The 57,335-nt window shown below is 64.6% G+C and carries 53 protein-coding genes and 1 pseudogene (1 of these 54 running past the window's edge); 27 read left to right on the top strand and 27 right to left on the bottom strand.

The genetic code is table 11. From position 1 onward, the window contains the following. A protein-coding gene (locus NA11_RS33730; protein ID WP_069166108.1) for an NACHT and WD repeat domain-containing protein crosses the window boundary here: on the top strand, nt 1-3,607 show its 3' portion. The gene continues 251 nt to the left of window position 1, outside the view; the window shows 3,607 of its 3,858 coding nt (coding positions 252-3,858); its start codon lies off the left edge, out of view; its stop codon occupies nt 3,605-3,607. A gap of 25 nt (nt 3,608-3,632) precedes the next feature. Continuing rightward, nucleotides 3,633-4,967 (top strand): family 1 glycosylhydrolase, encoded by a 1,335-nt coding sequence (locus tag NA11_RS33725; RefSeq protein WP_069166107.1) that lies wholly within the window; start codon nt 3,633-3,635, stop codon nt 4,965-4,967. 58 nt (nt 4,968-5,025) lie between these two features. Here the strand turns inward: NA11_RS33725 and NA11_RS33720 are convergent, their stop codons facing one another. Both NA11_RS33720 and NA11_RS33715 read right to left on the bottom strand, forming a co-directional pair. Then, nucleotides 5,026-5,571: a GNAT family N-acetyltransferase gene (locus NA11_RS33720; RefSeq protein WP_069166106.1), complete on the bottom strand. Its 546-nt coding sequence runs from the start codon at nt 5,569-5,571 to the stop codon at nt 5,026-5,028. 200 nt (nt 5,572-5,771) lie between these two features. Further along, nucleotides 5,772-6,785 (bottom strand): GlxA family transcriptional regulator, encoded by a 1,014-nt coding sequence (locus tag NA11_RS33715; protein ID WP_069166105.1) that lies wholly within the window; start codon nt 6,783-6,785, stop codon nt 5,772-5,774. Between the two features lie 73 nt (nt 6,786-6,858). Here NA11_RS33715 and NA11_RS33710 point away from each other — a divergent pair, with 73 nt between their 5' ends. Further along, the gene (locus NA11_RS33710; protein WP_069166104.1) at nt 6,859-7,764 is read left to right on the top strand and encodes a dienelactone hydrolase family protein; all 906 of its coding nucleotides are present in this window, start codon (nt 6,859-6,861) and stop codon (nt 7,762-7,764) included. Nucleotides 7,765-7,779: 15 nt separating this feature from the next. Here the strand turns inward: NA11_RS33710 and NA11_RS33705 are convergent, their stop codons facing one another. From NA11_RS33705 to NA11_RS33695, 3 genes are read right to left on the bottom strand one after another with little or no spacing between them, the layout of a single operon-like run. Beyond that, nucleotides 7,780-8,847: a flavin-containing monooxygenase gene (locus NA11_RS33705; protein ID WP_069166103.1), complete on the bottom strand. Its 1,068-nt coding sequence runs from the start codon at nt 8,845-8,847 to the stop codon at nt 7,780-7,782. Next, nucleotides 8,844-10,064, bottom strand: coding sequence for an MFS transporter (locus NA11_RS33700; protein ID WP_069166102.1), 1,221 nt, complete (start codon nt 10,062-10,064; stop codon nt 8,844-8,846). The genes NA11_RS33705 and NA11_RS33700 overlap by 4 nt, the downstream gene beginning before the upstream one ends. Nucleotides 10,065-10,075: 11 nt before the next feature. Further along, complete coding sequence (locus tag NA11_RS33695) at nt 10,076-11,449, bottom strand: FAD-dependent oxidoreductase (RefSeq protein ID WP_069166101.1); 1,374 nt, start codon at nt 11,447-11,449, stop codon at nt 10,076-10,078. A gap of 98 nt (nt 11,450-11,547) precedes the next feature. Between NA11_RS33695 and NA11_RS33690 the strand changes: the two genes are divergently transcribed. The 4 genes from NA11_RS33690 to NA11_RS33675 all read left to right on the top strand — a co-directional run bounded on the left by NA11_RS33690 (nt 11,548) and on the right by NA11_RS33675 (nt 14,621). Next, nucleotides 11,548-12,414, top strand: coding sequence for a helix-turn-helix domain-containing GNAT family N-acetyltransferase (locus tag NA11_RS33690; protein ID WP_069166100.1), 867 nt, complete (start codon nt 11,548-11,550; stop codon nt 12,412-12,414). Between the two features lie 66 nt (nt 12,415-12,480). Beyond that, nucleotides 12,481-12,852, top strand: coding sequence for an ArsR/SmtB family transcription factor (locus NA11_RS33685; RefSeq protein WP_069166099.1), 372 nt, complete (start codon nt 12,481-12,483; stop codon nt 12,850-12,852). Continuing rightward, nucleotides 12,849-13,934 carry an ACR3 family arsenite efflux transporter gene (gene arsB, locus NA11_RS33680; protein ID WP_069166098.1) on the top strand — a complete coding sequence of 362 codons (1,086 nt, stop codon included), beginning with the start codon at nt 12,849-12,851 and terminating at the stop codon, nt 13,932-13,934. The genes NA11_RS33685 and arsB overlap by 4 nt, the downstream gene beginning before the upstream one ends. A 15-nt stretch (nt 13,935-13,949) precedes the next feature. Further along, nucleotides 13,950-14,621 carry an arsenate reductase ArsC gene (locus NA11_RS33675; RefSeq protein ID WP_069166097.1) on the top strand — a complete coding sequence of 224 codons (672 nt, stop codon included), beginning with the start codon at nt 13,950-13,952 and terminating at the stop codon, nt 14,619-14,621. 80 nt (nt 14,622-14,701) lie between these two features. Here the strand turns inward: NA11_RS33675 and NA11_RS33670 are convergent, their stop codons facing one another. Continuing rightward, nucleotides 14,702-15,826 (bottom strand): FAD-dependent oxidoreductase, encoded by a 1,125-nt coding sequence (locus NA11_RS33670; protein ID WP_069166096.1) that lies wholly within the window; start codon nt 15,824-15,826, stop codon nt 14,702-14,704. 599 nt (nt 15,827-16,425) lie between these two features. Here NA11_RS33670 and NA11_RS33665 point away from each other — a divergent pair. Next, entirely contained in the window at nt 16,426-17,598 is a 1,173-nt protein-coding gene (locus NA11_RS33665; RefSeq protein WP_069166095.1) for an aminoglycoside phosphotransferase family protein, read from the top strand. 99 nt (nt 17,599-17,697) lie between these two features. Further along, the gene (locus NA11_RS33660; RefSeq protein ID WP_069166094.1) at nt 17,698-18,957 is read left to right on the top strand and encodes a cytochrome P450 family protein; all 1,260 of its coding nucleotides are present in this window, start codon (nt 17,698-17,700) and stop codon (nt 18,955-18,957) included. A gap of 111 nt (nt 18,958-19,068) precedes the next feature. Here the strand turns inward: NA11_RS33660 and NA11_RS46845 are convergent. The 3 genes and pseudogenes from NA11_RS46845 to NA11_RS33635 all read right to left on the bottom strand — a co-directional run. Further along, nucleotides 19,069-19,599: pseudogene (locus NA11_RS46845) on the bottom strand (AMP-binding protein); the annotation flags it as partial. A gap of 1,167 nt (nt 19,600-20,766) precedes the next feature. Next, nucleotides 20,767-22,017: a cytochrome P450 family protein gene (locus NA11_RS33640; protein WP_069166115.1), complete on the bottom strand. Its 1,251-nt coding sequence runs from the start codon at nt 22,015-22,017 to the stop codon at nt 20,767-20,769. 178 nt (nt 22,018-22,195) lie between these two features. Further along, nucleotides 22,196-23,965, bottom strand: a complete 1,770-nt coding sequence (locus NA11_RS33635) for an acyl-CoA dehydrogenase family protein (RefSeq protein WP_141717987.1) — start codon at nt 23,963-23,965, stop codon at nt 22,196-22,198. Nucleotides 23,966-24,895: 930 nt separating this feature from the next. Here NA11_RS33635 and NA11_RS33630 point away from each other — a divergent pair. The 3 genes from NA11_RS33630 (at nt 24,896) to NA11_RS33620 (ending at nt 27,649) form a co-directional block, all read left to right on the top strand. Next, nucleotides 24,896-26,044 (top strand): hypothetical protein, encoded by a 1,149-nt coding sequence (locus NA11_RS33630; protein ID WP_069166089.1) that lies wholly within the window; start codon nt 24,896-24,898, stop codon nt 26,042-26,044. A gap of 223 nt (nt 26,045-26,267) precedes the next feature. Further along, a complete protein-coding gene (locus NA11_RS33625; RefSeq protein ID WP_069166088.1) occupies nt 26,268-26,564 on the top strand; it encodes an MTH1187 family thiamine-binding protein in 297 nt (98 codons plus the stop codon). Then, complete coding sequence (locus NA11_RS33620) at nt 26,561-27,649, top strand: DUF1152 domain-containing protein (RefSeq protein ID WP_069166087.1); 1,089 nt, start codon at nt 26,561-26,563, stop codon at nt 27,647-27,649. Before NA11_RS33625 ends, NA11_RS33620 begins: the two co-directional genes overlap by 4 nt. Nucleotides 27,650-27,694: 45 nt before the next feature. Here the strand turns inward: NA11_RS33620 and NA11_RS33615 are convergent, their stop codons facing one another. After that, nucleotides 27,695-27,916, bottom strand: a complete 222-nt coding sequence (locus NA11_RS33615) for a hypothetical protein (protein ID WP_069166086.1) — start codon at nt 27,914-27,916, stop codon at nt 27,695-27,697. A gap of 174 nt (nt 27,917-28,090) precedes the next feature. Between NA11_RS33615 and NA11_RS33610 the strand changes: the two genes are divergently transcribed. Continuing rightward, nucleotides 28,091-28,651, top strand: coding sequence for a hypothetical protein (locus tag NA11_RS33610; RefSeq protein ID WP_069166085.1), 561 nt, complete (start codon nt 28,091-28,093; stop codon nt 28,649-28,651). Between the two features lie 199 nt (nt 28,652-28,850). Here the strand turns inward: NA11_RS33610 and NA11_RS33605 are convergent, their stop codons facing one another. After that, nucleotides 28,851-30,356 carry a GGDEF domain-containing protein gene (locus tag NA11_RS33605; RefSeq protein WP_069166084.1) on the bottom strand — a complete coding sequence of 502 codons (1,506 nt, stop codon included), beginning with the start codon at nt 30,354-30,356 and terminating at the stop codon, nt 28,851-28,853. 309 nt (nt 30,357-30,665) lie between these two features. Between NA11_RS33605 and NA11_RS33600 the strand changes: the two genes are divergently transcribed. Continuing rightward, the gene (locus NA11_RS33600; protein WP_069166083.1) at nt 30,666-31,643 is read left to right on the top strand and encodes a serine/threonine-protein kinase; all 978 of its coding nucleotides are present in this window, start codon (nt 30,666-30,668) and stop codon (nt 31,641-31,643) included. Nucleotides 31,644-31,939: 296 nt separating this feature from the next. On the opposite strand, the gene NA11_RS33595 is transcribed toward NA11_RS33600, so the two are convergent. After that, nucleotides 31,940-33,142, bottom strand: coding sequence for an FAD-dependent oxidoreductase (locus tag NA11_RS33595; RefSeq protein ID WP_069166082.1), 1,203 nt, complete (start codon nt 33,140-33,142; stop codon nt 31,940-31,942). Nucleotides 33,143-33,280: 138 nt separating this feature from the next. On the opposite strand from NA11_RS33595, the gene NA11_RS33590 reads away from it, so the two are divergent. Continuing rightward, nucleotides 33,281-33,880 (top strand): TetR/AcrR family transcriptional regulator, encoded by a 600-nt coding sequence (locus tag NA11_RS33590; protein ID WP_069166081.1) that lies wholly within the window; start codon nt 33,281-33,283, stop codon nt 33,878-33,880. Nucleotides 33,881-34,456: 576 nt separating this feature from the next. Here NA11_RS33590 and NA11_RS33585 read toward each other — a convergent pair. Further along, nucleotides 34,457-35,638, bottom strand: a complete 1,182-nt coding sequence (locus tag NA11_RS33585) for a WD40 repeat domain-containing protein (protein WP_069166080.1) — start codon at nt 35,636-35,638, stop codon at nt 34,457-34,459. Nucleotides 35,639-35,951: 313 nt separating this feature from the next. Here NA11_RS33585 and NA11_RS33580 point away from each other — a divergent pair, with 313 nt between their 5' ends. After that, the gene (locus NA11_RS33580) at nt 35,952-36,557 is read left to right on the top strand and encodes a dihydrofolate reductase family protein (protein ID WP_069166114.1); all 606 of its coding nucleotides are present in this window, start codon (nt 35,952-35,954) and stop codon (nt 36,555-36,557) included. A 157-nt stretch (nt 36,558-36,714) separates the two neighbouring features. On the opposite strand, the gene NA11_RS33575 is transcribed toward NA11_RS33580, so the two are convergent. Further along, entirely contained in the window at nt 36,715-37,440 is a 726-nt protein-coding gene (locus tag NA11_RS33575) for an SDR family NAD(P)-dependent oxidoreductase (protein ID WP_069166079.1), read from the bottom strand. A gap of 613 nt (nt 37,441-38,053) precedes the next feature. Here NA11_RS33575 and NA11_RS33570 point away from each other — a divergent pair. Then, entirely contained in the window at nt 38,054-39,724 is a 1,671-nt protein-coding gene (locus NA11_RS33570; protein WP_069166078.1) for an amidohydrolase, read from the top strand. 99 nt (nt 39,725-39,823) lie between these two features. Here NA11_RS33570 and NA11_RS33565 read toward each other — a convergent pair whose 3' ends face one another. The 3 genes from NA11_RS33565 to NA11_RS33555 all read right to left on the bottom strand — a co-directional run bounded on the left by NA11_RS33565 (nt 39,824) and on the right by NA11_RS33555 (nt 41,602). After that, nucleotides 39,824-40,237 (bottom strand): hypothetical protein, encoded by a 414-nt coding sequence (locus NA11_RS33565; RefSeq protein WP_218023431.1) that lies wholly within the window; start codon nt 40,235-40,237, stop codon nt 39,824-39,826. A 121-nt stretch (nt 40,238-40,358) separates the two neighbouring features. Next, nucleotides 40,359-41,243 (bottom strand): hypothetical protein, encoded by an 885-nt coding sequence (locus tag NA11_RS33560; RefSeq protein WP_069166077.1) that lies wholly within the window; start codon nt 41,241-41,243, stop codon nt 40,359-40,361. A gap of 2 nt (nt 41,244-41,245) precedes the next feature. Further along, on the bottom strand, nt 41,246-41,602 hold the full coding sequence (locus tag NA11_RS33555) for a hypothetical protein (protein ID WP_141717986.1): 357 nt from the start codon (nt 41,600-41,602) through the stop codon (nt 41,246-41,248). A gap of 755 nt (nt 41,603-42,357) precedes the next feature. On the opposite strand from NA11_RS33555, the gene NA11_RS33550 reads away from it, so the two are divergent. After that, entirely contained in the window at nt 42,358-42,747 is a 390-nt protein-coding gene (locus tag NA11_RS33550) for a hypothetical protein (RefSeq protein WP_141717985.1), read from the top strand. 245 nt (nt 42,748-42,992) lie between these two features. After that, a complete protein-coding gene (locus NA11_RS33545; protein WP_069166075.1) occupies nt 42,993-43,454 on the top strand; it encodes a GNAT family N-acetyltransferase in 462 nt (153 codons plus the stop codon). Between the two features lie 148 nt (nt 43,455-43,602). Here NA11_RS33545 and NA11_RS33540 read toward each other — a convergent pair whose 3' ends face one another. The 5 genes from NA11_RS33540 to NA11_RS33520 all read right to left on the bottom strand — a co-directional run bounded on the left by NA11_RS33540 (nt 43,603) and on the right by NA11_RS33520 (nt 48,596). Continuing rightward, nucleotides 43,603-45,435: a vWA domain-containing protein gene (locus NA11_RS33540; RefSeq protein ID WP_069166074.1), complete on the bottom strand. Its 1,833-nt coding sequence runs from the start codon at nt 45,433-45,435 to the stop codon at nt 43,603-43,605. Nucleotides 45,436-45,437: 2 nt separating this feature from the next. Continuing rightward, nucleotides 45,438-46,496 (bottom strand): AAA family ATPase, encoded by a 1,059-nt coding sequence (locus NA11_RS33535; RefSeq protein ID WP_069166073.1) that lies wholly within the window; start codon nt 46,494-46,496, stop codon nt 45,438-45,440. 177 nt (nt 46,497-46,673) lie between these two features. Then, nucleotides 46,674-47,123, bottom strand: coding sequence for a hypothetical protein (locus NA11_RS33530; protein WP_218023429.1), 450 nt, complete (start codon nt 47,121-47,123; stop codon nt 46,674-46,676). A 1-nt stretch (nt 47,124) separates the two neighbouring features. Next, on the bottom strand, nt 47,125-48,300 hold the full coding sequence (locus tag NA11_RS33525; protein ID WP_069166072.1) for a DUF6973 domain-containing protein: 1,176 nt from the start codon (nt 48,298-48,300) through the stop codon (nt 47,125-47,127). Continuing rightward, a complete protein-coding gene (locus NA11_RS33520; RefSeq protein WP_069166071.1) occupies nt 48,300-48,596 on the bottom strand; it encodes a hypothetical protein in 297 nt (98 codons plus the stop codon). The genes NA11_RS33525 and NA11_RS33520 overlap by 1 nt, the downstream gene beginning before the upstream one ends. An 823-nt stretch (nt 48,597-49,419) precedes the next feature. Here NA11_RS33520 and NA11_RS33515 point away from each other — a divergent pair. Then, the gene (locus tag NA11_RS33515) at nt 49,420-50,859 is read left to right on the top strand and encodes a hypothetical protein (protein WP_069166070.1); all 1,440 of its coding nucleotides are present in this window, start codon (nt 49,420-49,422) and stop codon (nt 50,857-50,859) included. A 4-nt stretch (nt 50,860-50,863) separates the two neighbouring features. After that, nucleotides 50,864-51,169 carry a hypothetical protein gene (locus NA11_RS33510; RefSeq protein WP_069166069.1) on the top strand — a complete coding sequence of 102 codons (306 nt, stop codon included), beginning with the start codon at nt 50,864-50,866 and terminating at the stop codon, nt 51,167-51,169. An 82-nt stretch (nt 51,170-51,251) separates the two neighbouring features. On the opposite strand, the gene NA11_RS45145 is transcribed toward NA11_RS33510, so the two are convergent. Together NA11_RS45145 and NA11_RS33500 are read right to left on the bottom strand one after the other, a co-directional pair. Beyond that, nucleotides 51,252-51,452, bottom strand: a complete 201-nt coding sequence (locus NA11_RS45145) for a hypothetical protein (RefSeq protein WP_141717984.1) — start codon at nt 51,450-51,452, stop codon at nt 51,252-51,254. A gap of 742 nt (nt 51,453-52,194) precedes the next feature. Then, nucleotides 52,195-53,034 carry a glucose 1-dehydrogenase gene (locus tag NA11_RS33500; RefSeq protein WP_069166111.1) on the bottom strand — a complete coding sequence of 280 codons (840 nt, stop codon included), beginning with the start codon at nt 53,032-53,034 and terminating at the stop codon, nt 52,195-52,197. A 139-nt stretch (nt 53,035-53,173) separates the two neighbouring features. Here NA11_RS33500 and mbp1 point away from each other — a divergent pair, with 139 nt between their 5' ends. Further along, nucleotides 53,174-53,419 (top strand): microaggregate-binding protein 1, encoded by a 246-nt coding sequence (gene mbp1 / locus NA11_RS44265; RefSeq protein ID WP_084655282.1) that lies wholly within the window; start codon nt 53,174-53,176, stop codon nt 53,417-53,419. A 206-nt stretch (nt 53,420-53,625) separates the two neighbouring features. Here the strand turns inward: mbp1 and NA11_RS33490 are convergent, their stop codons facing one another. Next, nucleotides 53,626-53,997 (bottom strand): MerR family transcriptional regulator, encoded by a 372-nt coding sequence (locus NA11_RS33490; protein ID WP_069166066.1) that lies wholly within the window; start codon nt 53,995-53,997, stop codon nt 53,626-53,628. Between the two features lie 131 nt (nt 53,998-54,128). On the opposite strand from NA11_RS33490, the gene NA11_RS33485 reads away from it, so the two are divergent. The 5 genes from NA11_RS33485 (at nt 54,129) to NA11_RS46835 (ending at nt 56,222) form a co-directional block, all read left to right on the top strand. Continuing rightward, entirely contained in the window at nt 54,129-54,566 is a 438-nt protein-coding gene (locus NA11_RS33485) for an Hsp20/alpha crystallin family protein (protein ID WP_141717983.1), read from the top strand. Between the two features lie 38 nt (nt 54,567-54,604). Next, a complete protein-coding gene (locus NA11_RS33480; RefSeq protein WP_069166065.1) occupies nt 54,605-54,916 on the top strand; it encodes a hypothetical protein in 312 nt (103 codons plus the stop codon). Between the two features lie 334 nt (nt 54,917-55,250). Next, complete coding sequence (locus NA11_RS33475; protein ID WP_069166064.1) at nt 55,251-55,487, top strand: Rv3202a family protein; 237 nt, start codon at nt 55,251-55,253, stop codon at nt 55,485-55,487. Continuing rightward, nucleotides 55,477-55,860, top strand: coding sequence for a cold-shock protein (locus NA11_RS47095; protein ID WP_069166063.1), 384 nt, complete (start codon nt 55,477-55,479; stop codon nt 55,858-55,860). The genes NA11_RS33475 and NA11_RS47095 overlap by 11 nt, the downstream gene beginning before the upstream one ends. 95 nt (nt 55,861-55,955) lie before the next feature. Continuing rightward, nucleotides 55,956-56,222 (top strand): hypothetical protein, encoded by a 267-nt coding sequence (locus NA11_RS46835; protein WP_245746377.1) that lies wholly within the window; start codon nt 55,956-55,958, stop codon nt 56,220-56,222. A 134-nt stretch (nt 56,223-56,356) separates the two neighbouring features. Here the strand turns inward: NA11_RS46835 and NA11_RS33465 are convergent, their stop codons facing one another. Beyond that, entirely contained in the window at nt 56,357-56,596 is a 240-nt protein-coding gene (locus NA11_RS33465; RefSeq protein ID WP_069166062.1) for a DUF2076 family protein, read from the bottom strand. A gap of 251 nt (nt 56,597-56,847) precedes the next feature. Continuing rightward, nucleotides 56,848-57,216, bottom strand: coding sequence for a helix-turn-helix domain-containing protein (locus tag NA11_RS33460; RefSeq protein WP_084655280.1), 369 nt, complete (start codon nt 57,214-57,216; stop codon nt 56,848-56,850). Nucleotides 57,217-57,335 lie beyond the last annotated feature (119 nt).

Raw genomic sequence — 57,335 nt, 5'->3', positions numbered from 1 at the left:
CCTGGCGAAACATGCCCAAGGGCGGCCTCCCGCAGGACTTCTCAACCTGCGGGACTGGCAACGCCTGTGGTCTGAGGCCAATGCCTGGAAACCTCCGGAAGACCCCCATTGCCCGTATCAAGGCTTGGCACCGTACTTTTCGGGCGATGCCGAGCGGTTTTTCGGCCGCGAACGCGCGACCGACGACCTGGTGGCGCTGGTCCGATCGACCGACCGGGCCGGTGGCGGGATCGTCGTTGTGTTCGGCGCCTCCGGCGCAGGCAAGTCGTCGCTACTCGCCGCCGGACTGATCCCGGCTCTCGGGCCTGAATGGACGACCACCACCAGCACGCCGGACCCGGATCTCGCCGCGATCGAGATCCCGTCGGATCGTGGCGGTCGGCGTCTGATGGTCGTCGACCAGTTCGAGGAACTGTTCACCGCGGCCATCGGCGACAACACTCGCAGGGCGTTCATCGACCGGTTGCCGCGCTGCGCGGATCAGGGTGTCACGGTGGTTATCGCGGTGCGCGCCGACTTCTTTGCGCCATGCCTCGACTATCCAGTGCTGGCCAACGCCATCACCAAGCGCCCTTTCCTACTATCCGCGATGAGCAGCGATGAACTGACCGATGCGATCATCAAACCGGCAGCCATGGCGGAACTGAAGCTGGAACCCGGCCTGGTGGAACTGATCCTGACCGAACTCAGCGGGCTCGGTGACGTCACCGATGGTGACAGTTCGGGTGCGCTGCCGCTGCTGTCGCATGTCATGGAGGCAGCCTGGCATCGACGCAAGGGACGCAAGCTGTCCGTCGACGGTTACCGGGCCGCGGGCGGTGTCGCCGGGTCGGTGGCCCACACCGCCGACACCGCGTGGCAGAAACTGGATGACTCGCAGCAGACAGCGTCCAAAGACATGCTGCTACAGATGGTCACGGTCGGCCACGACACCCGCGATACCCGACGCCGGGTTGCCCGCGTCGATCTGCTCGCGCACACCAGCGACCCCGACGCCGCAGCGACAGCGTTGGAAACCCTTGCCCAGGCACGGCTGATCACCCTCGACACCGACGCCGCGATCCTCACCCACGAGGTGGTCATCGACGCATGGCCGGAGCTGCGGAAGTGGATCGACGCCGATCGCGAAGGCCACCTCGTTCGTCAGCGGGTCGCCGCCGACGCTGCGGAATGGTCTGCCTCGCAACGCAACCGAGCCCTGCTGTATCGCGGCGCGCGCCTGGCGCAGGCCCGCGAACATCAACCGAGACCGACCGGGCAGACCGGCGAATTCCTCATCGCAGGCATCCGGCAGCACCGCAGGCGCATCGCCGCGCAGGTCGGGCTCGCGGCGGCGGTGGTCGTGCTGCTGGTCGCCGCGCTGACCAGTATCGTCCGCGCCGACATCACCAGCAGGGAGCGCGACGAGGTCTTCTTCACCACTGTGCTGAGCGAGGCCGACCGCTTGCAGAACAGCGAACCGACGCTGTCCGCCGAACTCAGCCTTCTCGCACAGCGCCTGCGCCCCGGTAGTCCTGATGCCGCCGCACGTCTTGTCGCGAGTCAGAACCTGCCGGTGGCACGCACTTTCGCCGACCACGACGGAGAAGTCACCGGGCTCGTCTACCTCGACAACGGTCTGCTGGTCACCGCGGGTGACGATCATGTCATCCGAGTGCGCGACCCGGCCACCATTGCCTTGACGGCAATGATTACCGACCACACCAGTCAAATCACCAGTCTCGATGGGCATGGATCGACACTGATTGCGGGCAGCGCAGACCACACCGCGCGAATCTATGACCTGTCCGCCCCCGAACAGCCCCGCTTGCTACACGTCCTCGACACCGGGTCCCCGATTACGAGCCTGGCGCTCTCACGCGACGGCCGCAGTGTCGCCATCGCCAACGACGATCGGGTCACGCTGTGGGATATCACCGACCCCCAGACAGCCAAACCTCGCTCGCCATCTCTGACCGTCGGTGAAACCGTCTACGGGGTGGGATTCAGCGGTAACGACAAAACGCTGTTGACAGGAAGCGGGACGGCGCCAGGCTCGTTCGTCCAGACGCTCACCGCTCGACTGTGGGACCTCGACGCAGCACCAGGCACCCATACCGGAACACAGGTCGCGCAAGTCGTCGAGGGACGAATGGTCCTGGATTTCTCCGCCAGCACGCCGCTGCTGGTCGCCGGAGGCCGTTGGCCGTCGCAGCCACCCGGCAGCGACGCCGAAATTCGGTTCCTGAACATTGAAGACCCCCACCATCCGACCCCTGCTGCCGCAAGCTTCCCCGTCCGCTCCGCCTATGACCTGATCAGCACAATTCTCAGCCCCGACAGCCGGACCCTCGCAACCGTCACATCCTTCGGTACCCAACTGTGGAACCTCGCCGACCTCGCACACCCCTCCCCTTTAGGACCGCCGCTGACCGCTGCCGCAACCTGCCTCGGCGCATCCGGCAACCGGCGATGCTCCACCAAACCGGCGGGCGCAGCCTTCAGCCCCGACGGACGCACCTTCACGATCGCCACCGTCGGCGGCACGGTGCAGCAATGGTCGCTGCCGAGCACGACTCCGGCTGGGCAAGCCGGACAGATCCAGCCCCCGGCGGTCAGCGCTGACGGTACCCGGATGATTACCACTGCCCACGGCGCCGCCGCCCGCATCTGGGACATCCACGACCCCGCAGCACCGCAGCTACGCGGCACCGTCGACAACGTCACCGAAATCGCAGGTGCGTCCACCATCGTCCCCGTCGTGAGTTTCGACGGTCGGTTTGCAGCACTATCGATCAACGGGGTGATCACGCTCCTCGACATCTCCGACCCAGGCAAACCCCGTGCGACACACCGTTTCCCGGAATCTGCCGCTGTTGCGTTCGCCCTCGATCAGCAGATGCTGGTCACCCTCTCCCGAGGACCGGTCATGAGTTTGACCGTCTGGGACTACGCCAACCCCGACCGGCCGGTGCAGCGCAGCGCAGCGATCGTCGTGCCGTCATCGGGTCGACTGTTGCGCACGGGATTTCGATTCGCCGCCAGCCGCGACGGCAAGATCGGCGCCACACTTGCCGACAAACTCAACTTATGGGACACACCGCTGTCGCCGGAGCACGCCACTGGGCCGATCGGCACCACCACCGCGGACAGGCTGGGCGACGGCGGCGGCCTCGCGGTCAGCCCCGACCACCGCACCGTCGTCGCCGGATGGGACGCTGGCACAGCCCGTATTTTCGACATCACCGACCCGGGAACCATTCGGCCACTAGGAGATCCACTGGCGGCCAGCAGAAGCGCTGTCACCTCGGTGGACATCAGTCCCGATGGCCGTCGCCTGGCTACCGCAGGCACCGACTCCACCGTTCGGCTTTGGACCTTCACCGATCCCGAACGCCCCAGCCCCTATGGCCCGTCCCTCACCCCACCAGGTTCAGGCCGGTGGCATGTCGCCTTTCATCCGAAAGCCAACTACCTCATCGGCACCGGCGGCCAAGGGGCTGTTCGACTCTGGGACCTCGAGCCCGAGCACGCCGCACGTCGTATCTGCACCCTCACCGCCACCACCATCACCACCGACCTCAGCACTTACTTGCCGGGACGGAAGCTGCCACCGCTATGTCCGTGATCGCTTGTTCGAAAGTGAAGACACCATGCGACGATTCACCCGGCGTACCGCGTTCGGTCTTGCGGTGGCGGGTCTCATCGGCAGACCAGCAGCTGCTGCCGGGCGGCCAGCGCCGCCTATAGATCTGCCGCCACTAGGGCACGAATTCCTCTGGGGTGTTGCGGGTTCCGGATTTCAGAGTGAAGGTCACACACCCGACAGTCACCAGCGGCGGCTGTTCACTGAACGCTCCGTGCTCGGCCGATTCCCCGATAGCGTGGACTTCTACACTCGGTACACAGCTGATATCGCGCTGGCCGCAGGCCTCGGGGTCGGGGTGTACGGCATCAGCATCGAGTGGGCGCGGCTGCAGCCCAGGCGCGGCGAATGGGACGAGGCCGGTTTCGAATTCTACGACCGTGTACTGGATGCCATGGCCGCCAATGGAATCCGCCCGATGCTCACCCTCGATCACTGGGTGTATCCGGTGTGGATCGCCGAGCGTGGCGGTTGGGGCGATCCGGGCATCGTCGAGGCGTGGCTGGACAATGCCCGCAAAGTGGTGGACCGCTACGCATGCCGCGACCCGCTGTGGATAACGGTGGCCAACCCGGGCGCATACATGAAGTTCGAGTCGCGCGACACGCTACCGACCACAGGCCTTTCAGTGATGGCGTTGCGAATTGCCCAGGTGCACAACGCCATCTACGACCACATCCACCTGGTGCAGCCGAGTGCGCAGGTGACGATGTCGATGAACCTCGCGGCAGGCACGATCGCGGATGCCACGGAAAGCCTGCTATTGGATAGGGTCATCGACCGCTTGGATTTCGTCGGTCTCGGTACCTACATCAGCTTCTCGCTGGACACGCTGCCACAGCTGGCAGAGCACACGCTGATCGCACCGCAAGACCTGAATAGCCCGCTGACGCACGCTGTACAACCGGAATCGATCTATTACGCACTGCACTATTGCGCACACAGATTCCCCGGCAAACCGGTGTATGTGGTGGAAAGCGGACTGGTGATGCGAAACGGCCTGCGAGACGACGGATATAGCCGCGCCACCCACCTGCGCGACACCGTCTACTGGTTGCAGCGCGCCCACGCCGACGGAATCAACGTAATCGGCTACACCTACTGGACCCTCACCGACAGCTTCGCATGGGGCAGCTACGCACTACGTTTCGGCCTCTACACCGTCGACGTCGCCACCGACCCCACCCTCACCCGCAACCCCACCGACGCCGTCCCCGCCTACCGCGCCATCACCGCATCCGGCGGAGTACCAAGCACCTATCGCCCCTCCCGCCCACCAGCCACCTGCTCATTCGTCGACCTCCCCACCAGCTGCACCGACCCAGTAACCCTCCCGCACTGAACTCATCCCAGCGCTGCACCAGGTGACACGACCGTTGGTGTTGGGCAGTGGGTTTTCGTCAAGTGTTGTCTGCTGGTTCGGCTATGTAGATCCAGTCAGTGCCGTCGTAGCCGGGGCCGTCTAGATGTTGCGCGCGAGTCAGACCGGCTCGGATCGCCATGCGTTGAGAGGCAATGTTGGCTGGTCGGATTCGGGCGATCAGCGGCAGGTGTGGCACGTGCTGGGATGACCAGGCGATGACGGTGGCTGCGGCTTCGCTGGCGTAGCCCTGTCCCCATGCCGAGGGAGCGAAGCGGCAGAAGAGATTGAGCACCGCTGTTCCGTTCAGTTCCATCGGTTTGACGCCGCAAAACCCGAGTGGCTCGGTCTCACCGTGGCGGAGCACGACCCAGTAGCCGTATCCGTTGCGCTGCCATTGGTCGTTCCACCGGGCGTAGAGTGCGTGTGCCTCGCAGCGTTCGGTCAGCGCATCAGAGGGGTTGTGAACGCAGGTTTCAGGATCGTTGTGGATCGTGAAGATCGCATCGACATCGTCGATTGTTGGGCGGCGCAACGATAATCGACCGGTCTTCAGCCGTGCTGTCGTCGGCCGGTGCTCGCCCATGCCGACATCGTAGGGCGCGAGGAGGCGGTGAACCTCACGATCGCGCAGGCCAGGGCTGGGCTATCCGCCACGTACGGGGTGCAGCCCGACGCGATAGAAGTCATCATCCGCGGATAGCTCGAGCCGATGAAAGGAAACCTGGTGCCGGACCCTGTCCGCGAGAGCAAGTTCCGGGAATTGCTGGACAGGATCCAGCTGATCTATGAGGAGGCGGCGGCTCTGCTCGGTGTCGAGCATTCGGTTGCGCGGGTGCGGGTGGCGGTCGGTGTTTCGCCGGTGTGTCTGCGGTAGATGCGTCGGAAGGCTGACGGATCGGCGTAACCCACTGCGCCTGCGATCGCGTCGACGGGTTCGTGGGTGGTTGTGAGTAGGGTGGCTGCTTGCCCGACTCGGAGGCGATGAACGTAGTGGGTGGGGGAGACGCCGGCTCGGTCGCGGATGCGGCGGGTCAGGGTGCGTGGAGAAACCGATGCGGCACTGGCTAATTCGTCGAGCGATAGTTGTCGGTGCAGGTTGGCGTGGACGTGCTGTTGCACGGCGCGCAGCACTGGGTCGGTGGCGCGTAGGTGCTCTAGCACCATGTAGCGCGACTGCGACATGCGGGCATCGAGCACCAGGTAGTGACCGACCTGCTCGGCCAGTGCGCCGCCGCCGAGGCGGGCGACCAGCGCCAGCAGTAGATCTGTGTGGGCGAAAGCTGCACCGGCGGTGAGGATTGCGCCGCTGTCGACCACCATGCGATCGGAGTGCACGGTGACATCGGGGAAGCGGCGGGCCAGCAGTGGCGCCAGCCACCATGTGGTGGTGGCGGCCCGGCCAGACAGCAGACCCGAGGCTGCGAGCACGAAGACAGCCGAGCAGGAGGCAGCTACCGTGGCGCCGGAATCGGCGGCACGCCGGATGATTTCGACGGCCTGCATGGTCTGGGGTGAGGTCAGCAGTTCCTCGACACGCGCTTCGGTGGACGCGGACGGCCCCGGCAGCACCAGGATATCGCCGGGTTCGAATTCCGCTGCGCCGAGCGGGGTTTCGGTGTCGACACTGATCAGCCGCCCACGGCTGGATCGGACCGGCTGCCCGTCGAGTGATGCGACGCGCTGCTGCAGCCGCCCGCCCGTCGCGTCACCGGCGATCCCGGCTGCTGTGTCGACGATGTCGATACCGAGGCCGAGTGCACCTTCGAGCACACCGTCCAGCGGAAGGTGGGTAATCATGTGGCGAGATTAGACCGAAAAGTGGCGATCCTGCCAATAGTGGTGCGCTGACCTGCTGCGGCAGGGTTGGGGTGTGCAGCAACCTCTTCCGCAGGATTCCCTCGACGACGACCTCGCCGACTTCACACCCCGGACGATCACGCTCGACGGAGTAGCCCGCACGGTGTACGTCAGCGGCATCGGCCCGGCGGTCATCGTCATGGCGGAAATGCCCGGCATCAGTCCCGATGTGGCGCGCTTCGCCCGCTGGGTGCGTGACGCCGGGCTCACCGTCTATCTGCCGTCACTGTTCGGCCGCGACGGCGCCTATCCGGAGGCGGAGGCCGGCGTGGAAGTCTTCAAACGAGCCTGCGTCAGCGCGGAATTCCGGGCTTTCGGCGCGGGCAAGTCCAGTCCGGTCGCTGTGTGGCTGCGTGCGCTGGCAGCCATGGCCCATCGTGAATGCGGCGGTCTCGGCGTCGGCGCACTGGGCATGTGCTTCACCGGGAATTTCGCGCTCACCATGATGCTCGAGCCCGTGATGCTGGCACCGGTGCTGTGCCAGCCGTCGCTGCCGCTGGATGAGCCTGGCGGACTGGAGATTTCGCCCGATGAGCTCGCGGCCGTGCGGGAGCGACTCGATCGCGATGATCTCGTCGTGCGCGCCTATCGCTTCGAGGGCGACCGCTTCTGCACCGCGCAGCGTTTCGCCGCCTACGCCGCGGCGCTCGGCCCGCGGTTCGAGCCGCGAGTGCTACCGGCCGAGGCCGCGAATCCCAGTCCGCCGCCGTTCTTCTCACAGATCGTCGGCTGCCCACACAGCGTGGTCACCGCGCATCTGGTCGATGCGGCGGGGGAGCCGACGGCCGCGGCCCGCGACGAGATCCTCGCCTTTCTCGTCGACCGGCTGACTGCGGACGTTCCGTTGCCGCCCACCAGCCGCCAGCCTGCACCGACCAGCGTCGACGACCCGATCAAGTCCTCGGTCGACCACTCCTGACGCACGCCCCTACGTTCACAATCCGACGGCAGCCGGTGCCCGGTGGATGTGCGCAGTGAGGGCGGTGACGACGTGTTCGGCGTCGCGGTGGACTCCGCGCAGCGTGTTGGAGGAGAAGCTGCGCTGAAATTCGAGACCGAGGTAGACCAAGCCGGGGTGGGTCGTCGAGACGCCCGCGGAGTGCAGCGGATAGCCATCGTGGAGCGTGCCGAGTCGTTCGAGGTAAGAGAGGTTGGGGCGGTAGCCGGTGGCGAAAATGACGGTGTCGACGTGTTCGCGGGTGTCGTCGGGCCAGGTGACGGTGTCGGTGTCGAAGCTGGTGAACATGGGCCGTCGGTCGAGGCGACCGGTGTCGAGGGCATTCCGATATATTCCGGTGTCGAGGACAAGGGTGCCGCCGACGTAGCGGATGAGCCATTCGGGTGGGAGCCGGTCGAAGCCGGTGGTGACGAGCCAGTGGTGGATGTCGCGGCCGTCGCGGTGTTGGGGTAAGAAGTTGATCGGGTGGTGGGTGGCGAGAGTGACGGTGGCCACCTCGGCGAGTTCGTAGGCGATCTGGATGGCGGAGTTGCCCGCGCCGACAACGATGATGCGTTGTCCTGCATAGGGGTTGGGGTTTCGATAGTCGCCAACATGGAGGGTGTTGCCGGTGAAGGTGTGTTGTCCGGGCAGCTCGGGTATGTGCGGGTTGTTGAATGATCCTGTGGCGGCGACGATTCCGGCAGTGTGCAGGGTCTGGCCGGTGTTGGTGTGGACGAGGAATCCGGTGTCGGGGTGGGTTTCGACTCCGGTGACGGCGGTGTTGGTGCGGATGTCGGCGTCGAGATCGGCAGCGTACTGGCGTAGGTAGTCGATGACTTCGTCGCGAAGGGGATAGTGGTCGGGGTCGGCGGGGAACGATAGTCCGGGCAGCGTGCTGTGTTGGGCGGGGGAGAACAGGGTGAGGCTGTCGTAGTAGCGCGGCCAGGAGCCAACGGGTTCGGGCCCGGATTCGAGCACGATCGGGGTGATATGACGGTCGAGCAGGGTGCTGGCGGTGACGAGTCCGGATTGGCCTGCGCCGATGACGATCGCGTCGATCATGAGTGGTGTTCCTTCGGAGTAGATGTGGGGATGCTGACCAGCGAGACCAGAGCAGCGACAGCGGCGAGCACGCCGAGGATGATGAACGCGTGCGGGTAGCCGCCGACAACGGTCGCGAGCGCGGTGGCGCCGAAGGGTGCCAGGGCCAGGCTGACGGTCATGGGCGCGGACAGCAGTGCGGTGAGGTGGCCGTAATGGGTGGTGCCCCAGCGGTCGGTGACGGCGGTGGCTTGCAGCAGCGTGAACACTCCGCGTGCCATCCCGGCGACGATCGCGACGGCAACCAAAGCTGCTGCGGTGGTGAAGATCCCGAGCGCGATGGTGGTCGTGGCGATGGCGAGCAGGATCACCAGGGTGCGGGTGCGCAGGCTGGTGCGTGCGGCGAAGGCGGAGTAGCCCAGGCGGCTCGCGACCTGTCCGGCGCCACCGAGGCCGAGCGCAATCGCGGCCAGGCCGACATCGAGTCCGCGTTCGGTCAACAGCGGAACCAGGGTGACGATCGCGGCGAAGGACGCAAATCCCGTGACGCTCAACGTGATCGCCAACGCCAGGAACGCCGGGCTGCGGGCGGTAGTACCCGCCGGGGCGTGGTCGGCGTGGTCGGGTTCAAGTTCTGGAGCTGGCCAGGCAAGCCCGAGCCCGAACCAGTGTCCCGGCACGGTCACTACCGCCAGCAGGCCAGCGAGGACGAGATATGTTGTGCGCCAATCAAGATGCGCCGACAGCGCTGCGGTCAAGGGCGCGAAGACGGTGGAGGCGAATCCGGCCGCGAGGGTGAGCACGGTGAGCGCGCGGACCCGATTGGGGCCGTGCCAGCGGGTCAGGGCGGCGAAGGCAGGTGGGTAGAGCACCGCACCCATCGCGACCCCGACCAGCAGCCAGCCGATGAAGAACCACACCAGAGTTGGTGCGGTCGCCACGACGATCAGCGCGGGTATCGCCAACATCGAGCCCGCGGTCATCACCGCGCGTGGACCGTGGCGGTCGAGCCACCGCCCGACCGGGATGCCGACCAGCGCGGCGACGAGTTGCCCGGCGGAGAAGGCGGCGGTGAGGGCGGTGTCGGTCCAGCCGGTGTCGGCGTGGATGTGCCCGAGCAGAACGGGGAAGGCGTAGAACAGGATTCCCCAGCTGGTGATCTCGGTGACGCACAGGACAACCAGCACTCGCCGCAATCCCGAAGCAGCGGATGCTGATGACACTGAAACAGTCTGCATCGCTCGCGGTTTCAGTGCGTAGGAGTCAGGTTCAATTCCTTGATCGCGACCGGCGCGGACAACGACAACTCGTGCGGTTCTGACGGACCCCCGCCGCAACAGCCGCCGCTGCCGGCTTGCGCACCGACGGTGTCGAAAACCCCTGCGCCACCGCAGACTCCGGTTTCGGGCAGCACCAGCTCGACGCGCTCGGCGCCCTCGTGGTCTCCGGCGAGTGCGGCGGCGATGGAGCGAACCTGTTCATAACCGGTCATCGCCAGGAACGTCGGCGCGCGCCCGTAGCTTTTCATTCCGGCCAGGAACAACCCGGGTTCAGGATGGGAAAGTTCTTTCACTCCATGCGGGTAGACCGTGCCGCAGGAGTGCACGTTCGGATCGATCAACGGCGCCAACTGCACCGGCGCTTGCAGGACCGGGTCAAGGGCGAGGCGGACCTCCGAGAGCCACGTCAGGTCCGGGCGGAACCCGGTCAGCGCGACCACCCGATCCGCACCCTCGAGGCGCTGGCCGGTATCGGAAACCAGCACCACCGTCCCGTCCTGAGCGGGTTCGACTGCGGCGGTACGGAATCCGGTGACGACGCGCAGCAGGCCAGCTTCGACCGCGGCTTTCGCGCGCAGCCCGAGTGCGCCGCGGGCGGGCAGTTGGTCGGTGTCGCCGCCGCCGAAGGTGGAACCGACCTCGCCGCGGCGCAGCACCCAGCTCAGCCGTGTCTCCGGTTCCTGCTCGGCGAGTCCGGCGAGAGCGACGATCGCGGTCAACGCCGAATGCCCACTACCCGCGATCACCGTGTGCTTCCCGGCATAGCGGGTGCGGATCGCAGCGTCGCCGAGATCGGGAAACCGGTACTCGATCACCCGCGCCGTGGACTCGCCGATGGCCGGAAGTCCTTCTCCGCCGAGGGGATTGGGGGTGGTCCAGGTGCCCGAGGCGTCGATGACCGCTTGGGCGAGCACTCGGTCTTCGCTGCCGTCGGCTCGGCGCAGGTGTACCGAGAGTGGTTCGGTGTCGCGGCCTGCGTCCACGATCCGGTCTCGGCCTCGTCGCGCGACTCCGGTCACCTCGACCCCGAGGTGAACGACGTTGTCGCCGAGGGCGGTGGCCAGCGGGGCGAGATAGTCGCGAACCCATTCCTGCCCGGTGGGGTAGGTGTCCGCGTCGGGCACGGCCCAGTCCGTTGCACCGAGGAGTCGGCGGGCGGCCGGGGCGATGAGCTCGGCCCATCGGGAGAACAGCCGCACGTGGTTCCACTCCGCGATCGCCGCGCCCGCGGTATCACCACGTTCGAACACCAACGGAATCAACCCGCGTTCGCGCAGTTCGGCAGCGGCGGCCAGGCCGATCGGTCCAGCACCGACCACGACGACGGGCAGGTCGTTCACCATCACAAGTTCCTTTCATCGACACTCATCGATCAATGAGAGGACTGTATCGACGGTTGTCGATGAATGCAACCATCGATGATCGTCGATATAGTGTGCGTATGACTTCGCTGGACATGCCGGTCGTGCGCGGCTCGGCCGCCGATCGGGTCGACGCCCTGGCGGTGTCGGACGCAACCACCTATGCGGGATGGTTCGCGTGCCTGGCCGATCCGACTCGGGTCCGGCTGCTGCATCAGGTTGCCTCCCGCCCGGCCGGAATCACCGTTGGCGAGTTGGCCGAACTGGTCGGCGTCGGCCAGCCGACCGCCTCACATCACGTCCGAAAGCTCGCCGAGGTCGGTTTCGTGCGCGTCCACAAAGACCGCACCTCCACCGTCGTGGTGGTGAACCCGGCCTGCTGCACCGGCCTGCCGCATGCCGCCGACGCGGTGATGGGTGTGCTCACTCCGCTGCCGTGCTGCCCCGACAACCTGCCCGCCGACGTGAGCGTGCGCGCGATGACCGACGACGACTGGGACGACGTGCGTCGTATCTACGACGAAGGAATCGCCACCGGCAACGCCACTTTCGCCACCGAAGTCCCTGACCGCGAATCCCTTGACGCACAATGGCTTCCCGAGCACCGCTGGATCGCCGAGATCGACGGCACCATCGCGGGATGGGCGGCCCTGAGCCCGGTGTCGGCACGCGAGTGCTACGGCGGTGTCGCCGAGAACTCGGTGTACGTCACCGAGGGCATGCGTGGTCGCGGTGTCGGAAAAGCGTTGCTGCACAAGCAAGTCATCGCCGCCGACGAAGCCGGACTGTGGACGTTGCAGACCTCGATCTTCCCGGAGAACCGCGCCAGCATCGCCCTGCACCACTCCGCGGGCTACCGCACCGTCGGATTGCGTGACCGCATCGCCCAGCGCGACGGCGTATGGCGCGACACCGTGTTCCTCGAACGCCGCAGCCCGGTCAACTGAGCGTCACGCTGGTCGTTCACTCGATGTTCGCTTGCCCACGGCATTGATAACTGTCAATATCGATACATGTCGAAGTCAGAGCTAACGATCACACCGACCCAGGCGTGTTCGGCCGCCCCGTTGGCGAAAAAGCCGCTCACAACCGGGGATGCGGCACAGTTGGCGTCAGTGTTCAAGGCGTTGGCCGATCCTGTACGGCTGCGGCTGCTGAGTTCGATCGCCTCTCGCGCGGGCCAGGAAGCGTGCGTCTGCGACGTGTCCGATGGATTCGACATCAGCCAACCCACAATTTCCCATCACTTGAAAGTGCTGCGGGAGGCCGGTCTTCTGATCAGTGAGCGGCGCGCGTCATGGGTGTACTACAAGGTGGTTCCTGAAGCGCTGCAACAGCTCTCGGATGCCTTGCTGATCGAAAGCGGCGCGAGCGTGCACGCGTGAGCGTCGAGACTGCGACCGCCGGGCGCCGCGTCGTCGGGAAGCTCTCCACTCTGGATCGATTCCTGCCGGTGTGGATCGGCGTCGCGATGGCCGCCGGACTACTCCTCGGCCGACTCGTTCCCGGCCTCGGTGATGCGTTGAGCGCGGTCGAGATCGACGGCATCTCACTGCCGATCGCGATCGGGTTGCTGATCATGATGTATCCGGTGCTGGCCAAGGTCCGCTACGACCGACTCGACACCGTCACCGGCGACCGCAGACTGTTGATCGGTTCGCTGGTCCTGAACTGGCTGCTCGGCCCCGCGCTGATGTTCGCCCTCGCCTGGCTGCTGCTGCCGGACCTGCCCGAATACCGGACCGGGCTGATCATCGTCGGACTGGCCCGCTGCATCGCGATGGTCATCATCTGGAACGACCTGGCTTGCGGTGACCGCGAGGCCGCCGCGGTGCTGGTTGCGCTGAATTCGGTATTCCAGGTGATCATGTTCGCCGTGCTCGGCTGGTTCTACCTCTCGGTGCTGCCCGGCTGGCTCGGCCTGCCACAAACCACCATCGACACCTCGCCATGGCAGATCGCGAAATCCGTGCTGATCTTCCTCGGAATCCCGCTGCTCGCTGGATATCTCACCCGTCGTCTCGGCGAACGCGCCAAGGGTCGCCCCTGGTACGAGTCGACGCTGCTGCCGCGCATCGGTCCGTGGGCGCTCTACGGGCTGCTGTTCACGATCGTGATTCTCTTTGCGCTGCAAGGCAAACAGATCACCTCCCAACCGCTCGACGTGGTGCGCATCGCCATCCCGCTGCTGGCCTACTTCGCCATCATGTGGGGCGGGGGCTATCTCCTCGGCGCTGTCATGGGTCTGGGCTACGAGCGCACCACGACGCTCGCGTTCACCGCTGCTGGCAACAACTTCGAGCTCGCGATCGCCGTCGCGATCGCCACCTACGGCGCCACGTCCGGCCAAGCCCTCGCGGGAGTCGTCGGACCGCTCATCGAGGTCCCCGTACTCGTTGGCCTGGTCTATGTCTCCCTCGCCCTACGCAACCGCTTCCTACCCACCACACCATCGAACGCCCTCTGAACAACGGAACACGCAATGACTGACAGCCCTCTCGCGCACGCCACCCACGTCCGTGACGACCTCGCCATCGACCAGAAGCTCGCACTCAAAACCGCCGCGACCCGCCTGCAACGCGACTTCGACACCATCTTCGGCATCGAAACCGTCGAACGATTTCTGCACTCCTCCTACGACCAATTCGCAGGCCGCGCAACAGTCGTCAACTTCCTGCCACTACTGGCCGAACGCTTTGCCCGCCAACGCCTCAACGCCCTCGCCCGCGTCGAAGGCAAGGCCCACACCGGCAAACCCACCGTGTTGTTCCTCTGCACGCACAACGCCGGACGCTCCCAAATGGCCCTCGGCTTCTTCACCCACCTCGCCGCCGACCGTGCCGTCGCCTGGTCCGGCGGCAGCGAACCCGGCGACGAAATCAACCCTGCCGCAGTCGAAGCCATGCGCGAAGTCGGCATCGACATCACCGGCGAGTTCCCCAAACCCTGGACCGAAGAAATCCTGCAAGCCGCCGACGTCATCATCACCATGGGCTGCGGCGACGCCTGCCCCCTCTACCCCGGCCGCCGCTACGAGGAATGGGCACTCGACGACCCCGCCGGACAAGACCTCGACACCATCCGGCCGATCCGCGAAGAAATCGAAACCCGCGTACGGCTCCTGCTCACCGAACTCGGCATCCCGGCACGGTGAACCTCCGCGAGCGCATGTAGGTACCAGCAGAGCCGAGACCAATTGCGTTGCAAGGGAGTGCGGTTCTTACGGCGAATGCGTCAGGACAGTTTCGCCGCAGGGGCAAAGGCGGGCAGCTTCTCGAGGCTGCTGCGCACGGCTTCGGCGCCGTAGGCGAACATCTGCCGCTCGTACTCGTCGACCGCGCCGAGCAGGTCCTGGCGGCCTGCGTTGGTCTCGATCAGGCAGCGGCGCAGCAGGTCGGCATCGCGCAGCGCGGTGTTCGCGCCGTTGCCGCCGGTCGGCGAGGTGGCGTGGATCGCGTCGCCGAGCAGCGTGACCGGGCCCGGCGTCCAACGCTGACCGGGCTTGACCACCCGGATGGACAGCAGCGTGCTGTTGTCTGGATCGGCTTGCTCGATCAGCGCGTGCAGTAGCGGATGCCACCCTTGCATCCTGGACAGCACGGCGTCCTGCGCGGTCAGATCCTCGAGCGAACCGTGCGGCGGCAGGATCATGGCCCAGCGCACGTAGTCGCCGATGTCGGGCAGTACGACTTCGGGGGCCAGTTGTTCGGCGGCTTGCTTCGGCGGGGTGCGGAAGCGCATCGCGCCGAGCAGCAGGCTGACGCCGTCGCCGGCGATCTTCGAGCCGTAGGCCTTGGACAGGCCGACGAACTCATCGGTCAGCGGCGTGCGGCCGATGACGAACCGGACGCCGGTGTCGGTCGGGGTGGTCTGCGGCGACAGCACCCTGCGGACCGCGGAGGTCACGCCGTCCGCCCCGACGAGCAGGTCGGCGGTGGCCGGGTCGCGGTGGGCGAACCGGGCTCGGACTTTGCCGTCGGCCAGGATGTCGTAGCCGGTGAGTGCGGCGTCGGTGTGCACGGTGAGGCCGGTCAGCAACAGGTGTCGCAGCACCTGCCGGTCGACGACGATGCCGGTCCGGCCCGCGCCGAGCCTGCCGATCTCGTTCAGCTGCGGGTCCAGGATCAACTGCTCAGCGGAGGCGTCCATGACGATCTCGTCCAGCAGCCGGTGCCAGCGCGCTGGCAAGCAGTCGCGCACCGCCTGAAAACCGATCTCGTTCAGCACGAGTCGGTAGCCCTGGAACCGTGCGACGATCCCCGGGTCGCGCTCGAACACGTCGGCCTCGATCCCGGCACCACGCAGACCCTGCGCGAGAGCCAGACCTCCCAGACCGGCTCCGACAACGGAAACTCGCATCACACACCTCCGAAACATCGAAACGAACTTAGTTCGTTAGTGACGATCTAAGTTCTACTGAACGAACTTAGTTCGTGTCAAGCTATAGTTGCTCGCTTCACCCGGATCTGAGTGTCATCGCTTGGTCGCCGACATCCGCGCCATCACCGCGGTCGGCGGCGGTTGCTCGTTGTTGTTGGCCACGGTCGCAACAGCGCTTGCTCCAGCTGTTGCCTCCGCAGCCAGAACTCGGTGCGGCGGACAAGATCCTCGGTCGACTGCGCACGCTGACCAGAGCTCACCGCTCAGGGCCTGTTGCTGTAGCCGATCCCTATGTGCGGTCCGAACTCTGAGCTCTGCCCAAGGCGGGTATCAGAGGGTTGGTTCGCTCGCTGCGCCGACGCAGGCCGAGCGCGGCACGCGGTCCGACGCGCTTCCCGTGGCTGAGAAGTCGGTATCGCATACTCGACTATTTGGTGATGGTCACAGAATCGGAGTCACATCTGGCAGTAGGTTCTTGGTTCTGCAACCAGTCAAAGACGGTGTTGCACTGCATGATTCGAGTTCAAAGCGGGATGCGGCACGTGGTAGCGACTCGATACCGGAATCGAGGCAAGTGAATGAATCCCAAACTCTGGTTGCTTGGAAGGTTTCTGGCGGTCGGCGGACATGTGCTGCAAGAGAAGGTGATTCGGCCGAAGGCGCGTACGGTCGACGATGTCCCCATCTCCGGCGCGACGATCACTTCCGAATGGCTGACGGCCGTGCTGTGCCGCGACACCGCAGGCGCGGAGGTACGTTCGTTCGAAGTCTTCGATGGCAGCCATGGCACCTCGACACGGGTGGCACTTCGAGTCGAGTACAACGAGGTGGGTGAGCAGGCGGGGTTGCCGAGCGAGCTGTTCGCGAAGACCAGCACCTCCTTGCGTCAGCGGATGTTGCTCGGTGGGGCACGGGTGATCGACGGAGAAACCAACTTCTTCATGACCTTTCGTCCTTTGGTAGAGATGGAAGCTCCGAAGGGGTACTGGGGCGCATCCGATCCTGCGTCCTGGAGATCCATTGCGCTCATGGAGAACGTTGCCGTGACCCGCGGCGCCGAATTCATCGAGCCGAACGTTCCCATCACTCGCGGGCAGGCAGAGGATCTGGTGCGCAATCTTGCGCGGCTGCACGGCACGTTCTGGGAGCATCCATCGATCGCAGCACTTCATACGCCGAACGAGATGCTCATCGCGGTCCGCTCGGCGATCGACATGAAGACACGCAGTGTGGTCGGCTTGAAACGCGCCGAGGCGGTCGTACCCGTGGCGCTGCACGGCGCAGGTGAACGGTTGTGGCTCGGAGTCGAGCGCGCGCTGGACATCGCGACCAAGGACATGGCGCCGACGTTGCTGCACGGTGATCCACACATTGGGCAGACCTACATAACGAGCGACGGTCGGATGGGGCTGGCCGACTGGCAGGTTGTCATGCGAGGTGGTTGGGCCCATGATTTCGCGTACACCGTCAACTCGGCGTGTGAGCCCGAAGACCGGCGGACATGGGACCGTGCACTGCTGGAGTCGTATCTCGACGAACTCGGACGCGCCGGGGGAGTTGTGCCTTCGTTCGCCGATGCGTGGCTGGCCTATCGACAGCAGTCGATGTTTGCCTACGCCGCGTGGGCCTTCACCATCGGCCGAGCCGCTTACCAACCCGAAATGCAGCCTGTCGAAACATGTTTGACGCTGATGCGGCGGATCACGACGGCGTTGGAGGATCTCGATTCGCTCGGCGCGTTGGGCGTGTGACGCATCGTCGTCCCGATGCTGGGAACAGTGGCGTGCTGAAGACCCGGGATCAGTGGTAAACCCCCTGCGCCGCATTCGAACAACAGGGGAGCCCGCCACTTGAATACGCCGCTGTCTCCGGCCGACCCGACCGCCCCGGGTTCGCTGACGGATACAGGCGAACCGCGCGTACGTCTGTATGCCCCTGAATTCGCCGCTGATCCACATCGCGTCTATCAAGCATTGCGCAGCAAGTACGGGTCGATGGCCCCGGTTGAGCTCGCGCAAGGCGTGCCGGCCACCCTCGTGCTCGGCTATCGGACCGCGCTGCAGATCCTCAACGATCCTGATCGCTTTCCTGCCGATCCCCGAATGTGGCAGCGGGACATCCCTTCCGACTGCCCGATCCGTCCGATGCTCGAGTGGCGGCCAGTCGCGAGCAGGAGCACCGGGCTTGACTTCTTGCGCTACCGGCCACCGACCACCGACAGCATTCAGGCGGTCGATTTGTACGCGTTCCACGACACCGTGGAAGCGATCGCCCTCCCGCTCATCAACGGCTTCTGCCAGGAAGGTTCGGCAGATCTCATCCGCCAGTACGCATTTCCACTGGTTTTCCAGGTGGTGAATTCCTTGCTGGGCTGCTCACCGGAGATCGGTCAAAATCTGGCGACCGCGGTTGCCGCGATCGTCGAGGGCGTTGGCGCCGACGCCGAAGACGGCAACAAGATGCTGAATGCGACGCTCGCACAGCTGGTTGCGCTGAAGCAAGGGCGCCCGGAAGACGACATCACGTCCATGTTGCTGAAGCATCGCGCCGGATTGACTGCGGAAGAGGTAGCCCAGCACGTCGCCCAGATCTTCGGCACGGGAATCGAATTCCTGCTGAACTTGATCGTGAACACCTTGCTGCTGATCCTCACCGACGAGCGGTTCGGCGGCAGCGTGGTTGGTGGCGCGTTGAGCACGCGCGACGCGCTGGACGAACTGTTGTTCAACGACCCACCGCTGGCGAATCTCCTGATCACCTATCCACGCCATCCGATCCTGATTGATCAAGTTTGGCTGCCCGCGCATCAGCCGGTTGTCATCAGCATGGCGGCCTGCAACACCGATCCGGCAACGCGAGGTGGCGATCTGTCGGGGAACCGCTCGCACTTGGCATGGGGAGCGGGTCAACATGCGTGCCCGGCGCAGTCATTGGCCTATTTGATCGCCCAGGATGCAATAGACCAACTGCTGGACGCGTTGCCGGACGTGCGCCTGGATCCGGCGGCTGGCGCGCCGACCTGGCGGCCGGGTCCGTTCCATCGCGCATTGGCAGCCCTGCCGGTCATCTTTCCTCGAATAGACCCGCTGGCTATGGGCCTTCAACGGTGACGACCGTGCTCGGTGGTCCACCGACTGAGGCCACGGCGGTGTCGAGATCGTTGGCCAGCCATCCGGACCGAATGAGTTGTGCGCCTCGGGATCAGCTCCCAGGTAGGCGTGGGCGACAGACGGCCCGCGGACCCAGATTTCACCGACAGCGCGCTCGCCCAGGTCGGCGCCGGTGGTGTCGCGGATGATGATCTGATGGTCGCGCAGCGGCGGTCCGCTACCGACGAGCGTTTCCACTCCCTCGGAAGCTTCAGGCGCAGTGACGTTTTCGATGGGAGCGGCGTGCCCCGCGGGCAACGCATCGGCCCGGACGTAGTCCGGGCGGTAGCGGCGGCCCACGGGGGAGAGCGTGACCGCGAGGGTGGCCTCGGCCAGACCGTAACACGGCGTCAGCGCTTCGGGGTTCAGCCCCGCCGGGGCGAAGGTATTCAGGAACCGTTGCAGCACACTGTTATTGATGGGTTCGGCACCGCAGCCGAGGACGTACACGTGGCCGAGGTCGAGGGCGGCGACTTCCTCGGGTGAGGTCCGGTGAGCGCTGCGGGCGAAAGCGGAGTGGGGTGCGAAGCTGATCGCGGCGCGCCGTTCGGACATGGCGCGCAGCCACAATCCGGGGTCGCGGACGAAGGAACGGGTCGGCATGAACCGACGAGATCGTCGGCGTTCGGCGACGAAACATCGGCGCTCCGGCGAACGGCCGGGGGACTGCACGAGTGTCGATGCCGTTCTGGGCCAACCAGTCTCGCGCCGGGCATCTGGGTCGCCCGGCTCGGCGACGTTGTGAAGCGCTGTGTGGCTGACATCAAGGTCAGCGTCAGGTTCGATCTCAGAGACCACCGCCGCCGCCACAGCCCGATCCGCCGCCACCACACCCGGTCCCACCACCGCCGTAACTCGATCCACCACCGCAGCCCGTGTCCCCGTGATGCGGCAACCCGGCGTTGCCGGTATCCCACTCATCACCCGGATTGCCCCGCGAGGCTTGCGGTACCCGCCGCCAGCGCAGCGACCGAGCCCGTTTTCGCCCGCTCAACCTGCGGATGAGGCTCGCTACGATGTCTTTCAGCAAGCTCCCCAGCCCATAGAGCAGCAATACCCCCACCATGACGCCGCAGGCCACCGTAATCACGTCGTGGATAACATCTTTCACGCCGACCTCCCCGGACGATGTCCCTCAGTGTCGCCCTTTCGGAGCGCGCGCAGCCATGCCAAATAACTGCTACTGCCACGTCTGCTTCCGCCTCGTACGTCGTGACTGCCACCGCGGTGGTCCTGATGGTGGCCACGGTGCAGATTCTCGGCATCCGCGCCACTGGCACTCCCGTGGACTCAACGCGATCATTGATGGCGTGAAGCAACAAGACGTCGGGCGGCACCGGGACGAGGTGGTCAAACTTTTCGCGGAGGTCGACCCGGTGGGTCTTATCGCGATGGGGGCCCCAGACGACGAGTACGAGCCCGAGGTCGATGATCTGCTCGCGCGACCGCAGCCAGTAAGCACATCGCAGGTGCTAGAGGTTTTCCTGCATTGGTTCGGAAACGAATCCGGCAGAATCAGCGAAGACGATGCCGCCCGGTTGGCCGCCGGAATCGACCGCCTTGCTGGCGGTCATGACGTTTAGCGTGACCGGTCGGTTTGTCTCAAAGGCTGGGTCGCCATGGGAGCCCGCCATTGAATCTCGGCTGAGGCACCACCCGGTGGAAGGGGTTCGCTGAGCCGACGCCGGGCGGCTCAGCGAGTTGATCTACCACGAAAGTCGCGTCCGCCCAACGGCTTTCAACTGATTCGGGGCACGTCGGCGACCGCCTTCACACCGGCAACGGCGCGGAAGGCGGAAACACCACCGGCAATGCTGTCAATGCTCGATGGAAGGGGCCAGGGCGCCACACGAGGTCCTCTGTGGCAACCGCCAACGTCAACTCCGGGAGTACGTCCAGGAGTTGGTCGATGACCTCCTGTGCGAGCAGCAGCCCGTACGGCCGAGCCTGTGCGGGGCAGGCATGCGGGCCCGTGCTGAACGCCAGATTCCAGCCGTTGTCCAGAAACTCTCCGGTGTTCATCTCTGGATCGGTGTTGCAGGCGGCCATGCTCACGATGATCGGCTGATTCGCGGGCAGCCACACGCCGTCGATGATGATCGGCTGACGAGGATAGGTGATGCAGTAGTTCGCCATCGGCGGGTCGGTGGCCAGGCGCTCATCGAGCGCGGTCCTGGTCGACAGCGGACAGGCTTTGTCGACGGTGGTGAACCGGGAGTCGGTCAGCATCAACAGCAGGGTATTGGCCACCAGGTTCAGCGGCGGTTCGACACCGGCCGCGAACAGCAGGACCAACTGATGCACCATCTCCTCGTCGGACAATCCGGCGGGATGCTGGACCAGCCTCGTGGTGACGTCGTCCGCGGGGTGCGCGCGCTTCAACGCGGTGAGGTCGAGCAACGCGGAGCCCATGATCGCGTTCACTGTTTCGGTGTCCACGCCGTCGAACATCGCCGCGCTGGCCTTGGCGACCCGCTCGCCGATCTCCGGCGGGCATCCGAGGACCTGGCAGAGAACCGAAAAGACCAGCGGGAGTACGTACTGGCTCAAGACGTCGGCGTTCCCGTCCCGGCAGAACGTGTTGATGATCGGGACAGCGGATCTCTCGACTATGGATCGCAGGAAGTTGAGGTCCATTGCGGCCAAGGCGTCGTTCAACGCATGGCGGTAACGAGCGTGCGCTGCGCCGCTGGTACGTATCGCGTTGGGCCGGTACTCGATCATCGGCATGATCGGGATATCGGCGGGCACCGTTTTCTGCCAGATGCTCGGATCGGCGGGAAAATGCTCGGGGTCGTTGAGGATTCGGACGGCGGTGCGATATTTGATAACCAGGGTTGCAGGTACTCCCGGCCACATCTCGACTGGGACCAAGGGGCCGTAGTCCTTGCGCATCCGGCGGTAGAACTTGTGCGGATCGGCGGCGAATTCTTCGCTGCAGATCGCGATTCGAGGACCTGCGAACTCGATCGACGGGGTCGAGGCGGTGGTAGAGCCATGAAGCGTGTGCTGGGGATGCACTGACGTCTCCTTGGTATCGGTTTCGCCAGCATCGTACCCGCAACGTGCCAGAAAATACATCGCTATCTTGTTACCTGCCAACAAGATTCCGACACCAGAACAAATTCGCATGCCTCACCAGGTGGATCCGGCTGCGGGCCCGTCCCGGGCGCCGCAGCCGCATCTGGTGACCGCTGGATCAGTGCCGTTGGGAGCTTTCGCAGCGTGAGTCCCACGCGGCAGGCAGATCCTCGGACAACACTGGCGCACCGAGAATCTCGTCGTCGAGCTCGAACGCGTCCAACACCGCGGGTAGCTTGTCGGCCAGATCATCGATCGCGAGTCGGAGTTGTTGTTTCGTAGCTTCGATCGCGGCGATGTCGAGCAGGCCGTGAACGAGATACCACGTGGCATGCTCGAGTATGTAGTGCAACGCGAAAATGCTACGTACGGCAGCTATTTCAGCATGATCGGCGTGTTCGTTGAGCAACCGCAACGCTGCTTCGGTGCAGTACGCCTCAGCGAGGGCGAGTGCATCGGGAATGACTGCCAGACGGTCCGCGAGCGCCGGTGCCGCCAAATGTCGCTGGGCTTCGTGCACGATCGTCAGGGTACGCGCGCTGAGCAACCGCGCGCGGTCGTCAGGGTCGTAGGGGTCGTGCAATCGAACTTCGTGGGGCAACGTACCGGCTAGTTGCTTGGCTAATACCCGACCGGCGACGGAACCCAGTACGTGACAGTCGCCTTCGCCGGTGATGGCGGCGTGACAGACGCCGAGGTAATCGGCGACGCGGTTGGCGCTGAACATGCCCTGCGCGCCCATCTTGATACGGCAGTGCGTGACCGTTTCCAGCGCGTGGAGTTGGATGAAGTGCTTGGCCAACATGACCGACACCACCGTGTCGCGATCAGTGAGATCGCTACCGGCGAGGGAGGTTTTGATCGCGTTGCCGTAGACGGTCCGGGCAACGGTACCGGCCAAATCGATGAGCAAGGTGTCACGTACGTGCGGAATATCGACCATCAACGGGCTGTCGACCGGAGTCAACGGCACTACCCGCTTGGCGGCGTAACGGAGCGCGATGTAGAGCGCCGCGCGTGCCGTGGCGTTCAAGCAGGACGAGAGCGCCAAACGCCCGACAGTCAGTTGGCTTATCGCCGAAGAGAACGCCCGACGCCGGCTGGTCTCATCGCGCCACGTCAGCACGCCTCGCTCGTCGATCGTAGCCAGGTCATTGCTCAACCAGGCACTGCGCTCGACCCGCAAACCTTCAAAGCTGATGACCGAGTTGTCCATGATGACCAACGGCTGATGGTCGAGCTGGGTGATCCGCACGCCCGCGCACGGCTCGCCGTTAGCGTCGCGTAACCGCGCAGTGAACAGATGTACACCCTGATCGACACCGGCCGCGTCGATGAACCGTGCACCGATGACACAGACCCGAGCGACCGGGATGCCGACGCTCGGCATGAACTTCCGCGCCCGCGGGTTCGGGGTGTCGAGCACGAACCCGTCGCCGTCCCACGTCGCGATGGTCTGCATGAAGCCGATGTTGGAGCCGCACCCGTACTCGGTCAGCAGCATCACGCCGATGCTGGACGCGTCATCCAAGTCCTGGAGATACGGTGCGGCAGAATCGGAATCGGTCAAGGTGGCCAGGCTGCCGGAGGCCAGGTTGTAGTGGCCGGAGATCAGTGGGATCAGGTCCGTCGCCAGCACTGCGGACCAATCGAACACCGCGAACAGCTCAGGGAGGTCGGTTGCGACAGCACGGGTGCTGCCGATCCGCTTGACCAGGTCCCGGAGTTGTTCATATGCGTTCTGGCGCCGCTGTTCCTGGCTCTGCCTATCCGTGACGGCGAAGTCCGGGTTGCCTAAAACCCGCTGCAGGTGTTGGTGGAACTCTCGGTCGCCGTGCCGAAGAAGCCCAGCTAGCGATGTATTCTCCCGGAGCATTTGCGTGACCACTACCGCCTCCTACTTCATCCGATCCCAGCGGTCGCTCGTCCACCGTCGGGCATACTGGGCCATCGCTGCCGAGCTACGACGCTCCAGTACCGCCGTTATCGCATAGCTACGCGACGCGGTCGGGACCGGGACAGGGAAGCCGGAAACGATCACCTGTCAAAGTTCACTGAGCCACATACCTTCTCGTAAGGTTTCGTTCACCTGATCATCGAATTCGCTTGTAGCACTGCGAACTCGACTTTCCGATCCGGCTCCACCAGCGGGTCACGTACTCGGTAAATGGTCGCGGCAGGGCCGGATTCATATCCGGCTATAAGTGTAAAGCGCTGACTCGTGAGTTATCAATAGGGAGAACGCATTTCGGCGTTTCCATTGAGTGATGCGTACGTGGGGTCGCCGAAATACCCCACTCGGTCGAACCGGATGGTCACAACCTGAAAACGTTGGACGCCAGGGGATGTGATCATCGTCGGCGCAGAACTCGGTGTGGAGGAAGGTATTCGACCGGGCATGCTCGCCTCGGCTTCGAGGGGTTGCCCGCCGATCGCGGGCAGAAATGGTCGGTGTCGTCTAGCATCACCAACCTCTCCCAACAGATCCAGAGTACGGACGCCCCGCCCGGGACGTGGTGTGTTCAGCCGGAGCTGCCTACCGTCGGGGCCAGAGACCCGAGCAGAGACGAACTTCGGCCGGATCGATACCTGCGTCGAGTGCGCCCTTGCCGAGAACCCATTCATTCGCTCGGTGCGCCGGGTCTGATCGGCCACTCTTCTCGAGGGTGGAAAACGGCGGGACACGGCCGGACCGGAATGCATGGTAGACCACGAAGCGACCGAACAGTTTGGAGTCGCCACGTGAGTACTTCGCAGTCCCGGCACAGGCGCGAACCTGCCCTAACGGCCAGGTTCGCTGATCAACGGCGAGACGGCGATGAATAGGTACGCCCATTTCGTCGGTAGTCTGCCGTCCGCCGTGATCACCTCCGACACCGAGACGATGCAGTGGTTCGCCCAGCGCAGCCGCGGTCTCGAATTGCGTTCCATACCATGTGATCTCGACCCGAACTGGGTGGTCGAATACCTACAGGATCGGACCGAGTTCGACGATGTACTCACCATCGCCCGCCCCGGCCAGTACGCCGACTACTCCGACATGCGGTCCTATCGCATCCGGCCCGGACGGACGCTGCAACCCTGTCACGTCTCGATGCACCGGCTACAGCGCATCGACGAGATCGCCGCTGCCTTCCACGAACTCCGGCAGCAATGCCCTGAGATAGCGAACACCAGACTTCAGATCAGTCAACCGAACCCACTGGACCTGGCCGCGTTCGTTTTCGGCGGAGCGGCCGTCACCGACGGCCTCCCACTCGGGCGGGCACTACGACACTTCGGCTCCATACTCCCGGCAATACGCGCCCTGCCAGTGTTCACCGCGGCGGTACTCGACGAAATGTCCCAACTCGTCGGATCCCACGGTGACACTCTCGTCTTTCAAGTGGAGTCGCCGATCGCACAACTCGCCGTCGTGAAAGCCGCCCGTCTCGGTACCCAGGCACCCGTCGCGCGCATGGTTGCCCGGCAGTTGGCCGGATTCCTCGCCGACGCCCACGAAATCGGCGCCCGCACAATCCTGCACCTGTGCTACGGCGACCACCGGCATCGAGAATTGCTCGCGCCACGGTCACTAGCACCGTCGGTGGCATTGCTGAACGCGCTGGCCCGGATCCTCCGCAAACGCAACGTTCCGCTGCCGCCCGCCCATATTCCGTGCGCGTACGGCGCTCACCCGGCCCCGCTGAATCCTCGCTTCTACCAACCCCTTCGGCGACTCGACTCCGAGTGGCAGGTCATCGCCGGTGTCGCTGCCGCCACCGACCCCGAAGACAGCATCAGGAGCCTGAATCTGTTCGAGCAAGCCCTCGGCCGGACTGCATCCGGCGTAGCCACCGCATGTGGACTCGGCCGATCGACGGTCGAAGACGCCGAGCGCGCCGCCGCAACCACCATCGCCACAGCGGCAACCCTGCGCCCTGAACGACACTCGAGTCGGGGCGCGCTGGAGGACAGCGCTGGGTAGGGGGGCCTCGACGGTCGTGCGCCACAATCGGTTTCGTCATTCAACCGTTCAACTACGACTAGCCCGCCGAGACCGAGTGACCTGCGACGGAGAACACCGGAAGTTCTCCTCTCAGAGCGCGCGGTCGTCACAGGCGAGCAGCGTGCCAGATGTTCACCGAGGTAGGGCTGCGTACTCTGTAGTCCTGGAACAGCTTTCGTGCCGAATGAGGAGGAACCAAGTCATGCTCGCAGCGTTCTCGATCACCCCGATCGGAGTTGGCGAAGATGTGGGCGAGCAGGTGGCCGCAGCAGTCCGTGTTATCCGCGACAGCGGGCTCCCCAACCGGACCGCAGCCAGTTTCACCGAGATCGAAGGCGAGTGGGACGAGGTGATGGCGATCATCAAGGCGGCGACCGATGCTGTCATGGGTGTCTCCACCAGGTGCAGCATCATCATCAAGGCCGACGTCCGCCCTGGCCACCACAACACATTGACCACCAAACTCGAATCCGTCGAGCGCCATCTCGCTCAGCAATGACCAGTAGAGCTATTGCGATCGCCGCCGGAGGGGGTGGTGATGTCGTCACCGCGTCGATACTCGCGACGAAACTTCGGCACCGCTTCGACGTCGCAGCCCTCGCCAGCTACTCCTGGGATCGCTTCATCGTCGACCCGACTCCAGGGCCACGTGGCTACCGCGATTTCGACGGCCTGACCCTCCACCACGAACTGGTCGCCGAGGTGACCGCATCGGCGCGGCTCCGCGGCCCTGGCTGGTCGACACTGCCGTCGCTGGTGCCCTACCTGACCCACCCGCTACTCCTGATGGACGCGGCCGGCGGCACGATCAACCTGGCCGCTCAGTTCCACGCCGCCGCTCAGGTCTTCGATGCGGATGCGCTTGTCGTCATTGACGTCGGCGGAGACATCCTCGCCGAAGGGCACGAGTCCGGGTTACGCAGCCCGTTGGCAGACTCGCTGACGCTCGCCGCCGCTGCGCAGACCGGACTGCCGGTGCACCTTCTCGTCGCCGGAGTCGGGCTCGACGGCGAGTTGGCGCCGCATGAGCTGCGCACGCTGCTGCGCCGTCACAGTTCGACGGTGGTCGCCGAACTCGACTCAGCCGACATCGCGACGGTCGCCGAGGTGTGGAACTGGCATCCGTCCGAGGCCAACGGACTCCTGTACGTCGCCACGCAGGGGTGGCGCGGGAAAGTCGAGACCCAACGTGACGCGCTCATCGACATCACCGACGACGCCACACTTGTGCACGAAGTCGACGCCGCCGAAGTAGCAGCGCACTCCCTGGCCGCCCACCTGATCGACACCCTTTCGCTAGAGCAATGCGAGCAACGCATCCGAGTCCATCGGGGTCACAGCGACATCGACACCGAACGCAATCGCCTTGCTGCACAACGAGAACCACGGAAACCGACCATCGATACCGTTGGCGAAATCGATCGCTATGCGAAGGCTGCGTCACTCCGCGGCGTCAATGCATTGACGCTCCGCCGAGTCATCGAACTCGCTGGCGCGAGAGGCGCCGACGCAGGAAACGCGTTGCGGGACATGCTTCTACGCGAGCGACAGGACTGCATGTGCCCGCCCTTGTATCTGGTATGACAACTGAATTCAGAGCGAACTGACATGCCGCCGACGCGGGCGCTTCTATCCGGTTTCGCCCGACCAGTCTGTGGGCAGGCGCTCGTACAGACCCACCTGATGTTCCGCTGGGAGCTCGCGACCGAAATTGGCGTACACTTCACCCCATTGGGTAGGAATTATCAAGTTGGCGAACTGGTCGAGTTCGGTATCGCACCATCGCTGAAGCAGCTCGAAGAACTGCCTGATGTCGGCGCCTGTCATGCGCGTACCGGAGGTGTCTGCCATCCCTCGAGACTAAGCGTGCGGTTCAGTGCAAAAAAGTGCCGGATCGGGAATTACGTTCTGCCTCAACGCTTGCAGCGCCATCGGCAGAGGAGCAGGGGCGTTCAATTTACCGGCGCAGAATTCCCCACATGAACACGTTTGACGTGGTTCGTTACCTCGGCGGAGCCTGAACACATGAATTACAAACTATTCCTCCTCGGCGCTGTTGCTGCCGCCTTCCTGACTCCCGCGGTACCCGCGAATGCCTACGGACCCATCATCGCCGAAGGGACCTTCAAGCCCTGGCATGACGGCGCCGTCGCCGTCACACACGATGAGAAGCTCGCCCCCGCTGGGAGCCATGCCAGGGTTTTCATCGGCGGTTACGGCGACAAGACGGTGGCCATCCTGACCGTCACTGGTCTCCTTCCAAACCGCACCTACGGCTCACACGCGCACGTGAAATCTTGTGGCGCGAAACCAGCTGACTCCGGCTTCCACTACCAGAACGTGGAAGACCCGAACGCCAAAGACAAAATGTCGATGGACGCGAAATACGCCAACCCGCAAAACGAGCTCTGGCTAGACTTCACCACCGACAACCGTGGCAACGCCACACAGGCCGCCACCGTCGAGTGGTCCTTCCGCAAGGGCAAAGCCGGTTCGATCGTCGTGCATGAGAAGAAGACCGACACCACGGACGGCAGCGCCGGCATGGCCGGCGCCAGGGTCGCCTGCCTGAGCGTGCCGCTCTAGCCCCTCGGCCACCTGTAGCTTCGCGGGCTCGGCCGCGGTGTCCATCCACACTCGGAGCAGCGGGTTGATCACTGGTCAGTGGCCGATGACGCCCGGGAGGAGGCACAGCGGGAAGATGGATCTGGAACCCTCAGGGGCGTAGGCATTTCAACGACCAGAACGCGAGTTTGACCAGCTGTCGAAGGGGATTCGCGGCGCACTACGGCGACGGATGAGCCCGTACCTGGCGGGTGCGCCGACCGCTCAGTCCGCGGCGTTTCGCCGCGTACATATCGGCGTCGGCCCGGTGCATCAACTCGTCCGCACTGACCCGGTCGCGGCCGCTCAGATGCGCGGCTCCGACGCTGATCGTGATCGCCACGTCGATGCCGCGGACGCGGCACCGGGCGTGGCAGGCGCGCTGCACCTGTCGGCGCAGTTCCTCTAGATGGACATCGCCGTGTCGGAGCAGCATCGCGTACTCGTCTCCGCCCATGCGGGCCACCGTGTCGATATCGCGGGCGCATGACTGCAGCCGCTGCGCGATCGTGTGCAGCACCTCATCGCCGACCACATGGCCGTGGGAATCGTTGACGCTCTTGAAGTCATCGATATCGATGAACAACACCGTCACCGGCTCCACTGTCGAGGTTTCCAGCGCTCGGTTCAGGCGATCCAGGAAGAGCGTCCGGTTGGCCAAGCCGGTCAGCGGATCATGCAGAGCTTGATACTCGAGCAGTTCTCTGTGGTGCGAAAGTTCGTGCAGTAGACGGTGGTTATAGGCAAGTGTCACCGATTGCCGCATGATCAACAGGATCACCAGCGCCAGCATCAGCCCGATCTCTATGGGGGTGAACGCAATCCGTGCCGGAATCTGAATCGCCACCACCACTCCAGCCAGTACCACCGGTATGTGCGGCACGATCAGCCACACCAGATCGGCGGTCGAATAGGCAGTGCGACTGCGCGGCCGTTGACCGCGATCGGGGATGAACGCCGCGAGGGCGAACAGCAGCGGCGATGTCGCGTAAACGAGCGAAAGCGCCGCCGGGTACATCCGCGCCGACTGGGTGAGGTAGCAGACGACCACCAAATTCTCGACGACCTCTGTCACGCAGGCGCACGCGATGAGCAGCAGCGCCCGATGTTCGAGCAGTTGCCGCGGACCGTAGACCATGAGGATCAGGGCGGGGATCGAGGCGTACATCAGGGCCAACAGCACGGTGGCGATGAGTACCGGCGTGACGGTGTTCATTCCGTCGACGGTGTCGCTCTGCTGGACAGCGACCCACACGATGAGTGACATGGCCACCACCACCGTTGCCGCATCGAACCACCGAGCCCATCGGCCACTCGTCGAGACGGATCGACAGTGCCGGATGAGCGAGGTGTCGTCGTCCATCGCCAAGACCGCCATGAAAACCACTATCGGCACGGCGTAGAAGCCCGCGCCGCCTGCCGCCGACACGGGGATCGGTATGCCGGCGAACAGCTGATTCCAGCTCCAGCTCGCCAGCGCGAGCGTCAGAACAGCCATCGCGATGGCCGCCCAGCGCCGCCAACGCAGTGCGGGCACGGACTCTCGGCGGCCATAGCGGGCGAAACCGACCGTCGCCGCAGTGGCGCCGGACAGCGCCAGCCCATCACCGATCACCAATGTGGTCCTGCTGTCGAGGACACCGGTGAAGCCGAGCACGCACAGCACCGCAACCGCCGGCAACAGCACGGCGGCAACCAGACACCATAATTTCGGCATGTACCTCAGCTCGGGTGGCATGAGAAAAGCGAACTCACAGCTACAACTGGATACAGAGGGTCTACCACCTGCTCACCCGGAAGGGTAACCCGCGTGCACTGTGCGCCGCGGCACACGCACGATCTACTCCGCGGGGATCGTCGGCACTGCCAGCTGCTCGGTCCGGCACTGTGCAGCGCGGCACGCGTGCCCTCGTCAACCTCTGACACGTCCGGACACCTTCCCACCAACGGTGGTAGCGATGATCGGCCTGGATCTGGCTGCTCATACGGTGGGCTGGTGGAGTTTCTGCCCGGCCAGCGGTTCGCCGGTTTCATCGTGCAGGCGCGGCTGGGCGATGGCGGTAGCAGCGTGGTGTATCTGGCCGAGGATCCTGAAGCCGGGCGAGACGTCGCGCTGAAGATCTTGTGCGAGGAGGAGAGTCGGTCGCCTGCGGTGCGCGCTCGCTTCGTGCACGAATTCGACGTGCTCGACACGTTGCGCCATCCGGATATCGTGCGCATGTACGCCCACGGCGAGTCCGGCGGCCTGCTGTGGTCGGCGCACGAGTATGTGGCGGGCACCAGCGGGACGGCACTGGTACCGCAGAAATTGCCCGATCTCCGCCGGGCGCTGCGGATGCTCGCGCACACCGCGGCAGGGCTGGATTACGCGCACGCCAACAACGTCGTCCATCTCGACGTCAAGCCCGGCAATGTCTTGGTCGGCACCGGCGAGCCCGCCACCGTGAAGGTCTCGGATTTCGATCAGGCTCGCTGGCTCGACCGGCCCGAACCACCTTTGGCCACTGACGGTTTCGTCGCCGTCTCGCTCTCGTACGCCGCTCCCGAACTGTTGCGTGCTGGCACGGTGTCGCCTGCGACGGACCAGTATTCACTGGCGTGCACGGCCGTCGAACTGCTGACCGGCCGTCCGCCGTTCCGACGTGCCAATCTCATGGCAATCGCGCAGGCCCACTTGCATGATCCGCCCCCACGGATCGCCGAACAACATCGGTGGATGCCACCGGAGGTCGACACGATCCTGCACCGATCCCTCGCAAAGGATCCCGGTGCTCGCTATTCCTCGTGCGCCGAGCCGATCCGCCTGCTCAGCGAGGCGCTCGACGGCCACGAACCTTTTCCCGATTCGGCATTGTTCCAGCTGCGGACGACGCTGTCGCGCTTGCCGCTGCTGCGTCGACGGCATGCAGCGACGCCTCGGATAGCAGTCCCGCGCCCCGGCGAACACCCTGACCAGCCCAGTCGTCAACCGTGACGACACGGAAAGCGGCCGAGCCCTGTCACCGCCCTCGACGGCCAGTGAAACCGCCCGACTGACGAACGCCAACTTCAATGGCTGACAGCCGGATTCGCTCTGCCTCATGGCCTGTCTGGCACGATAGAGATCGTGCGGCCGCTTCTGCTCCTAGACATCGACGGCCCGCCCTCTGACTCGAGCTTGCGGCAACACCTCCCTCGGCCGCAGTTGCCTCTTCGCGATCTTCCCGGCTCGATCAGATGGAGAATCTCGCCGTAAGGGAGAACTCTTGGTAGTGGCTTGCGGTCGTTGTTCTAGTGATCGTCTCGGGCTTGCCTGCGTCGATATTCCGCCGCCCTGGTCTGGTAGTTCTTGTGTTCCTGTGCGTGGTCGGGGGGAAGGTGCGGTGCGTCCGGGGATATTGTGGCGAAAAACCGTGTGAGGGCGGTGTTCGAGCTCACGGCGAGTTCGCCGGATCGCGGGAACATCGTTGCTTCGTAGCGGGCGACCGCCTCGTCGAGACTGTTCTCTTTGAGGATGGCGTGCGCGAGTTCCGCGCCGTCGAGTAGCGCGAGGTTTGTGCCGTGGCCGCCGAAGGGTGCCATCAGGTGGGCGGCATCGCCGATCAGGGTGACGCCGGGGACGTGGTCCCAGGTCAGTGGCGCGGGCAGGGCCCAGAAGCTGCGCGGTATGTAGTCGCTGTCGTTGTCGGTGATCAACGGGCGCATGAGCGCGGACCATCCGCTGAACTCCCGCAGCAGGTAGGCGCGGACGGCTTCGCGGTCGGTGAGGTCGACCCCGGCTGTGACATCCCAGTCGAGCGGGGCGCGGAAGGCCACGTAGCCGCGGACCACGCCGTTGCTGTTGCGCTGAACGATCACCGCGCGGCCGTCGCCGTCGGCGGAGAACATGTGGCCGTCACCGACGATCGCGGCGATCTCGGGATGGCGGGTGTCAACGTCGTCGAAGCGGGCATCGAGAAAACAGACGCCCAGGTACTGCGGTGTGGCGTCGGTGAGCAGTTGCCGGACCCGCGACCACGCGCCGTCGGCGCCGATGACGAGGTCGACGTCCACGCTGACGTCGTTGGCGAACTCCAGCCGGTGCACCCCGCCGCCGCGCGGGTTGGTGTGGACGAGTTTGTGCCCCCAGCGGACCGTGCCGGGCCGCAGGTGCTCGTAGAGCATGGCCCGCAGTTGGCCGCGGTCGATCTCGGGAGCCGCCTCGTCACCCTCGGCGGGGATGAACTCGGCCAGGACGGTGCCGTGCTGGTCTCGGCGGCTTTTGGCCTGACCCTCGACCCGGGCCAACGCCCGGAACGCCTCCATCAGCCCGGCGTCCTCCAACGCGATCTGGCCGGCGTCGGCGTGCAGGTCGAGCGTCCCTCCCGGGTCACGAGAGTCCACGGCGGCGTCCGCGTCGTACACGACCGGTTCGATGCCGTGCCCCTGCAGGATACGAGCGCAGATCAAGCCGGCGGGACCGCCGCCGACGATGGCGATACGAGGTGTGTCCATGAGGTGAATCCCTTTACGCGTGCTGTGGCGATGTGGATCGGCGAGAGTGCTCACCACCGCCTACGTTAGGTGAAACGTTTCAAAAAGTAAATCAGTTCCATCTTTGAATCCGCTCTACCATTATGTTAGGTTCGGGGCGTGACCGAGATCGGGCGTCGTGAGCGCAAGAAAGCGGCCAACCGCCAAGCCCTGGCTGACGCGGCGCTGCGGCTGTTCCTGGAGCGTGGCTTCGACGCGGTCGGTGTCCGGGAGATCGCCGAGGCCGCCGACGTCTCGGTGGCCACGTTGTTCAAGCACTTCCCCGGCGGCAAGGAAGCACTGGTCTTCGATCAGGACGCCGGGCGCGAAGCAGCGCTGGTCGCCGCCGTCCGCGAACGCCCCACCGGCCAGTCCATCCCCCAGGCACTGCGTGAGCTCCTGCGCGACGAACCCTCCCGCCAGGTTCGTGAACACCCGCGCTTCGCCGACTTCCGCCGCCTGATCGACACCACGCCCGCATTGCGCGAATACGCCCGCCGCATGTGGCTACGCCACGAGAACGCCCTGGCCGCAGCGATCGCCACCGACATCGGACTACCGGAGAACGACCCCGCCTGCCAGGCACTGGCCCACTTCACCCTCGAGGCCGTCACTCTCGTCTACGGACGAGACGACGCCGAATCCGCACTCGACCGGATCTTCACCCTCCTCGACACCGGATGGACCGCCACAACCACCGCCCCCCGCGGCGACACCTGACCACAAACGTCCGCACATGCCGCCTATCGCGCGGCCCGGACCGGCCAGCGGCGGTCTGCGGAAGATCAACGGGCCGAAACCATCTCGGTCCGTCGGGAGTGCGCGGTAGCCGAGAAGCGCGCACCCCGACGGATACGCGCTTCTGCCGTTTCGGCATGCCGTACCTTCCGCTCATGCCGCGACCTGCGCGGTTCGAAACCGTCGGCGTGGGCGTCTGGAAGATCAACGGGCCGAGATCATCTCGAACCGTTGGGGTCGGTAGAACATCAGGAACAGCCGATGTGCGGGCGGCCACCGCGGCTGGTCAGGTGATCAGGGGGCACTGTGGGCGGCATCGGCCGAGAGGACAGTTACCTCATTGCCCCCTGATCGACTGTCCAGCAATGTATCTCGCGCGATGTCGACCAGCCGCGCGGCGTTGCTGGATGCCGTTTGGCTAGCAGGCTGAGGTGCGCTGCGGTTCAGCACATCCGGTAATGGTGCGGGGCCAAACCGGTCGGCGCGGGCCTCGGACGATCAACGGCCGAAGGCATTCCGACATCGACCGAACGCACGGTATTGCCGAATATGTGATGGCTACGGAGTCGCCCACAACCGCACTGTGCTGTCGGCGCTGCCGGTGGCCAGCAGCGTGCCGTCCGGGCTGAATGCCACTGAGCAAATCGTGTCGGTGTGGCCAGTGAGGGGTTGGCCGACAGGTTGACCGGTGTTCATGTTCCACAGTCGGATGGTTCTGTCGTCACCGCTGGAGGCCAGTAGCGTCCCCTTCGGGTTGAATGCGACCGTTTGCACATAGTCGGTGTGGCCGGTCAATGGTGGTCCGACAGGTTGACGGGTGCGGGCATCCACTAGCTGCACCGCATTGTCGTCGCTGATCGCCAGTCGTGTGCCGTCCGGACTGAACGCCATCGACCGAGCGCGGCGCTGGTTGAGGGGCGGTCCGTCGGGTTGGCCGGTACGGGCGTTCCACAACTGCACCATGTCGTCGTCGCCGACGCCGGAAACGGCCAGCAGCGCGCTGTCCGAGCTGAACGCGATCGCGCCCATATTGATGTTGGTGGTGTTGTGGAAGAGTTGCACCTGTGCACGGGTTCGCGCATCCAATACCTGCACCCAATAGCAGTGGCAGCTGAGGGCGATCAGGGTGCCATCCGGGCTGAACGCCACCTCATCGGTGTAGAGGTCGTTGGGGAGGGGTCGCCCGTCGAGTTGGCGACTGCGCACGTTCCAGAACCGCACCGTGTCATAGCTACCGGAGACCAGCGAGGATCCATCGGCGCTGAACGCTACTGAGGCAACGGAATTGGTGTGGCCGGTGAGTGGTGCTCCGTCGGGTTGGCGACTGTGCACATTCCATAGTCGCACCGACATGTCGGCACTGCTCGAAGCCAGCAGGGTCCCGTCGGGGCTGAACGCGACCGAGTTCACGCGATTCGTGTGCCCGGTGAGGACGGCGATTCCGTTGTCCGGGTTCGGGGCTGGTTCCGATCCGGATCGGAGCGCGGCGATTCCGTTGTCCGAGTTCGGGGCTGGTTCCGATCCGGATCGGAGTGTGACCATTCCGGCGGCAACCCCGGCCGCGGCGACCGGCAGCCCGAGAGCAGCACCGATCAGCAGCCGGCGGCTGACCCGACGCGATGCGGTCGCCGGTATCGGCACCGGGTCGCCGGAGTCGCTGCGGTCATACCCCACACCACCCGCACCGAGGAGCCGTTCAATGGTGTAGCCCGCGAAAACCGCTCCCACCCGCAACTGCACACCGACTCCTGATCCTGTCTCGAACGCACCGCTGTACTCCCGCGGTACGGCCCCGCGGGCAACCTAACGCAACGACCCACCATCAACGGCTCAACCTTGCCTGATGGCGGAACACGCTCTCCAGCGAATCAGCACTCGACCGCTCGGGGGTCATTAGGCCGTCATCAGCCCGTCATCGATCTCAATTCCCGCAGATAGGGAAAGGAATTCCGGCGCGAGTGTCCAGTCGATCCCGTTACCCCACACCTCGGCCGATGAGTTTGTGGCTCCCGGCCGGTCAAAGCTCATGACACCCTACGAAAGGAACACCGCCATGTCGGAGCTTCTCGTCGACTTCATCACCTCCCTCGACGGCTACGCATCGGGCGAGGGATGGCCCGGGTTCTGGGGCCTCGAGGGCCCGGAGTACCTCGCGTGGCTCGGCGAGCAACCCGAAGCCACCCACCTGATGGGAGCAAACACCTACCGCCTGATGTCGGGCTTCGCTGCCGGCGAGGTCCCCGATGGCCAAGACGAGTTCAGGCCAGAAGAAGAGGCGTCCGTCGACGGGCTCACAAAAGCATCCAAGGTGGTGTTCTCCTCCTCACTCGAGGAGCCACTGACGTGGGCCAACTCCACGCTCGTCCGCGACGACGCCATCGAGGCGGTCCGCGCCATGAAGTCGAGTGGTTCGGGGCTCCTCACCACAATCGGCAGCCTGAGCCTGTGCCGGTCCCTGCTACGAGCCGGACTCGTCGACCGATTCCGAGTCGTGATGTTCCCGGTCATCACCGGCGCCACGGGCGCAGAACGCATCTACGACGGCTATCCGGACGTTGCCCTCGAGATGATCGAGCACCGCACCTTCGACGGCCGCATCCAACTGGTCGAGTACAAACCCCGCGTCCTCGAGCACCCCCCGCTCGGCGCCCCTGCCTGACGTCGCCTGTCCACCAGTCCGGACCGCCGCCGGGGGCTTGCCGTCTTAGATCCCCGCTGGGCATCACGGTTGCGATGAGAGAGAAAGTTCCTTACTAGCCGGGTCGGGCCGGGAGGAGGCTTCTCCAGCGTTCGGGTGGTCCGGCATCCTCACATGTTCATAGGACGGTGCGCGCGCCGCCGTCGACGTTGATCACCTGACCGGTGATGTACCGGGCTCCCGGCGAGGCCAGGAAGTACACCGTCTCGGCGATATCGGTCGGTGTGCCGGCGCGACCGAGGAAGGTCTCGGCGATCCACTGGTCGCTTTGCTCGGCGGTGAGGGTGTCACCGAACAAGTCGGTGCCGCCAGTGAAGCTGGGGGACACCACATTCGAGGTGACACCGCGCGGTCCGAGCGTGCGGGCGATGTCGATGTTCCACGACGCCAGGCCCGCCTTGGCCGCGCCGTAGGAACCGTCACCGAGATCGGCCGCTCTGGATCCGATGTGGACCACGGCAGCGCCGTCAGCCAACCGCTCGGCCACCGCGTACGTGGTCAACACCGCGGCCAAGAGGTTCTTGTTCAGGTCGGACCGCCAGCGCTCGGCGAGACCGGCCAGACTGTCAGGCTCGGGCAGACCGATGGAGACGGCGCCGCCGAGATTGTTGACCAGCACGTGCAGCCGGCCGGGCAGCTGGGCGACCGCGGCCAGAATCCGCTCCGGATCGGTGTGATCGCACGGCATCGCATGCACCTGTTCGCCCAGCGCAGCGGCGGCCTTCTGCAGAACTTCCGCGCGGCGACCGGTGATGTAGACCTCGTCGCCATCGGCCGCGAAACGAGCGGCAATCGCGTAACCCATACCGGTACCACCACCGGTAACCAACACAGTGCGCGTCACCACAGACTCCCTTCATGCAGGTCTTCATGACCGGGAGGGTCGAATGTTCGCTAATTCGGCACCTGTGTACCAAACTAGCGAACTTACCGCCGTCGTTGTGGTGGTCGACGAGGAAGCTCACCTCCGTGCGGTCTTAAGCCTCGCCCACCGTCGTCGACGATGCCTGCTTCGCGCCTGTTCACGAACGTCCTGAAATGGTGTTGGGCGCGCGTTCTGCCCGGAGTGGCTCGTGGTGGCTCACGACTCTTCATGTGATGGCGTACGAGTCGCATGTGGCGGTGCGGAGAGCTCGGTCGGGGCGGCGAGCAGTCACCGCTTGCAGTCGGCGATCAGCGCGTCGTCTTATGCCCGTGGAGGTCTGACGGACCGGTCAGCATCGGAAATTGGTTGGTACAGAACAGGTTCGAATCAGCCAAGGCGGCGGCACGAGAGTTCGAGTTCGCCTGCGGGCCACGCAGCAGTTCGCGGACAATGACCGTGCGACCCCGGTTGCGTCGAATGTTGTTCGCCGCGACCGACGTTCATCACAGCGGCGAGCTGTTGCCCGGCATCGCAGGTCGATCGCGGTGCGTGTGGTGATGGTGTCGTCGAGATACCAGAGCAGGGGACATCGATGGACACTTCAGGGATTCCCGAGGGCGAACAGCTGTACTTGTTCACGGGCGGAACGATATTGACCGTTGACCAGGCCTTCTCGATTGCCGAGGCAATCGCGGTTCAGGGCAATCGGATCGTCGCGGTCGGCGCGGAGGCGACGGTGCGCGACATCGTGGGGGAGGGAGCCACGGAGATCGATCTGGCGGGCCGAACGATGTTGCCGGGCTTCGTCGATGCGCACACCCACGTATTGACCGGCAGCATGGTGGCGGCGCTGATGGAGTACGTCGGCATGGCGCGCTTCGCCACCGCGCGGGAGGTACTCGATCATCTGACAGACATGGCAAGCCGAGCGCCCGAAGGCAAATGGATCCTCGCCCGCAATTTCGATCCGGCCGTGCAGCCCGACCTGGCAGCGCTGACGTTCGCCGAACTCGACGCGGTCTCGACCACGCACCCGGTGTTCGTCCTCAACGCCTCCGGACACATTGCCTATGCGAATTCCGCGGCGTTCGCCGCCGCAGGCATCGGGGAGGATGTGGAGAATCCGGAAGGGGCGGAGTTCGTTCGCGATGCCGACGGAAAGCTCACCGGGACAATGAAGAACGGTGTCGCATACAACCAGGTCCTTGGGAAATGCGATGCCGCTGCCGGATTGAACCCGGTCGATGCGCTGATCGACCTACTCGAAGGTTGGCGGCAGGTCGGGTTGACCACGGTGAGTGAACTGGGATTGGGCACCTTGAGCCACACACCCGACGACCTCACCGTCCTGACGCAGGCGGCAGGCACCGGCAAGCTCGAGACCCGTATCCGCGCCTACCCCTTCTACACCCTCGGCGCCGACACCTGGGACGCGGCGGGGGTGCGGCCGGGCGACGGCGATGCGTTGGTGCGTATCGCGGGCTACAAACTCGTCGCCGACGGCTCCAACCAGGGATTCACCGGCCTGCAACGCGAGCCGTATCTCAACACCGACAACTACGGAATCGCCTACATGGAGCCTAAGGTGCTCGCGGCGGAGGTGGTCGACCGCGCGAGCAAGGGCTGGTCGCTCGCGATCCACGGCAATGGCGACGCCGGTATCGACAACATCCTGGATGCCTGCGACGCGATCCGCGATGCCGGGGTGGAGCCGGGCGCTGTGCGGGTGCGGATCGAGCACTGCTCGATCCTGCACGACGAACAGATCACCCGCATGAAAGACCTCGGCGTGTCCGCCAGCTTCCTGATCGGGCATGTCCATTACTGGGGTATTGCGATGCGCGACACAGTTTTCGGCGCACAGAAGGCATCGCTGCTCGATCGGTGCCGCAGCGTGGAGACAGCGGGAATCGGGTTCACGCTGCACTCCGACTTCATGGTCACCGACCCCAACCCACTGCACATGATCGAGATGGCCGTCACCCGGCGTACCTGGAAAGAACCCGACTACGTGCTGGCACCCGAAGAGCGCATATCGGTGGAATCAGCAATCCGCGCCGTGACATCCGAAGCGGCGTGGCAGCTCTCCTCCGAACATGAAGTCGGCAGCCTCGAGGTCGGCAAATACGCCGACTTCATCATCCTCGACAAAGACCCCCGCGCCGTCCCGCCGGATCAGATCAAAGACATCACGGTCCTGGAAACCTGGATGAACGGCAACCAGGTCTATTCAAGGAGCGACCGCCGACCGTCGACAAGCTGATCCGGCGGTTGGATCACACGATACGAGGGAACTCGCAGAGCCGAACTTGGTTTCGGCTCTGTGAGTTTCGGGTGAAACAGACGAACCCGTTCGAGTCCGTCACCGGTAGTGTTGCTTTTTGAGTTCCTGCATTTTGGCCAGGAAATCCCGTGCCAGCTTCGTGGCCGCTTCGGAGGCACTCGCACAGAACTCACCTTCGGACAACTCATACAGGGTACCCGGCCTGATGTCGACCGAGAAACTTTCCATACCCACCGAGGATATCGTGAACCGCCCGTCGCTGGACTCGCCGATGGATTCGATCTCGGCGCGGTCTGCGAAAAAAGCCAAATTCTGTGGATCATGGGCATCGGTGAACAGATGAGTGCCCTCGAGCGCTTTTCGATACTGCCGCACCCACCCGATTCTCAGTAGCCTCCCGATAGCTTCCATGGCCAGCGCCAGCCTCGATTCATTAGCCAAGCCGTAAACGCTTTCGCCGAACGAGAACGTGACATCGGTATAATGACGCAACTCCGCTCGATTTCCGCCCTGGGCGCGCGCACATGTACTCGAATATCATCTAGTCGCTCAGCCAGATCCGCCAAGGCCCCTCCTCCTTCGCTTCCAATACTTCGGCTTACCTACACCAATGTCACAGATTTGGCTTACCCAAGCCGCTGCGACCGAGGAGGTCACGATCGTTCATGCCGGCCAAATTCGGACGGGCGGAGACCATCAGGTCTTGACTCTTGTGCATGGCATCGATCCAACCCCGCACCAGCGGTACGATTTTCTGTTGCTCGGCCTCATGAATGCGTGTGAGTAGTCTGTTGATCGCTTCCACCATCGCGTCGATGATAGCGCGGGCCGAGTGCCCGGACCCAGGGGGAATGCTATCGTTCATGGCATTACCCATGGTCGCGGCTGCGCCAATCGCCGCAACCACCCAAACACCACCCGTCACGGCGGTAATGCCTACCCCAATGAGAGTGGTGAGCGCGGAACTCACCGTCAGCCCATACTTCCAGTTGGCCGGACAGTAACCACCGGAGTTGTTGAGCGCCGCTATCGCGGTTTCCGCAATTTTAGCGATGTCCTCGCGCGCTGCGCGCCACATCGCCCGGTGCGCCTCCAGGACACCTTTCATTACGGACAGCGCTGCAAATTGATTTCCGGAAATCGTTGCGAAACGGTCGATGAAGTTGGCCTTGAACGCTATCGCAGCATCGCCGGTCCAGATGTCCAGGTAACCACCGGCGGTAACCATCCTGGCCAGGTCCGTGCCGTTCATGGCCACGTTCTGGTTGGGGTCGGTATGCGCAATTGCCTTGGTGCTCAGCTCCGCCATGGCGGAGCTGAGAGTGTGAATCAGCGGATCGTACCCCGCCGGATCGGGCATCCTGGAGAACGGCTCGAACAATGGTTCGATATGTTGATAGCGCTGCTCGGCCAGCTCTCTCGGCTCCTCTTGTGTTCCCACTTCGATAGCCTTCTCCCTGATATACTTCGCGTCTTGCATGAGCTTTTCGAAACCCATAGCTAGCCTTTCAGATCCGGGTCGAGCTTTACACGGCGGAGCAACTCGGCAGCTGATATTCGGTCGGTCTCCGCGTAAAGCATCACGGCACTGTGCAGCGCCGCGGATGTATCATCCAGATTGGATTTGGTCTGTTTCAGGTAGCCCACCACGATATTGTGCAACTCGAGATAGGCCGGGTGCACCTGATTAGCGCCGAATTCCGCCGGCCGCTGCATCGCCTTATCCAATCCGTCCAGGACGCGCTGACAATTACTGATTGCGCTGTTGTAGTCGCCTGAGATCATCGGGAAGGTAGCCTTTGCCACATGCTCTAGTTTCCACAGGTTGACACCCAACGCTTCGCTGTCCTTAGCCACGTTCGCCCTCTCTTTGAATCCCTCATCCGCGAATATTGGCCGATGCCAGGCGGTCCAGCTCCACGGTCCAGGCGGTTCGATCGCATAGCGAGGCTAATCTCGATCCTCGTCCGCTCTGAACATGAGACTTATCCAGGTGATGAGTTTCATGACCCCCGCTTTCCGAACGCACGACAATCCGGCATGACATGTTCACTGCTGGAATGCCTGGCGTACCAATATCTTGCCGGACGAGGCCCTCGTGTTCAACTCGACTTTGCAGCACCGCATCGACACTGCCGAAAATGTACTCTGGCAGCGCAGACGGACCCGTTGCCGCAGCATCTAGCTGCGACTGCTCGGTTTTCAACTAGCGTCGGTTGGCGGCACCTCATTCTCCTTGGCGCCACCGAACCCACTGCACCGCCCTAGACGCACCAGACGTCCGATAGTGCCGCGACCCGCGCGTTTCGGACCAGCCAGTGCTGGTGTGCCTGTACTTTCGATGCCTGCTGGAGGCGGGTTGATCATTCCGGCCGAGGGGTTTCGGTGCAGCGCGTGAATTTCCCAACGCTGGTAACCCATCAATAGATTCGGGTATGGTTCGGCGCTCGACCGAATAGTAGGATTTTCATTATTCCGGCCGGACTCCACTCGGGTCGTGAGGTCTTCTTGTCAAGGCCGTGGAATCGGGGGCTACAGCCCGAATATCTCCATTGCAATACTTGCCCGGTTCGTTGTCGGGAGTCGAGATTTTGGAGAAGAGGTATTTCACTGTGTCTGTTTCCAAGAGGGCAAGCGTCGTGCTGACCGCGCTCGGTGCGATCGCGGCGGCTGTCGCGCTCGGTGCGCCGCAAGCGGGTGCCGTCGTTACCGGTATCGATATCACGCCGACCGAGGCCGGGTGCTCGTATACCGTTGTCGCGCACGCTGATCCGGGAAAGGCGGTGGTGTTCTTCGATGCCGACGGGACACTCGAAGGCACTCGGGATTCCTTCCCGAAGGTCAGTCCAACGGCCGATGAGTCGGGGAGGGCGACGACCACCTGGACCCCGATCAAGAAGGGCGCGCACAACATCATCGCGCAGGAATATCTGGCGGGTACGCCATCGCACAGTGTGACGGTGGACACGAACGCGAATCCCCGCTGTAACAGCCAGTCCTGATGACAACGGCCGGGTCCCGATAGCCATCGGGCCCCGGCCGTTCATCGGAGGGCCTGATTCTCCCGTTCGCCCGACCGCCAATCGTTGAATCGCTTGCCGATCTTCGACACCGTTTCGGTGACCTCCTGCTCGACCGTGTTCACCGCGGCGCCGGACAGCGTTGAATTTCGACTGCTGTTCGTCGGGTTGCGGGGCGAAGTTGTCCGCGAATGTCGACGGCGGTGGGGTGCTGTCAGACTGGTCGGGTGATCGTCAGACTTGCGCAGGAGGCGGACTTGCCTGCCATCCTCGGTTTGGCATCCGAGGTCGAGCAGTGGTTCGGCTCGATGGTTGAGGATCCAGGGTTCCGTAGCTCGGTGGAAAATCATATTCGTCGGTCGACGGCGCTGGTCACTGTTGCGGGGTCGGATCTGGTTGGTGGGCTGTTGTTCGGTGGCAAGGCTCCGGTGTATCGGGTTCACTGGCTTGTGGTTTCGGAGCCGAACCGTGGGAAGGGCGTCGGTCGCGGGTTGATGGCGGAGGCCAGGCGCAGATTCGTGCGGGGTCCAGGCTGTGTCGAGGTGATCACTTTCGGGGCCGATCATCCGGGTGCGGTTGCCGGCGGAGCACGCAGCTTCTACGAGAGTCTCGGTTTCGTGCCCGCCGAAGCCGCTGTCGCCGGCCCGGAAGGCGGTTCCCGGCAGGTCTATCGCCAGGTTCTCGGCTGATCGGTGTGATCGTGGCCGGATCCGGCTACTCGGTGTCGGTTGGGGCCGGTTGTTCGTCGAAGGCGCCCAGTAGCAGGCAAAGCGGGTCAGATCGATGCGCAGATGCGCGGAGGTGTAGTCGGGGGTGGGCTGCGTCGACGTGGAATCTTCAGCGCATACGGAAGACCGGGCCGTGTGGACGGAAGGGGAGTCCGGCTCCAGCCGGGATGAGGAAGGCGTGCTCGCGGCGGATGCGGACGACATCGCACATGCCGTCGGTGATGACAAGTACGGGCGCGTCGGCAGGGAAGTCGTCGGCGCGCTCGAGCATTCGGATACCGGGTTGCAGGACGGTGCCGCCGCGGCCGCGGACCCTGACCCGGGAGGCGATGTCGTCCACGGGCAGATATCCGGCGTCGTGGGCGGCGGCATCACAGAAGACGACCCGGGCGCGCGGGACATCCCTGGCGCGGGCGTAGGCGGCGATGGCACCCAAGCCTTTGCCCATGAGTTCCACCGACATGGAGCCGGACGTATCCAGCACTACCCCGAACGTCGGCAGGCGAACCGACTCTTCGGGGCGGGTCCACGCGGGGCGCGGGATATCAGGGGTCGAGGACTGGCGGCGAGAGGCGCGGGCGTAGCTGCGGTGCTTCTCGACGGCGGGCACGTGCTCGTCGAACCATTGCGCCAATTGAGCGTCCCACGGCAACGGCGGCTGATCGAGGGCGCGGATCTCCTGTTCCAGCCCAGCCGGCAGCAGGCCGCGGCCGCTGGACTGGTGATAAACCAGGCCGGTGCCAAGGGCATTGCGGTAGTAGCCGTCCAGGTCCAGGTAGCGGCCGGGCGCACCGCCATGCGGCAGGGGTTCGCCGAGGATGTCGCCGCGACCGCGACCGCGCAGGGTGGCCAGCTTGCGCAGGCGGCGCAGGTCACCGGTGATGCGGTCGTAGACCTGTTCGGCGGAAAGCCCTTTCAGCTGCGGGTCGTAGAGCAGGCCGGAAGGCAGTTCGCCGACACCCATCTCGACCAGCCAGCCATTGACCACGTAGTCGCAGGCGACGTTGAACAGGTAGTGATCGCGCCAGCCCGCGCGCTCGGCGTGCCGCAGCGCGGCGTGCAGCATCTCGTGGGCGAGCACGAAACGCCATTCCTCCTCGGTGAGACCGACGAGAGGATTGATGTAGATCTCGGCGACTTCGGCATTGACGGCGGCGATCGAGATGTCCCAGCCGCGCGCCACATCCGGGTCCGCGACGATCGTCATACCTGCGGCCAGTGCACCCAGCAGCGGGTAGGAGGAGACGAACCAGTTCAGGGCGCGATCCCACACCCGCATGGTCTGCTGCTTGCCGCGGGTGACGTCACGGCCCGCGGATTCCAACGCGTCGCGGGCGGCCTCGCCGATGCCGATGGCGAAGTGGGTGCGATGGTCTATGTTCTTGGCCGTCGCAGCGCTGCCGATGAAGAAATCAGGATATTCCGGGCAGCGGTACGCGTCGGGAACGCCGGTGTACCACCACCTTTCGGCGAGGGAGTGCTCGTCCGATCCGCCCGGCGGAGGGGGTAGCGCGACCGGCGGGCGGCCGATCTTCAAGGTGGACAGGTACTTATCGATCACCGCGCAGCAGGCCGCCCGGTAGACCGGATGCGGCTGATTCGGTGCGGTGAGCCAGCTGCGCGCGTAACTGTTCTCTTCGAGCGTGCGCGGCGGCACCTCGCGCGGATCCAGGTGCCCGAATCCAGCGTGCAGTAGTAAATGCGCGAAGACCCAGGCCCATTCCTCGGCGGTACCACGGGCTTTCGGATTGCACATGACGGTCCCTACGGGATCGACGATCGCCCAGACCTGCGCTGGCAGCACCTCGGCGGCAGCCTCGAGGCAGCCGCCGCGCAGCCGCCGGAAGATCGGGTTGCCCTGCACCAGAGCCCATCCGGCCCGTCGGTTCTCCAGCCACGGGTCGGCACCCACCCGGCGTTTGCGCGTCGCACGTCCCGCCATTGCTAGCGCCGCGCCGCCAGCCGCGGCAGATCACGGGTGACCTCGACCAGGAACCAGGACGGCAGCACTGGCATCCCGTCGCCATCGGAGGCGATGACCAGCTGGGCGCATTCCACCGAGATCTCGGCGAGTTCGGTGAGCATCGTCTTCGTCCGCAGCACAAAGCGTTTCAGGCCCGAAGACACGTGCTCGCGGGAAGCGGGCAGCTCCTTGATCAATCGGGCCCGGAAGGTCTCCGACAAGAAATAGAGCAGATCCCGGTCGGCGGGATTGCGCGGCCACGACGCTTCCCCCTTGATCACCGCCTCCAGATCGAAAGCGTGACGGACCGTCTTCACGAACGCGCGGAACGCGGAAGCGTGTGCGGTAGTGAGGGTTCCAGACGCCAGCACCCACAGGGCGGTGTCGTCCACCTCGTCCCCGTAGGAGTGCAGCGCGTCGGACAGCATGTGCCAGCCACGTGGCGTCGAGAACGGCTGCTCGGTTTTCGGCGGCGCCGACCACAGATGATCCGGCCGCTGCAGGATGTACTCGATCACCCACGGATGAATATCGTTGCCCGCAGCCCATTTCAGCCAGTCGTCGACGTCCACCCGCAAATGCACGTGCACCATGCGGTTCACCAGCGCCGAAGCCATCGGCCGGGCCATGGCGTTGTCGGTGGCCCGATTTCCCGCCCCGATCACCACCGATCCGGCCGGCAATTCGTAATTCCCCACCCGCCGATCGAGAATCAGCGAATAGAACGACTTCTGCACCTCGGCGGGCGCCGCGTTCAACTCGTCCAGAAACAGGCAGTAGGGCTCGGGCCTTGCGATCATCTCCGGCGGCGCGAACCGGCTGCGATCAGCCACGATCTGCGGTACTCCGATGAGATCCTCCGGTGCAAGCTGCGTACCGAGCAGGGTCACGCATTCCAGTCCGAGCGAATCGGCGAAAGCCCGCACCAGTGAACTCTTCCCGATTCCAGGAGCCCCCCACAGAAATACCGGCCGCACCACCGCAACATGCAACAGCAACTCCGGCAACTGATCCGGGGTCACCGCGACAGTCGCTTCCAAATGCTTCCTTTCGTCTCCATCGATACCTGCCCAGGGTAAAGAGACACCCGGAGCGCCCGCCAGCGATTTTCACCCCCGGCGCCGGGAACCCCTTGCCAGGCCGAACCCTCGATCCCGCACCACCGACAGGCTCAGCAACGCCTCCGCTCGCTCACGAACTGTCCCGCAGTGGCGCGTTCAGCGGCCTGCGGGCCGGCCATTCGGGTCGGTCAGCTTGAAGGCGCCGCCGGCTTGCACCGTCAGCACAACGTCCGCTTGGTATTCGCCCGTGCCGAGCGCAGCGAGTTGGCCAAGGCTGACCATTCGGACGATGGTGCCGTCGTGTTGGAAAACGAGGAGGTTGCCGTCCTGGACGTAGTCTCCGCCGTACGTGCCGTCGCCGTCGATCTCGACGGGTCGGCCCAGCTCCTGCTCGATCGACGAGCCGGTTGCGGGACCGGTGAGAATGTGTACCGAGGTCCAGTTGCCTGGGGCCAGTTCCTTGAGCGGTCGCGAGCCGCCCGAGCGGGCCAGCTCGGTGATCGCATGTTCGAGGTCCTCGTCGAATTCCACCGTCACTCCCGAGGTGTTCGTGCCACATCCCGCGAGCAGTGCGAGCAGTGCGAGCAGGGTCAGCATCAAGCGCATGTCAGTATGGGTTCGGTTTCGCCGTCGGTGTGCCGGGATCGTGGTCGCCGTCGCGCGCCGGGCCGCCCGTCGGCCAGGGATAGCGCTGGGTGTCTCGGGTTGCGCCGGCATTCACCTCGTTAGAGCGTATGAGTGTGTCATTTTTGTCGATGACCAGCATTCTGCCGTCCTTGACCGCCTGCTCGACCAGGTTCGCCAGCCTCTCCGGACCGGCACCCGGGTTGGCTCGGGCGATTTCGCGGCCCACCTCGTTGTTGTGCAGGTCCATGCCCACCGGAATGCGGTGGCCGGTTGGGTTCCGCTCGTGGGCGGTGGTGAACTCGCGCGTCCACTGCTCGCCGTACCGCTGCGTCATCACGGCATTCCAGTAGGCGTGCCGGAAGGCGTCCGCGTGCCCATCGGTGCCGCCCTTTCCGTCGAACTTGCCTTTTGCGAGGTGGAGCGCATCTTGCCGGATGTCGGCGAACTCTTTGAGCCCCAGGAGTCCCTTGCGTGCCTGAAGGTCGTTCAGCATCGCCGCCTCGGTCTTGGTGAGCCGCTCCGGCGCGATACCCCCCAACTTCGCGAGAAAGGCGGTCGGACCGGTCGGCCATATCGTCGTGCCATCCGTCTTGACCTGGTACTTCGTGAGCAAATCGTCATGTCGCAGCTCATCGGCGAACTCGCCGGCATGTGCGGCGGACGCGAGTGTCGTCGCTCCCGCGTCGTCGATATCGCCGGACATGATGCGGCGAAGCACCGAATTCAGCTCGGTGTCGATCGCGGCCGCGTTGGTCAACGCCGCCTTCACGTTCATCTGCAGGGTTTCCACTGCGGCGAACCACCCACTGACGTTGTCGGTCTCGACGACCGCGCCATTCTCGATCCGGTAGCCGTTCTTGGCGGCCAAATCGTCGGTCGCCTCGACAGCACGGACCAGTTCCCGCACGGAATTCTTGGTGTCGTAGACGATCCGCACCGCCGCGGCAAGCCGTGCGGCGAATTCCTCCAGCGCTTGCCGGTGGCCGCGCAGGTCACTGTCGGCAACGTCCGCGGCCGACCCGGTCCATCCGGCCGCCTTGGCGCCGTCCAGCTCGTCCTCCAGTTCGATGACCAGCTTTTTCTGCGCGTCGAGATGGTCACAGAGCTGCTCGATGACGTCGGGCTGCCAGCGCTTGATCTCGTCCCAGGTGGCCATCACCTGCCACCTGTCCGACCGATGACGTGCGCGTTGGTCTTGTCCTGCGCCTCATACTCTTTGGCAGCCGCGGTCATCGTGCTCGCGTAGGAGGCCATGGCATCAGCCCACTGCTTGGTGGTGGTCTCCCAGTGTCGGCCGAGCTCACCCGCGGTCCCCGCGGACTCCGTCCCCGGCAACGCTGCGGCGAGCTCTGCCACCCGGCTCACCTTCAATGTGCGCACACCGTCTGCTGCCAGCCGTGCCGCATCGGACGCGGCGCGCAGCGCCGCGGGATAGACCTCGAATCCTCGCATTTTCCCACACTCATTCGTGATTGCGGGCACAGTGGGCATTGCCACGTGCCTGCCAGCTAATGCTAATCCGCCCGGAAGTCAAGGGATGCAGGCAATTTCGGGGGCTTGTACCTGGTCCGTGACTCTCGCGACTTCCGGTCTGGTTGCGCTGTAACGAGTATCGGCGTGGATACTTCAGCCCGTGTCGTGGCGCCGTTCATCACCGAGTCGTGCCTGAGCCTGCTGGGCAGGTAGCGTCGGCGCCGAGCCACGCCGCCTGTCCCACGACGCGTTGCGTGAGTGGAACCCAGCTGCGCGACAGTTCTCCGCCCTGAGCGCTGGTCACCGAACGGCAGCTTCCCGTAGCAGGTCGTGCACCTCGAGCAGATTGTCCCAAGGCGCGACCGAAAACCTAAGTGCGCCGCCGCTCCTGGCCCTCGCCGTTATGGCGACTATAAAGCGAACTGAAATGTCACGGGTTCGGTTCGCGGCCCATATCGGCTACTTCTGTGACCGGCTGCGCTAGGTCCAGCAACACAGGGAAAGGCTCGTAGGCGACGGGCGGCAATCGGTGCCTGCCCTGTCGGTCGCCGAGCATGGGCGGGGATTCACCGCTCCCTGTTCGTTGGTGCGCGCTGTCCAGCGGACGCTGCCGGCGCGGACCTGCCCGGTGTTCTTGCCGGGGTTCTGAACATTACGAATCAGGACTGTTTTCCTTTTCGGCGAAACGCGGAACCAGCGCCGACCGTATATAGCCATACCCACGGATTTCCACGGGCCGGGAGTCGTCCGCTCGCAATGGCACGAGTGCTCCCAACTCGCGGGGTGGGTAGAGGTGTACGTCATGGCTCTCGTCTGTACCGAGATCACCGAATGGATCGAGGAAGAGGTTTCCAAGCCCGTCGAGGAGTGGGAAGAAAGACAGGAAAAGAAGTGTAAGGATTATCCATGGTATGACCCGCGCGGGTGGGTGTGCTGGTTCGTCACGTATTTCGTGAAGGTGATCCGGTGGGTGATCGTGAAGGTCGGCAAGTGGGTCACCCGGACCGTATGCAAGCTGGTCGCGGTCGTCTGGGGCATCATCAAAGACGTCGCGGGCGGTCTGTGGGACGTCGTCGCGGGGATATTCACCCTCGACTGGCGGCGCATCCTCGACGGGCTGCTCCAGATCGGGATCGGGATCGTTCTCGGAGCGATCGGGTTGGGCCGCATCATTTTCCTCGGTGACACCATCGCCTACATCATCGAGGAGATCAATCGCTGGCGACTGCGGAACTATGTCCGCGGACTGCTGGAGAAGAAGTACTCGGGCACAACGCTCGAGCAGATCGAGGAAGCCATTCGGCTCGACCACGGCGCGTTCGGCCTGCGCATGGACGCAACGGCGTACCGCACGGTACTCGACTCCGAGGCGCCCTCACCGACAGATCCCACGGCGCCCAATCTGGTTGTGCTGCATGAAACCGGCGCCATCAACCTGCGTGCATTGTGCGGCTTCGAATTCGACGAGGGCTTCTGGAATCGCAAGAACTACAAAACATTGAAGAAAGGAATCGTCGTCGGTGGCGGTGGCGGAGGGGAATTCGACAATCCGATCTCCGAAGATGAACTCGACACCTACCTTTCCTCGCGTGGACAGCAGGGACCGCCGTTCATCGTGCTGCCGATGCGCGACGGCGCCCTCGACGAACGGGTGAGCGCCACCGAGGAGAAGGGCCGTGAACTCGGATTGATGATGAGCTTCAACACCGACCGGGTACTGGTCACCTCGGCGGGCCACATCGTCCAGCACGGCTTCGACACCCCAGACGCCAACAGCGCGCTGGCCAGATTCCTGATCGATAAGGTCGGGCGCATTGATAAGACGGTTGATCGCTCCGGGGCGGATCATCAACTGTGTCATCCGGTGGCGGTCGGCATCTTCCGCTACACCGATGGCCTGCGCGGTTTGGCGGCCACGCTGGAGCGTACGGCTTGCGGACTGTCGGGAAGCGTCGCCTCTGGTGTGACGTTCATCGACAACCGGCCCAACCAGATCTGGAAGTACGTGCCGATCCACGAGCTCGGCCATTACTTCGGGCTCTGCCATACCGACGGCGTCAACCGAATCATGTACTCCCCCAAGAAGAACAGTTGGTGGAGTTGGTGGCTGGTCCCGGATATCTATCTCAGCGGCGAACCCAGCTTCGTCTTCGACGAGGCCAAGGCCGCCTGGGATTACATCGTCGCCAACTTCCCGCCCGAGTGCTTGGGCGCCGAGTCGACGGACTCTCCCATTGAGTGAGGCCATGCCGAGTAAGGACACGCACGCCGAGATCGATCGGTTGGGACGCGAATGCGGTTGCGGCACCGGCACTGTCGTAGCCGCGCTCGCGGGCCTGGGTTATCCGCTCACGCTGCTGGCCGGGCTCGCACCGCCCGGATCCGGCTCCATCCTCGGCATGATCGTCGGCGGTGTCGCAGCAGTCCTGTCGGGCGGCTTGGTCGGCAAAGGCCTCGGCATCGGGTACGCCCGCTACCGACGCGCTCGCCTGATTCGGCTTCAACGGCATCGTCGGCGAGCTGGTAGCGCCGGGAGGTTCGGTTGGGCCTGAGAACGAACGGCCGCTGCACGCAAGCCGACCTGCAATCGGTCGATCAGCTCCGGACCCAGGCGGTTCGAGCCAATCGACTTCCTCACGGACGTGGTATCAATCCCAGTCCGAGCAAGATACCGATGATGCTGGCTGGAATCCCGACAACATTGGCCGCTATCCCGGCCATGATGCCTACCGCGACCAACGCCGCCGAGCCGGTGGCGAGGAGCGCTGGTCCGCCCAGCGCCGTGAAAGCCGCAGAGCCGAGGCCGATCATCGCTGATCCAAGTTCGGAGCCCATCGATGCGCCTTTCTGAAGCGGTAGCGGGCCACTGGTCCTAGTTCCTGGCAATAGAAAGATGATAGAGAGGGTATCGGCCATGACGCCGCATTCCTGCGTGTGTCGGAATAGGCCGGGTCGCCCGTATGGGGCACGCCGTCAGCCCGCGAGACAGCGTTCCAGCATCCGCTACCTGCTGGCGAGGTAAATCACCAGCCTGTTCGACCGCGGCGCTCAGATTACCCATCCCGTGGGATTCAAAGTCGACTGTAGATACGATAAGAGCCGAAATCCCTTTCGGTGCAAGGGAGTTCGGCTCGTACTATGTCCCGGGGGGTACAACCAATACGCACACCTACTGCACCAGCGGACATCGCTGGAACTCGGACAGTAGCGTCGAGACTCGCCCCTCGGTTCGCGTCATGTCCGGGTCGGTGCTTGGGCGCAAACGAGCAGGATGTGTCCGTCGGAAATCGGGGTTGCGGTCTGGGGCGGCCTTGTAAATTGGAGTGCGAGGACGCCCTCGGCTATGAGCCGATTCTGCTCGTGGTGGACCTGTCGGGCGTGGGCATCTTCGGTTCCGACGGACTGAGCGCGCTGCTGTTCGCGTTGACTGCTGGCGGGATGTGTGGACTGCGGGTGGTCGCGTCGCTGCAGGGTGCGGCGGCCGATCGAGGTGACCGGGCTCGACCGGGTACACGATGTGGGCAAGACGCGCTGACGTCGACGGCCCCGGTTCGCGTGCAGTGCTGTGGGCGGCCGCTCAAAGGATCGGTCGCCCACCGGTGACCGCGATGCGGGCGCCGGAGATGTAGCTGCCGTCCTCGGAGGCCAACAGGACGTAGGTGGCGGCGAGCTCGGCGGGTTGTCCCGCGCGGCCGAGCGGTACGTCGTCACCGAAGTTGGCCACCTTCTTCGGCGGCATGGTCGAGGGGATCAGTGGTGTCCAAATCGGTCCTGGCGCAACACTGTTCACCCGAATACCACGCTCGCCGAGTAGCTGTGCCAGGCTGGCCGAGAAGTTCGCGATCGCGGCCTTGGTCGCCGCGTAAGGGGCGAGGGTCGGCGAAGGCATATCGGAGTTGACCGAGGAACTGCCGATGATCGACGAACCGGCAGGCATGTGCGGCAATGCGGCCTTGACCAAGCGGAAGTATGCGCTGACGTTCACGTGGAAGGTGTAGTCGAACTCTTCGTTGCTGATCTCCTCCAGCGTTTCGTGCGTCATCTGGTATGCCGCGTTGCTGACCAGCACGTCGATCTTGCCGAATTCCCGCACCGCGCGTTCGATGACGGTTCGGCAATGCCCGGGTTCCGTGAGATCGCCCGCCACGAGCACTGCTTTGCGCCCGGCCTCGGTCACGAGGTCGGCGACCTCTTTGGCGTCGTCGTCCTCGTTGAGATAGGAGATCAGCACGTCAGCGCCCTCGCGAGCGAACGCGATCGCCACCGCTCGCCCGATCCCGCTGTCGGCGCCGGTGACCACCGCCGCCTTACCGGTGAGCTTTCCGGATCCCCGGTAGCTGGCTTCACCACAATCCGGCACCGGGCTCATCTGGCCCTGCACTCCGGGAACCGACTGCTGCTGTTCAGGAAAGCCCACGACGATCTCCTTCTTCCGAGGTTGCGTCATCTTCCCGGCGACTACCTCCTCGAGTGAGCGGCAAACATGCGATTGAAGGGAGTGCCTCCGGGTACGCGGCGAATGTCAATCGTTATGCCGTATAGGAAGGTGAATTACTTTGTCAGAGCATGGAAGTGGGCCCCGTGAGGGTGTCGAAGGCGTCATCGAAGGCGCGAAGGGCAAGGTCAAGGAGGTCGCTGGCGCTGTCACCGGTGACGAGAACCTCAAGGGCGAGGGACAAGCCCAGCAGGACAAGGCCGAGTCCGAACTCGAAGCCGCGAAGAAGGAAGCCGCAGCGGAGAAGGCCCGCGCGGAGGCCGATGTCGCCGAAGCCCGTCAAGCCGGCCATCGACACGGCAAGTAGTTACGGATAACAGGTTGCGCGGTCGGCGAATCAGTCGGCCCGCAAGCCGCGGCAAACCACTCATCTTCGATGAAACGTGAGGTGCGCATCGACTTTGCGCGGTTGAGCGCCTGTGCGGATCTGCTCGTGATCACGAGCTCCAATGAGCTGGGCGTGCGGGTGCACGATGTCATGCATCCCCGGGCCGATCCGCTCGGATGTGGTGGTCATGGTGTGTCGCGGAGCCGGTCGCGTTCGGCGGTGAGCGTGGCGTTGGAGTGGCGTAGTGCGGTGTTGGCGTCCGCGAGGGCGGTGTTGGTGTCTTCGAGGTCGAGGATCCGCGCGATCGCGGCGAGGTTGATCCCTTGGCCGGCCAGCACGGCGATGCGCGCTAACCGGGCGAGGTCGTCGTTGCTGTAGCGGCGGGTACCTCCGGCGCTGCGGGCCGGGGTAACCAGGCCGTGCTGCTCGTACAAGCGCAGCGAATGGGCCCCCATCCCGGCCAGCTCGGCTGCTACCGAGATCCCGTACACCGCTTGCCCGTGGCCCGGCCGGTGATCACTGGTTGAGCCGGGTAGGGGGTCGTTTGGATCCAGCATCCTGCTCCTTCTTTCTCGGTTCCTCCAGATTACCTGACTGCGACACTTGCACTCTCTTCAGTGGAGTGCTAAAACAAATCTCATCCAGATGACAGAGGTTATCTGAGTGCCGTCGAAAGAGAATGGAGTGAGTGGAGGTGGCGACCATGCTGATGCGCACCGATCCGTTCCGGGATCTGGATCGCCTGACCCAGCAGGTGTTCGGCACGTCGGCCCGTCCGGCAGCCATGCCGATGGACGCCTGGCGCGAGGGCGATGAGTTCTATGTCGAACTCGACCTGCCCGGCATCGACCCCGAATCCCTGGACTTGGATATCGAACGCAACGTGGTGACCGTCAAGGCGTCACGCGCACAACTGGACCCGGACCGGTCGATGATCGCCGCGGAACGTACCCGCGGGGTGTTCTCCCGCCAGCTGTTCCTGGGGGAGAACCTCGACACCGACGCCATCCGTGCGGACTACCGCGACGGGGTGCTGCGCTTGGTGATCCCGGTCGCGGAGAAGGCCAAACCCCGCAAGATCGAGATCATCCACCACGACAGCAACCATCAGACCATCAACGCCTGAGCCTGGCGCCATCACGGGAAGGCCCTGTGGTGATCCTTATGACGAATGGCGCGACCGGTCCCGCGCCGAGCGAGATCGCCGAGGAGTTGTCGTGGCTGGATCCCCGGCTGCTGAGCTTGGATCCTGATCTCGAGGGCTTGTTCGCCGAGATCGACGACATCCTGTGCCGGGCCGGCAACCGCTGGGACTGCCCGCTGCGACGGGAACCCCGCACACCCCGGCCAGGGCCGGGCCGCTGGTGGCCGACCACGTGTCACCATGGCCACCGGCCCGGCCCCGAGCAGGGTCGAGAACGCGGCCCGCCTACCGCACACCCAGCCAGGCTCGACTTGGTATTCGACAACCAGTGAGAGCGAGGTGATGCCCGTCAAATACATCGACAAACAACGCAGACCATACGAAACGTTCTCCTACACAGCTGTTCTCGCGATCAAGGGCCAGCGGCCGATGCCTGGACCGAACACCGGCACCAGCGCCGCACCGAACACTCTCGGTTCGGCCTGTGCACAGCCACCGCGAGTGGCATCAGGCAGGGCACGGGTTCGCTGGCCCGCGCGCGAACACATCACAGAGAAGTCCTGTTCAGATTCCTTCCGTCGCCGGGTGAGCCCGGTCAGCTGTGGCTTTCCGGGCTCACGCGCCCTTCACTTCATCGACCACGAACGACACAAGAGGAGAGGAGCAATGAGTAGTACCGGACCCTTCGCTGCGGCAGGCAGCGTCTTCGACCGCGCCGAACAGAACGTTCTCCTCCGCGACAACGACGACCAGGCCGGACTGGATCCGGCCACGCTGGCACCGCCGCCGGAAACCGTGCGCGGCGCGCTCGAGTACGCCGCACTCACCGACCGTATCGACCAAGCCTGGATCACCCCACTGGACTGCGATGACGACGACTACGACCACCACAATGCCGACTGACAGCCCAATCCTTGCCACCCCCCGATGCGAACCCCACACCAACGACCCGCAGCAGCTGCCGCGCTGGCAGCACGGCCACGTCGCCTGGTTCAACACCGAGAAGGGCTTCGGGTTCCTGACACCCGATACCGGTCCTGCGGTGTTCGTCGCTTACCAGGTGATCGACGTCCCTGGACTTAAAACTCTCACCGCCGGGCAACCGGTGACATTCACCGCCACCGACACCACGCGCGGCCCCGAAGCTACCCGCGTCGTGCCCTACACGCGCACCACCAGCGTGCTGCCCCTACCCGCACCGGGTGCCGATCGGCCGCTCCCACGAACCCGACCTGATCGGCCGCATCGTTCCCGCTGCCGTGCGCGCGCCGCGTGAGTCGGACACCGGCGGCGGTGGCCAACCCCGCCGCAGCACAGGCGCGACCGCAGCACAGCTCCTCACCAGCACAGCCCAACCCCCAGGTAATCGCCATGACTTCTACACACCCAACGCAGGCCACCCGCCACCCGCGTCCTCGCACTGCCACGCACCGGATACCCGCCGCCGCAACCGATCCCGACGACTCCTCGGTGGTGTACTGGCCCGAACCCAGCCCCCTGCGCCCTTGGTGGGACACGATCATGCAACCCGCCATGCCCGCCGATCCGGCCGCACCCCGATCCCCTGACCCCCGTCATCCGCACGCCCGCAACCCGTACCCACGCCGCACCCGACCGGCCGCGACCGCAATCACCTGACGCCGCTGGCGTCATGGCGGAGGCGCCGTGGGAGTCGCTTCCGCTGAAAGCATTGCTGAGCCCTTGGCGCAGCATCTGCCCGCCCGCGACGCCGACCGCGGCGGAGGCCGCAGTCGCCAGGAATCCGCCCGCGCTCAGCCCTCGGCGTCCCGACTGCGGGGGAGTGTCGCCCCCTGGTTGTGTGGCCGCGAATCCGCCTGGTGCAACGCCTGCTCCTGCAGCAGTACTGCTTGGGTAAGGACATAAAGCGCATCGGGCTGCGAGCCGATGAGGCGCTGGACGGCCGCGGTCGCCTGTGGGTCCTCGGCCACCGGCTGCGCGGCGCGGATTCGCTCGGCCAGATTGCCGATGAGCTGCTGCTCGGCGTGGTCCATACGGTTCACCAATCTGTGTCGGGGTTCTGAAAACCACCGTATGAAGACCGGAACGTGACAACCATCCGCCGCGTGGCGGGAGCAGGCCTGCCGGATGGCTGGCATACCGGCGGGTGCGGGAGTTGCGTGTCCATACGGACGAATCGCGCGATTCCCCGAATCGGCAGAACTTCTCGCCCTAACGTGTTCGATCCCGACTACGCCCAGCTGCCGGAGAAGGTGATTCCACTTCTCTGAGCGTCGGCGGTCGATCAGTCCGTGGTGGGGTTGGTGGGTGTTCGGTTGTCGAGTGCGTGTTGGAGGTTGGTGTTGAGGCGTTGGGCTTCGGCGAGTTGGTCTTCGAGGATGACGATGCGGCAGGCGGCTTCGAGGGTGTTGCCGGTGTCGACGAGTTCGCGGACGCGGCCTGCGATGCGCAGTTGGTAACGGGAGTAGCGCCGGTGTCCACCGGAGGAGCGTTGCGGGGTCAGTAGGTGGGCGGCGTCGAGGCCGCGCAGAAATGCTTGGGTGACGCCGAGTATTTCTGCGGCGCGGCCCATGCTGTAGGCGGGGTAGTCGTCGTCGTCGAGTTTGTCGGCGGCGCTGGCGTCGTCGGCGGGGTTGGTGTTCGGTTGCTGCACAGCACCTCTCGGGATTCAACGTTGGCAGGCCCCGGCGCTGTGCGCCGGGGCCTGGGATCTACGGAAGAGGAGGGATTGACTTCAATTTCAACTCACCGGCCACGGGGCCGATGTCGTGC

The sequence above is a fragment of the Nocardia altamirensis NBRC 108246 genome (assembly GCF_001612685.1).
GTDB lineage: Bacteria > Actinomycetota > Actinomycetes > Mycobacteriales > Mycobacteriaceae > Nocardia > Nocardia altamirensis.
This window is presented reverse-complemented; position numbering and strand designations above follow the sequence as displayed.

Excerpts from the sequence above, each read along its gene's own strand:
- NA11_RS33715 (WP_069166105.1), bottom strand. The coding sequence starts at position 6,785 with ATGATTACCCACCTTCCGCTGGACGGTGTGCTCGAAGGTGCACTCGGC.
- NA11_RS33695 (WP_069166101.1), bottom strand. The coding sequence starts at position 11,449 with ATGGTGAACGACCTGCCCGTCGTCGTGGTCGGTGCTGGACCGATCGGC.
- NA11_RS33670 (WP_069166096.1), bottom strand. The coding sequence starts at position 15,826 with ATGCGAGTTTCCGTTGTCGGAGCCGGTCTGGGAGGTCTGGCTCTCGCG.
- NA11_RS33725 (WP_069166107.1), top strand. The coding sequence starts at position 3,633 with ATGCGACGATTCACCCGGCGTACCGCGTTCGGTCTTGCGGTGGCGGGT.
- NA11_RS33580 (WP_069166114.1), top strand. The coding sequence starts at position 35,952 with ATGTCGGAGCTTCTCGTCGACTTCATCACCTCCCTCGACGGCTACGCA.
- NA11_RS33625 (WP_069166088.1), top strand. The coding sequence starts at position 26,268 with ATGCTCGCAGCGTTCTCGATCACCCCGATCGGAGTTGGCGAAGATGTG.
- NA11_RS33630 (WP_069166089.1), top strand. The coding sequence starts at position 24,896 with ATGAATAGGTACGCCCATTTCGTCGGTAGTCTGCCGTCCGCCGTGATC.
- NA11_RS33515 (WP_069166070.1), top strand. The coding sequence starts at position 49,420 with ATGGCTCTCGTCTGTACCGAGATCACCGAATGGATCGAGGAAGAGGTT.
- NA11_RS33490 (WP_069166066.1), bottom strand. The coding sequence starts at position 53,997 with ATGCTGGATCCAAACGACCCCCTACCCGGCTCAACCAGTGATCACCGG.
- NA11_RS33620 (WP_069166087.1), top strand. The coding sequence starts at position 26,561 with ATGACCAGTAGAGCTATTGCGATCGCCGCCGGAGGGGGTGGTGATGTC.
- NA11_RS46835 (WP_245746377.1), top strand. The coding sequence starts at position 55,956 with ATGACTTCTACACACCCAACGCAGGCCACCCGCCACCCGCGTCCTCGC.
- NA11_RS47095 (WP_069166063.1), top strand. The coding sequence starts at position 55,477 with ATGCCGACTGACAGCCCAATCCTTGCCACCCCCCGATGCGAACCCCAC.
- NA11_RS33530 (WP_218023429.1), bottom strand. The coding sequence starts at position 47,123 with ATGCGCTTGATGCTGACCCTGCTCGCACTGCTCGCACTGCTCGCGGGA.
- NA11_RS33525 (WP_069166072.1), bottom strand. The coding sequence starts at position 48,300 with ATGGCCACCTGGGACGAGATCAAGCGCTGGCAGCCCGACGTCATCGAG.
- NA11_RS33720 (WP_069166106.1), bottom strand. The coding sequence starts at position 5,571 with ATGGGCGAGCACCGGCCGACGACAGCACGGCTGAAGACCGGTCGATTA.
- NA11_RS33690 (WP_069166100.1), top strand. The coding sequence starts at position 11,548 with ATGACTTCGCTGGACATGCCGGTCGTGCGCGGCTCGGCCGCCGATCGG.
- NA11_RS33665 (WP_069166095.1), top strand. The coding sequence starts at position 16,426 with ATGAATCCCAAACTCTGGTTGCTTGGAAGGTTTCTGGCGGTCGGCGGA.
- NA11_RS45145 (WP_141717984.1), bottom strand. The coding sequence starts at position 51,452 with ATGGGCTCCGAACTTGGATCAGCGATGATCGGCCTCGGCTCTGCGGCT.
- NA11_RS33615 (WP_069166086.1), bottom strand. The coding sequence starts at position 27,916 with ATGGCAGACACCTCCGGTACGCGCATGACAGGCGCCGACATCAGGCAG.
- NA11_RS33705 (WP_069166103.1), bottom strand. The coding sequence starts at position 8,847 with ATGATCGACGCGATCGTCATCGGCGCAGGCCAATCCGGACTCGTCACC.
- NA11_RS33465 (WP_069166062.1), bottom strand. The coding sequence starts at position 56,596 with ATGGACCACGCCGAGCAGCAGCTCATCGGCAATCTGGCCGAGCGAATC.
- NA11_RS33510 (WP_069166069.1), top strand. The coding sequence starts at position 50,864 with ATGCCGAGTAAGGACACGCACGCCGAGATCGATCGGTTGGGACGCGAA.
- NA11_RS33475 (WP_069166064.1), top strand. The coding sequence starts at position 55,251 with ATGAGTAGTACCGGACCCTTCGCTGCGGCAGGCAGCGTCTTCGACCGC.
- NA11_RS33520 (WP_069166071.1), bottom strand. The coding sequence starts at position 48,596 with ATGCGAGGATTCGAGGTCTATCCCGCGGCGCTGCGCGCCGCGTCCGAT.
- NA11_RS33700 (WP_069166102.1), bottom strand. The coding sequence starts at position 10,064 with ATGCAGACTGTTTCAGTGTCATCAGCATCCGCTGCTTCGGGATTGCGG.
- NA11_RS33610 (WP_069166085.1), top strand. The coding sequence starts at position 28,091 with ATGAATTACAAACTATTCCTCCTCGGCGCTGTTGCTGCCGCCTTCCTG.
- NA11_RS33595 (WP_069166082.1), bottom strand. The coding sequence starts at position 33,142 with ATGGACACACCTCGTATCGCCATCGTCGGCGGCGGTCCCGCCGGCTTG.
- NA11_RS33540 (WP_069166074.1), bottom strand. The coding sequence starts at position 45,435 with ATGGCGGGACGTGCGACGCGCAAACGCCGGGTGGGTGCCGACCCGTGG.
- NA11_RS33685 (WP_069166099.1), top strand. The coding sequence starts at position 12,481 with ATGTCGAAGTCAGAGCTAACGATCACACCGACCCAGGCGTGTTCGGCC.
- NA11_RS33570 (WP_069166078.1), top strand. The coding sequence starts at position 38,054 with ATGGACACTTCAGGGATTCCCGAGGGCGAACAGCTGTACTTGTTCACG.
- NA11_RS33675 (WP_069166097.1), top strand. The coding sequence starts at position 13,950 with ATGACTGACAGCCCTCTCGCGCACGCCACCCACGTCCGTGACGACCTC.
- NA11_RS33480 (WP_069166065.1), top strand. The coding sequence starts at position 54,605 with ATGACGAATGGCGCGACCGGTCCCGCGCCGAGCGAGATCGCCGAGGAG.
- NA11_RS33560 (WP_069166077.1), bottom strand. The coding sequence starts at position 41,243 with ATGGGTTTCGAAAAGCTCATGCAAGACGCGAAGTATATCAGGGAGAAG.